The 44,773-nt window shown below is 59.2% G+C and carries 45 protein-coding genes and 4 pseudogenes; 29 read left to right on the forward strand and 20 right to left on the reverse strand.

Features of this window, described 5'->3' with window-relative positions; translation table 11 throughout:
- Positions 1-45: 45 nt before the first annotated feature.
- From QQL24_RS17860 to QQL24_RS17875, 4 genes are all read right to left on the reverse strand, one after another.
- Positions 46-450 carry a phage holin family protein gene (locus tag QQL24_RS17860; RefSeq protein WP_284313649.1) on the reverse strand — a complete coding sequence of 135 codons (405 nt, stop codon included), beginning with the start codon at positions 448-450 and terminating at the stop codon, positions 46-48.
- Positions 451-461: 11 nt separating this feature from the next.
- Positions 462-998, reverse strand: coding sequence for a hypothetical protein (locus QQL24_RS17865; RefSeq protein ID WP_284313650.1), 537 nt, complete (start codon positions 996-998; stop codon positions 462-464).
- A 383-nt stretch (positions 999-1,381) separates the two neighbouring features.
- Positions 1,382-2,608, reverse strand: coding sequence for an IS256 family transposase (locus QQL24_RS17870; RefSeq protein WP_284313651.1), 1,227 nt, complete (start codon positions 2,606-2,608; stop codon positions 1,382-1,384).
- A gap of 132 nt (positions 2,609-2,740) precedes the next feature.
- Positions 2,741-2,905, reverse strand: a complete 165-nt coding sequence (locus tag QQL24_RS17875) for a hypothetical protein (RefSeq protein ID WP_284313652.1) — start codon at positions 2,903-2,905, stop codon at positions 2,741-2,743.
- 147 nt (positions 2,906-3,052) lie between these two features.
- On the opposite strand from QQL24_RS17875, the gene QQL24_RS17880 reads away from it, so the two are divergent.
- The 3 genes from QQL24_RS17880 to QQL24_RS17890 all read left to right on the forward strand — a co-directional run bounded on the left by QQL24_RS17880 (position 3,053) and on the right by QQL24_RS17890 (position 5,548).
- On the forward strand, positions 3,053-4,234 hold the full coding sequence (locus tag QQL24_RS17880) for an acyl-CoA dehydrogenase family protein (protein WP_284313653.1): 1,182 nt from the start codon (positions 3,053-3,055) through the stop codon (positions 4,232-4,234).
- Positions 4,224-4,814 (forward strand): PIG-L deacetylase family protein, encoded by a 591-nt coding sequence (locus QQL24_RS17885; RefSeq protein WP_284313654.1) that lies wholly within the window; start codon positions 4,224-4,226, stop codon positions 4,812-4,814. The genes QQL24_RS17880 and QQL24_RS17885 overlap by 11 nt, the downstream gene beginning before the upstream one ends.
- Before the next feature lie 143 nt (positions 4,815-4,957).
- Positions 4,958-5,548: an SAM-dependent methyltransferase gene (locus QQL24_RS17890; protein WP_284313655.1), complete on the forward strand. Its 591-nt coding sequence runs from the start codon at positions 4,958-4,960 to the stop codon at positions 5,546-5,548.
- On the opposite strand, the gene QQL24_RS17895 is transcribed toward QQL24_RS17890, so the two are convergent.
- Positions 5,447-6,682: a glycosyltransferase family 2 protein gene (locus QQL24_RS17895; RefSeq protein ID WP_284313656.1), complete on the reverse strand. Its 1,236-nt coding sequence runs from the start codon at positions 6,680-6,682 to the stop codon at positions 5,447-5,449. The genes QQL24_RS17890 and QQL24_RS17895 overlap by 102 nt on opposite strands.
- Before the next feature lie 628 nt (positions 6,683-7,310).
- Between QQL24_RS17895 and QQL24_RS17900 the strand changes: the two genes are divergently transcribed.
- Positions 7,311-7,556: a hypothetical protein gene (locus QQL24_RS17900; protein ID WP_284313657.1), complete on the forward strand. Its 246-nt coding sequence runs from the start codon at positions 7,311-7,313 to the stop codon at positions 7,554-7,556.
- Between the two features lie 271 nt (positions 7,557-7,827).
- On the opposite strand, the pseudogene QQL24_RS17905 reads toward QQL24_RS17900, so the two are convergent.
- From QQL24_RS17905 to QQL24_RS17925, 5 genes and pseudogenes are all read right to left on the reverse strand, one after another.
- A pseudogene (locus QQL24_RS17905) lies at positions 7,828-8,891 on the reverse strand (IS630 family transposase).
- Positions 8,892-9,563: 672 nt separating this feature from the next.
- Complete coding sequence (locus QQL24_RS17910; protein WP_284313658.1) at positions 9,564-9,743, reverse strand: hypothetical protein; 180 nt, start codon at positions 9,741-9,743, stop codon at positions 9,564-9,566.
- Positions 9,744-9,821: 78 nt separating this feature from the next.
- The gene (locus tag QQL24_RS17915) at positions 9,822-10,184 is read right to left on the reverse strand and encodes a helix-turn-helix domain-containing protein (protein WP_284313659.1); all 363 of its coding nucleotides are present in this window, start codon (positions 10,182-10,184) and stop codon (positions 9,822-9,824) included.
- Positions 10,185-10,398: 214 nt separating this feature from the next.
- Positions 10,399-12,027 carry a chaperonin GroEL gene (groL, locus tag QQL24_RS17920; RefSeq protein ID WP_284313660.1) on the reverse strand — a complete coding sequence of 543 codons (1,629 nt, stop codon included), beginning with the start codon at positions 12,025-12,027 and terminating at the stop codon, positions 10,399-10,401.
- Between the two features lie 52 nt (positions 12,028-12,079).
- Positions 12,080-12,394: a co-chaperone GroES gene (locus QQL24_RS17925; RefSeq protein ID WP_284313661.1), complete on the reverse strand. Its 315-nt coding sequence runs from the start codon at positions 12,392-12,394 to the stop codon at positions 12,080-12,082.
- 416 nt (positions 12,395-12,810) lie between these two features.
- On the opposite strand from QQL24_RS17925, the gene QQL24_RS17930 reads away from it, so the two are divergent.
- The 9 genes from QQL24_RS17930 to QQL24_RS17965 all read left to right on the forward strand — a co-directional run bounded on the left by QQL24_RS17930 (position 12,811) and on the right by QQL24_RS17965 (position 17,571).
- On the forward strand, positions 12,811-13,287 hold the full coding sequence (locus tag QQL24_RS17930; RefSeq protein WP_284313662.1) for an Hsp20 family protein: 477 nt from the start codon (positions 12,811-12,813) through the stop codon (positions 13,285-13,287).
- Between the two features lie 97 nt (positions 13,288-13,384).
- Complete coding sequence (locus tag QQL24_RS17935) at positions 13,385-13,894, forward strand: Hsp20/alpha crystallin family protein (RefSeq protein WP_284313663.1); 510 nt, start codon at positions 13,385-13,387, stop codon at positions 13,892-13,894.
- Positions 13,895-13,992: 98 nt separating this feature from the next.
- Positions 13,993-14,439, forward strand: coding sequence for a DUF982 domain-containing protein (locus QQL24_RS17940; protein WP_284313664.1), 447 nt, complete (start codon positions 13,993-13,995; stop codon positions 14,437-14,439).
- A gap of 167 nt (positions 14,440-14,606) precedes the next feature.
- On the forward strand, positions 14,607-14,837 hold the full coding sequence (locus tag QQL24_RS17945) for a hypothetical protein (protein ID WP_284313665.1): 231 nt from the start codon (positions 14,607-14,609) through the stop codon (positions 14,835-14,837).
- Positions 14,838-14,949: 112 nt separating this feature from the next.
- The gene (locus QQL24_RS17950; RefSeq protein WP_284313666.1) at positions 14,950-15,384 is read left to right on the forward strand and encodes a hypothetical protein; all 435 of its coding nucleotides are present in this window, start codon (positions 14,950-14,952) and stop codon (positions 15,382-15,384) included.
- A gap of 176 nt (positions 15,385-15,560) precedes the next feature.
- Entirely contained in the window at positions 15,561-16,016 is a 456-nt protein-coding gene (locus tag QQL24_RS17955) for an Hsp20 family protein (RefSeq protein WP_284313667.1), read from the forward strand.
- Between the two features lie 57 nt (positions 16,017-16,073).
- Entirely contained in the window at positions 16,074-16,421 is a 348-nt protein-coding gene (locus QQL24_RS17960) for a hypothetical protein (RefSeq protein WP_284313668.1), read from the forward strand.
- Between the two features lie 195 nt (positions 16,422-16,616).
- The gene (locus tag QQL24_RS36680; protein ID WP_431310707.1) at positions 16,617-16,847 is read left to right on the forward strand and encodes a DUF982 domain-containing protein; all 231 of its coding nucleotides are present in this window, start codon (positions 16,617-16,619) and stop codon (positions 16,845-16,847) included.
- A gap of 112 nt (positions 16,848-16,959) precedes the next feature.
- Positions 16,960-17,571 carry a hypothetical protein gene (locus QQL24_RS17965; protein WP_284313669.1) on the forward strand — a complete coding sequence of 204 codons (612 nt, stop codon included), beginning with the start codon at positions 16,960-16,962 and terminating at the stop codon, positions 17,569-17,571.
- 392 nt (positions 17,572-17,963) lie between these two features.
- On the opposite strand, the gene QQL24_RS17970 is transcribed toward QQL24_RS17965, so the two are convergent.
- Positions 17,964-18,698, reverse strand: coding sequence for a hypothetical protein (locus QQL24_RS17970; RefSeq protein ID WP_284313670.1), 735 nt, complete (start codon positions 18,696-18,698; stop codon positions 17,964-17,966).
- 754 nt (positions 18,699-19,452) lie between these two features.
- On the opposite strand from QQL24_RS17970, the gene QQL24_RS17975 reads away from it, so the two are divergent.
- The 3 genes and pseudogenes from QQL24_RS17975 (at position 19,453) to QQL24_RS17980 (ending at position 24,406) form a co-directional block, all read left to right on the forward strand.
- Positions 19,453-20,283, forward strand: coding sequence for a class I SAM-dependent methyltransferase (locus tag QQL24_RS17975; protein ID WP_284313671.1), 831 nt, complete (start codon positions 19,453-19,455; stop codon positions 20,281-20,283).
- A gap of 823 nt (positions 20,284-21,106) precedes the next feature.
- Positions 21,107-21,244, forward strand: a pseudogene (locus QQL24_RS36685) (double zinc ribbon domain-containing protein); the annotation flags it as partial.
- Positions 21,245-21,271: 27 nt separating this feature from the next.
- Positions 21,272-24,406, forward strand: coding sequence for an adenylate/guanylate cyclase domain-containing protein (locus tag QQL24_RS17980; RefSeq protein ID WP_284313688.1), 3,135 nt, complete (start codon positions 21,272-21,274; stop codon positions 24,404-24,406).
- A 434-nt stretch (positions 24,407-24,840) separates the two neighbouring features.
- Here the strand turns inward: QQL24_RS17980 and QQL24_RS17985 are convergent, their stop codons facing one another.
- The 4 genes from QQL24_RS17985 to QQL24_RS36690 form a co-directional block, all read right to left on the reverse strand.
- Positions 24,841-25,200, reverse strand: a complete 360-nt coding sequence (locus QQL24_RS17985) for an SDR family NAD(P)-dependent oxidoreductase (protein WP_284313672.1) — start codon at positions 25,198-25,200, stop codon at positions 24,841-24,843.
- A gap of 65 nt (positions 25,201-25,265) precedes the next feature.
- Positions 25,266-26,090, reverse strand: a complete 825-nt coding sequence (locus tag QQL24_RS17990) for an SDR family oxidoreductase (protein WP_284313689.1) — start codon at positions 26,088-26,090, stop codon at positions 25,266-25,268.
- 140 nt (positions 26,091-26,230) lie between these two features.
- On the reverse strand, positions 26,231-26,788 hold the full coding sequence (locus tag QQL24_RS17995; RefSeq protein WP_431310708.1) for an NmrA family NAD(P)-binding protein: 558 nt from the start codon (positions 26,786-26,788) through the stop codon (positions 26,231-26,233).
- On the reverse strand, positions 26,676-27,170 hold the full coding sequence (locus tag QQL24_RS36690; protein WP_431310705.1) for an NAD(P)H-binding protein: 495 nt from the start codon (positions 27,168-27,170) through the stop codon (positions 26,676-26,678). The genes QQL24_RS17995 and QQL24_RS36690 overlap by 113 nt, the downstream gene beginning before the upstream one ends.
- Positions 27,171-27,455: 285 nt before the next feature.
- On the opposite strand from QQL24_RS36690, the gene QQL24_RS18000 reads away from it, so the two are divergent.
- Positions 27,456-27,704, forward strand: a complete 249-nt coding sequence (locus QQL24_RS18000) for a hypothetical protein (RefSeq protein ID WP_284313674.1) — start codon at positions 27,456-27,458, stop codon at positions 27,702-27,704.
- A 300-nt stretch (positions 27,705-28,004) separates the two neighbouring features.
- On the opposite strand, the gene QQL24_RS18005 is transcribed toward QQL24_RS18000, so the two are convergent.
- Entirely contained in the window at positions 28,005-28,262 is a 258-nt protein-coding gene (locus tag QQL24_RS18005) for a hypothetical protein (protein WP_284313675.1), read from the reverse strand.
- Positions 28,263-28,441: 179 nt separating this feature from the next.
- Between QQL24_RS18005 and QQL24_RS18010 the strand changes: the two genes are divergently transcribed.
- Both QQL24_RS18010 and QQL24_RS18015 read left to right on the forward strand, forming a co-directional pair.
- Entirely contained in the window at positions 28,442-28,627 is a 186-nt protein-coding gene (locus tag QQL24_RS18010; protein WP_284313676.1) for a CsbD family protein, read from the forward strand.
- 46 nt (positions 28,628-28,673) lie between these two features.
- Positions 28,674-29,111 carry a hypothetical protein gene (locus tag QQL24_RS18015; RefSeq protein ID WP_284313677.1) on the forward strand — a complete coding sequence of 146 codons (438 nt, stop codon included), beginning with the start codon at positions 28,674-28,676 and terminating at the stop codon, positions 29,109-29,111.
- A gap of 869 nt (positions 29,112-29,980) precedes the next feature.
- On the opposite strand, the gene QQL24_RS18020 is transcribed toward QQL24_RS18015, so the two are convergent.
- Positions 29,981-30,448: an Hsp20 family protein gene (locus QQL24_RS18020; RefSeq protein ID WP_284313678.1), complete on the reverse strand. Its 468-nt coding sequence runs from the start codon at positions 30,446-30,448 to the stop codon at positions 29,981-29,983.
- Between the two features lie 836 nt (positions 30,449-31,284).
- Here QQL24_RS18020 and QQL24_RS18025 point away from each other — a divergent pair.
- Positions 31,285-31,591 (forward strand): annotated as a pseudogene (locus QQL24_RS18025) (transposase); the annotation flags it as partial.
- 114 nt (positions 31,592-31,705) lie between these two features.
- Here the strand turns inward: QQL24_RS18025 and QQL24_RS18030 are convergent.
- The gene (locus tag QQL24_RS18030; protein WP_284313679.1) at positions 31,706-32,602 is read right to left on the reverse strand and encodes a LysR substrate-binding domain-containing protein; all 897 of its coding nucleotides are present in this window, start codon (positions 32,600-32,602) and stop codon (positions 31,706-31,708) included.
- 165 nt (positions 32,603-32,767) lie between these two features.
- Here QQL24_RS18030 and QQL24_RS18035 point away from each other — a divergent pair, with 165 nt between their 5' ends.
- The 3 genes from QQL24_RS18035 to QQL24_RS18045 all read left to right on the forward strand — a co-directional run bounded on the left by QQL24_RS18035 (position 32,768) and on the right by QQL24_RS18045 (position 38,038).
- A complete protein-coding gene (locus QQL24_RS18035) occupies positions 32,768-34,432 on the forward strand; it encodes a GMC family oxidoreductase (protein ID WP_431310709.1) in 1,665 nt (554 codons plus the stop codon).
- Positions 34,433-34,457: 25 nt separating this feature from the next.
- Positions 34,458-36,962 carry a CoA transferase gene (locus QQL24_RS18040; RefSeq protein ID WP_284313681.1) on the forward strand — a complete coding sequence of 835 codons (2,505 nt, stop codon included), beginning with the start codon at positions 34,458-34,460 and terminating at the stop codon, positions 36,960-36,962.
- 146 nt (positions 36,963-37,108) lie between these two features.
- A complete protein-coding gene (locus tag QQL24_RS18045; protein WP_284313682.1) occupies positions 37,109-38,038 on the forward strand; it encodes a helix-turn-helix domain-containing protein in 930 nt (309 codons plus the stop codon).
- 70 nt (positions 38,039-38,108) lie between these two features.
- On the opposite strand, the gene QQL24_RS18050 is transcribed toward QQL24_RS18045, so the two are convergent.
- Positions 38,109-39,521 (reverse strand): aminotransferase, encoded by a 1,413-nt coding sequence (locus QQL24_RS18050; protein ID WP_284313690.1) that lies wholly within the window; start codon positions 39,519-39,521, stop codon positions 38,109-38,111.
- 346 nt (positions 39,522-39,867) lie between these two features.
- Between QQL24_RS18050 and QQL24_RS36695 the strand changes: the two genes are divergently transcribed.
- Both QQL24_RS36695 and QQL24_RS18055 read left to right on the forward strand, forming a co-directional pair.
- Positions 39,868-40,164 (forward strand): transposase family protein, encoded by a 297-nt coding sequence (locus QQL24_RS36695; protein WP_431310706.1) that lies wholly within the window; start codon positions 39,868-39,870, stop codon positions 40,162-40,164.
- 40 nt (positions 40,165-40,204) lie between these two features.
- Complete coding sequence (locus tag QQL24_RS18055; protein WP_284313683.1) at positions 40,205-40,903, forward strand: IS6 family transposase; 699 nt, start codon at positions 40,205-40,207, stop codon at positions 40,901-40,903.
- 67 nt (positions 40,904-40,970) lie between these two features.
- On the opposite strand, the gene QQL24_RS18060 is transcribed toward QQL24_RS18055, so the two are convergent.
- On the reverse strand, positions 40,971-41,543 hold the full coding sequence (locus QQL24_RS18060) for a TetR/AcrR family transcriptional regulator (protein WP_284313684.1): 573 nt from the start codon (positions 41,541-41,543) through the stop codon (positions 40,971-40,973).
- A 188-nt stretch (positions 41,544-41,731) separates the two neighbouring features.
- On the opposite strand from QQL24_RS18060, the gene QQL24_RS18065 reads away from it, so the two are divergent.
- From QQL24_RS18065 to QQL24_RS36700, 4 genes and pseudogenes are all read left to right on the forward strand, one after another.
- On the forward strand, positions 41,732-42,682 hold the full coding sequence (locus QQL24_RS18065; protein ID WP_284313685.1) for an SDR family NAD(P)-dependent oxidoreductase: 951 nt from the start codon (positions 41,732-41,734) through the stop codon (positions 42,680-42,682).
- A 47-nt stretch (positions 42,683-42,729) separates the two neighbouring features.
- Positions 42,730-43,242 carry a DUF8737 domain-containing protein gene (locus tag QQL24_RS18070; protein ID WP_284313686.1) on the forward strand — a complete coding sequence of 171 codons (513 nt, stop codon included), beginning with the start codon at positions 42,730-42,732 and terminating at the stop codon, positions 43,240-43,242.
- A gap of 392 nt (positions 43,243-43,634) precedes the next feature.
- A complete protein-coding gene (locus QQL24_RS18075; RefSeq protein WP_284313687.1) occupies positions 43,635-44,381 on the forward strand; it encodes an SDR family oxidoreductase in 747 nt (248 codons plus the stop codon).
- A gap of 284 nt (positions 44,382-44,665) precedes the next feature.
- A pseudogene (locus QQL24_RS36700) lies at positions 44,666-44,773 on the forward strand (Tn3 family transposase); the annotation flags it as partial.

Below are 44,773 nucleotides of genomic sequence, written 5' to 3' on the forward strand. Positions count from 1 at the left end.
CCTCGATTGCTGAACAAGCGATCTTCGAGTTCCCGCATTTCGAGCTCATGAGGAGACGTGTGCGACAGCCTTTTTCAAAGCAGCAAAGTCTTCGCGCAGTGCTTGAACTGTGCGGAGGGGGACGGGCGTCCAGTTTTTCATGCGAGTCCTTGCCGCCAGGAGACATGTCAGAGCACCGATTCCAAGGGCGACGGACACGATCAGCGCAGCGAGCGCCGGCGTAATGCCTAGGGAGATGATAAATAGGACAAGGGCGGCAAGCGCTACCGCCATACTCAGCAGCAGAATGATGCCCCCGACAATTCCCAACAGGCTCGCAGACAATATGGTGGATGTTTTGGCTTTAACTTCGGCTTGGAGCAGTTGAGCCTCCTGGCCGAGTTGGCTGCCCAGCTCGGCCCGTGCGACTTCCAGGAGCCGAACAAAAGAGACGTTCGGGTCGTTCTCCATTTTATTGGTGCCTATGCTGTCCGACTCGAAGCGCGCATTAATCGCGACAGAACGATCCCCGCGACAAGACCGCAGCCAAAAAATGCGGCTGGCTGACGCTTCGCAAAGTCGGAAACGGTATCAAAAAGCTCACCCACGTTGCGATCGCGAATGTCGGTCGAAATCTTTTCGACGCCCTCGGCCGCGCTACGAACGATCTTCGCAATCTGAGGGGATGTTCCTTCGATCCCATCAGCCGCATCTTTTGCCGATCGTGCGAGATTAACGACCGCGTCGGCGCCTGCGGTCTTGTTGCTCTCGACGGCTTCCTTGAATACCGCGGAGGCATCAGATGCGACTGCGCCGGCGTAGGCCTTGCCTTCCTCTGCGGCCGTGGACGCCAGATTCTGGGCGTCCTCGAGGGCGGTGCTGGTGGTATCTCTCAGCTTGGCGCCGGCCTGCTTCGTGTGAACCATCGGGTCCGATGATGCCCCGGTCGGATCGGGATTGGGATTAACGTATGGGGACTCGTTGCCGCTATAGGGAGTCGTGGATTGATCGCTATTCATTGATTTGCTCCTTGTTGGGTACGTACGAACGACAGTTCCAGATTGGATTGGATGCGCAGCAACACGTCGGAGCAACGCATAGTTCCACTGCGCTATCGGCAGGCCACGGTTTCGCAATTTTGAAAGAATCTCCGGCTCCTAAGGCTAGATTTTCCCGCCGAAGACCCGGTCCGGTGCCCTTTGCAATTCAACACCCTCTGCCCCTGGAGCTGACTAAAGAGGCTCGAGCGCCCTCCTCTTCTTTCTGCATTGGATGAGAATGCTGCAAGCACCGCGATGAACGATTGATTGACTCGGCCGCAGAACAATAGAGGGATCGTGTCCCGCAGGGTGGTGTAGCTTTTGGGCGTCACCGCGTTTTTTGGCAGGGGTCGGCGGTTTGATTAGCTTGCCAGAGCGGTCAAGCTAGCGAGAGGATCATCGCCTAAAGGTGCGATGGTTTCCAGTGTCATATAGCGAGCACGCTGAACCGCCCATTCATCGTTTTGTTCCAGCAAGATGGCCCCAACGAGACGGCGGATTGCCTGCTCGGTGGGGAAGATGCCGACGACATTGGTCCTGCGCTTGATCTCGCCGATGGGCCGCTCGATTGGGTTGGAGGAATGCAGCTTGGCCCAGTGCTGCGGTGGGAAGTCCATATAGGCCAGGACGTCGGTCTCTGCCTCATCCATGAGTTCGGCGAGCTTTGGCACCTTGGGCCTGATCTGGTCTGCAACGGCGCGGAACTGGGTCTTGGCGGCTTTGGCGTCCGGCTGGGCGAAGGCGGTGGCGATCAGGGCCGCGACGACGCGCTTGCCCTTCCTACCGGCATGGGCGGCGATATTGCGCATGAAGTGCACGGTACAACGCTGCCAGGATGCGCTGAACACCTTGGCCGTGGCGGCCTTGATGCCTTCATGGGCATCGGAGATCACCAGCTTGACACCACGCAGGCCCCGCCGCGAGAGCTTTCGCAGGAAGGCCGTCCAGAAAGTCTCGGCTTCCGACAAGCCAATATCGATACCAAGCACCTCGCGCCGCCCGTCGGTGTTGTCCGCGCAAACGCAAAGCGTTTGTCGCGAGGCAACCGCGATGGTGACGGCGATGCTGACGACGCGTCCAGCCTGGCGTACCTTGAGGTAGGTGGCATCAATCCAAAGATAAGGCCATTCACCTTCGAGCGGGCGCTCCAGGAAGGCTTCGACGCGTTCGTCAATCTCTTCACACAGTCGCGACACCTGGCTCTTGGAGATGCCGCTCATACCCATGGATTTGACCAGTTCATCGACCGAACGGGTCGAGATGCCCTGGATGTAGGCTTCCTGGATCACCGCTGTCAGCGCCTTCTCGGCCATACGCCGCGGTTCAAGAAAACCAGGGAAGTAGGAGCCCTTGCGTAGCTTGGGGATGCGCAACTCAACCGTACCCACCCGCGTCTCCCAGTCGCGATCTCGGTAACCGTTGCGCTGGGCTAGTCGATCAGCACTCCTCTCGCCATGGGCCGCGCCCGTCAAAGCGCCGACCTCGAGCTCCATTAGCCGCTGGGCCGTGAAGCCGATCATCTCCCGCAGAATATCCGCGTCGGGGTTCTTCTCAACAAGCGCGCGAAGCTGCATCATCTCGTCGGTCATTGGTGGTTCCTCGGTCAGGTTTGTGTCAGCAAACCAACCCTAACCGGAAAATCGCCAATGACCGCCCGCAAGCCCGTTCGCTCGCTACGGCGCTATTGAGGGCGCGCGAGCGAACGGCCTTGCTCTGTCCAGCTACACCACTCCCAGGGACATGACCCAATAGAGGCGGCAAAAAAGTTCCGACGACAACACAACAGCGGCATCAGTCAACCCGTAGGCCCGCTCCCGCATGGCCTCGCGACGGGTATCGTTGCTGAGCAGTCCTCCCATCGCGCTTGCGAAGGCGCGGGTATCCATGGTCCCTTTGTTCCTGCGATTCCGAGCGTCCTCGAAAGCGGGTAGAAGGCACCCTCGGCAAGATTTCACGGAGGATGGGGCGAGACGGAACGATCCCAGGAATTCGCAGGTTGCAGACTTGGTAGCGGCGAATGAGAGATAAGTTCCATGAGCGCAAGCCTTATTCAGGCCTCACGACGAAACGTTGGTGCGCCCCGGATTGGTCTTCCGGACGAAATCAATAGCTGGCAATCCCGCCTATCGGCCTTTGCCGCCCTTTGTGAGAAGCGAGCCGGCGAGGCGGACGAACAGTCTATCGTACACCCGAGCGTCGTTGAGGCGTTTCACGCGCTTGGAGTGGCGGCTGCTCCCTTGCCAACGGGGTTTGGCGGGATAGGGCTAATCGAAACAAGCGAATGGTCAGCTCTGTTTGACACCCTTCGGACGTTTGGCGCAGCGGATCTATCGGTCGGCCGTCTGTTTGAAGGACATGCCAATGCCATCGACCTAGTGCATCGGTATGGCACCGACGCCCAGTTCAAAAAGCTAGCAAACGCGATCCAAGGCGGGGCGTTGACAGGTGTATGGGGAGCGGACGGCGCCAATCCGCTTCAAGTGAGGCAAGTTGCAAAAGGTTGGCTTCTAGAGGGAGGCAAGATCCTAGCCTCCGGCGCTGGCTTAATCACAAGACCTTTGGTTACCGCCGGCAGCGAGGCAGGCCAGCGTCTGATCCTGCTCGACCTTAAGCCGGGCGAGCGAACAGATCTTTCTGGGTGGACCCCCCTTGGCATGCGTTCAAGTGCGACGGGCTCAGTCGATCTATCCGGTCTCCTGGTGTCTGATTCCCGTCTGATAGGTAGACCGGGCGACTTCATGCGTCAGCCCCATTTTTCGGGCGGAGCCTGGCGTTTTTGTGCGGTCCATTTAGGAGGGGCCGAACACCTTGTTGAACTCTACCGCGAACAACTTCGCCAGCGTCAACGCGACAACGATCCCTACCAGCTACAGCGCATCGCAACATGTGTCTCGGCAGCCGGCAGCGCGGCCTATTGGATTAAGGCCGCGGCGCGTCAACTGGCTCTTAGATCGGAGGAAGCGGAAAAGTCGGTGGCGTTATCGAATCTTGCGCGTGGTGTGACCGAGCGCTCTGCATTGGACGTCATGGAGGCGGTCCAGCGCGGTGCTGGTCTATCGGCTTTCATGCGAGCTAACCCAATCGAACGCGTGGCACGAGACCTCAGCACCTATCTGAGGCAGCCTGTTCCCGATCTTGCCATGGCTGAGGCCGCCCGCTTTGCGCTCGCGGACGCAGGATCTATCAAGGACATGTGGGATCTCGATGAGGGCTAGTTCTTATCTCAACAAAATCGAAGCATTGCCCTTTGCCGGCCTCGAAATGCTCGGAGGCGGCGGCATGACTGTCTTAGCGCCCCACCCAGACGATGAGGCGCTGGGGGCCGGCGGCCTGATTGCTGCATGTCTGGACGCGGGAGTTTCGGTGAATGTCGTCGTCCTAACCGACGGCGCCGGATCCCATCCCCATTCCAGGCTCTACCCAAGACATCGATTGATCAAATTAAGGCGGGAGGAGTGCCGAAATGGCCTCATAGCGCTAGGTCTCCCCCCGGAGGAGATCAGCCATCTTGATCAAGCGGATACCCGGGCGCCGACGACGGGTCACCAGTTCAACCATGTTGTCGCCGAGCTTGAACACGCAATCGAGCGAAATGCCTCCACTGCTCTTGTCGTGACCTGGGACAAGGATCCCCATTGCGATCACTTTGCGGCGGCTCGGATGGCAGGGGAAGTCAATAAGTCAAAGCCGAATTTGATCGTGTGGCACTATCCGATCTGGGGATGGTACTTGCCGGGAACGAAACGCATCGATCGCCCCGGGCCAGAGGGTTTCAAGTTCGATATCACGCCGTGACTCGAAAAGAAGCGTGCGGCGATTGCCTGTCACGCTTCGCAGGTAACCCTTCTCATCGATGATGACCCCGACGGTTTCATGTTCAGCACGGAAAAGCTCGCGCGCTTTCATCGGCCCACTGAGTATTTCATCCGGAGCCCGGCATGACCAAGCAGTCCCTCGGCATAGATTATTTCGAAACGCTGTACCGCGCAAATCCCGATCCTTGGAATTTTGCGACAAGCGACTATGAGCACAGGAAGTATCAGGCAACGCTAGACGCCTTGCAGCGCCCGCTTTATGCGAACGCGCTTGAGGTCGGTTGCTCCATTGGGGTTCTCACGGCGCGTCTCGCAACTCGATGCAAGACTTTGAATGCAATCGACCTTTCACCGTCGGCAATAGCTAAAGCGATGACGACATGCAGCGCAGTTCGCAACATAAGATTTAGCGTAGGCGGTGCGCCAAACAACCTCCCGCTTGGCCCGTTTGACCTGATCGTGCTCTCTGAGGTCTTGTATTACCTCGATAAGGAGGACTTGCTATCCTTGGCGACATGGTGCTGCCACTCGACTGCGAGCGAGGCGGACATCGTTCTGTGCCATTGGCTTGGCCCGACTGACTATCCCCTGAGTGGCGACTACGCCAGCAAGCTATTCGTGAAGGCTATGCAGCCTTGCCTCGAAAGTCACGCCATCCTCCATGAAGAAGTCTATCGCCTCGAGCGGATACGGCTGTGCGCGAAGGAATTGTAGCAAGGCTTCCGCTCGCGCGATTTCAGCGGGCAGCATGGAGGGTCGAAGCGGATTGCGATACTGCAGCGATGAATTTACGGCGCACAGTTGCTGCCAGAAAATCTCGAAGCACCCCTGCTGAAGAGTTCTGAGTAGTGCCGCCATTTCCCCGCTGGGCAGGTCCAGGCCCCTTAAGATGGCGGATTCTTCCATAAATCCGATTTCGCTCGCCCGGCGTAGGTGGCCTTTAATCCACGCCTTTCTTGTGATGGTGAAGGCCGATTCTAATTCGTCGTCGCATTGAGTATCGACAACCGCGTGGCGCAGTTTCATCGCGTCGGCAGCCCCGCCGGCGGCTCTCCCGTCTAACCGACAAGAGGTCGAGACACAGACGTCCATCGAGTGGCGAACCTTTCCGCCGGCGCACTCCACCGCAAGTGCAAGTGCCGAATCCTCTCCAGTTGGTCGGCTCGGGAGGCCTCCGATCATCCGGTACATCTGCAAGGTAATGGCAAGACTGGCGCCCGAACTCACTTGATGGTTTGGCCAGGGGTCATGGGGGCGCGGATCCAGAAGGGCAAAGATTTCGGCGACAACTGCGTGATAGTGTTCTTCGAGGAAGCCGCGGTGTCGGAAGTCCATGCCCAATCCACTGAATTCGCCAGGGTTCGCGTCGATGTAACCGGCGACGCAATCGGCCCCAAGCGCGAACTCCCGCCAGGTCGTTGCCAGCCAAGTCGGAGCGACCACGCTATCCGCATCGGTCGTCAAGATCATGCCGTTGGTCAATCCCTCGCGCTCGAGCCGGTCAGCCGCACGATCCATGGCGATTTTGCGGGCAAGGCCAGCCGCAGAACACAGGTCGGTCGAGCTGGCCTCCAACACGTCGACGTGGAGCGACATGTTGGCCGCCACTTGGCGGGCTTTTTCTGCGGTTTCATCGCGGCAATTGTTGGCAAATAGCAACACTCGATACGCGTCGGGCGGGATACGTCGACCTGCTGTGTCCCGTTGGATAGAAAGCGCGGCGAAGCAATCCGAAATCCGATCTTCCTCGTCGCAGGCTGGTATCGCAATGATTGTCGACAGCGCTCCAAATTTCTCCCTAGAGGAAGATGCAGATACGACAAAAGAGGAGCTTCGGACGTTATTCATCGTTTCCTAGAACCGGTACTTCGAGATGGAAGACTTAGGATTAATGCTTGGGTGTAAACGTCCAGCTCGAACGGACGTTCCACGAGACTTGCATCTGGCAGTTTGTCCAAGGAGCAAAGCAGTCAAAACGCGCTTCAGCACGGGTCCAGCGCGCAAGCCCACACCGCGAGCCTGGGGTTAGCCTATTCTGCCCCGGTCCTTTACACAGAAAAGCAGGAGCGCGACTTCGTTGAACGCGTGCGAAGCGTGACGTCTGGTCCTTCGACCAAGCGCCCTCGAGGCGTACGTGGGATCTCCTTTCATGGTGAGCTGTGCCTTCGTTGAATATGCAAGCGTTGGCGAGGGTGATTGCGATGTTCTGGAAGGAAGAGTTAAATATTTGCGTCACGCGCTATTGTTTATTGCTCGCACGAATATAATAGAACGCGGCGATATGAGATGGGATTGGCTAATCTAGACATTACTATGGCTTATTGCGTCCATAAATATGCACGGCGATGCATGGCTCTGGTCGGCAATGGCTTGGCGGAGCCTGCGCTTGTCTGACGATGGAGCACCCTCGGAACATTGGCCGTAGCGTTGAGGTTTCAGACGGCGGGCTATAACCGCTCAAGGAAAGGAACGACTCATGTTTGGAAAAACCGTTACGACGGCACTAGCCGCGTTGCTCATCGCCGTTCCCGTGGCAGCTTTTGCGCAGACGACGAACGCTCCGTCCGGGACGCCGTCGGCATCGCCGGGCGACGCCACAAGGAACACGGGCGACAATAGCGGCCAGGCGGGTGCCATGAAGGGCCACGGCATGAAGATAAAGACTGGCACCGCCTGTAAGCCCACGGCGAAACATAAGTGCAAAACCAAGGGTACTATGTGAGTTTTCAGCCCCGCTTCGGCGGGGCTGACCGTCATGGGAGAGCGGTGCGCTCGAAGATCCCCAACACCCCCGCGGCATTGGGCGACACGTGGACGATGTGAGACCGATGGCGACGCTAATTCGGGAAACCAACGCAAAGGCAGGTGAAATGGGGATGACACCCACGAGGAGGGCGAGGCAGACCCGAGGGTTCCAGTGCTCGGCCCGGGGCGTAGCGGCGCATTAGACCTCTCGGAAGCACGTAAATGCTGGCTTATACCAAAGGCCCTAATTATCGACCGATGTGAGCCCAATCGCGGGTTCCGATTGAAGTAATTACATTGGGTAATGCCGTGAGCTTATTCCAGGCGTCGCATGCAGCGTCGATAATGTCCTCATAGGTCTCGAAGACTCGATTGGAGAGTCAGTTTGTTCTGAGGTACTGCCAGACATTCTCGACGGGGTTCAACTCCGGGGAGCGGGAAGGCAACAAGATCAGAGTGATATTGGCAGGGAGCGTTAGCTTGTCCGTTGTATGCCATCCCGCTCGGTCGAGGATGAGGGCGGCATGGGCGCCCTTGGCGACCATGCAACTGATCTCGTCGAGGTGCTCCTGCATGGCTGGCGTGTCGGCATAGGGCATGGCCAGGCCGGCGCCGACACCACGAGCCGGGCAGACGGCACCAAACAGATAGGCACTCTGATAACGCTGATCCGCCGGCTGGCATGGCCTGGTACCGCAGCGCGCCCATTGGCGCACAAGTCCGTTCTTCTGGCCGATCCGCGCCTCGTCCTGGAACCAGATCTCGATCGGTTTGTACTTGGGAAGATGCGCCAGATTCGCGTTCAGCGTGGCCTCGAAGTTTTTTTAAACGCCGCGATCGTTTCGGCCTTCTGGCCGGGGTGACGCGGACGGGCGCTGATATGGGAAAAGCCGATCTGCTTGAGGATCTTGCCTATCGTGCGCTCATGATAACTGATGCCAAAACGTTCCTCGATCACACGCTTCAAATCGACCCGGCGCCAGCGTACTACGCCATCCTTGGCCCGATCTGGTCCCGTCTCCACGATATCAGCCAGTTCCGACAACTGCTCAGCACTCAGACGGCACGAGGGGCCCTTGTACCAATGGTCCTGGAGGCCATCCGGACCGTGCTCGTTGAATTGGTGAACCCAGTCGCGCAGCGTTTGCCGGTCCATGCCGCCAATCCGCGCCGCCTCCTCGCGGCTGCGTCCTTCCAACACGGCTGCCAGCGACAGTAGTCGGCGGCTCTGATTGGCATGCTTGCCACTGGCCGCAAGCCGCCGGAGCTCAGCCGGCGTGTAATCCGATCGTAGCTTCACTGCTGAGGGCATGGCGTAGGACCTCCCAACGCCATGGAATCAGATCATCATGATTTGCGGAATCCCCCTGAGTCAGAAATCGAGGCCTTTGGTATTATTCGCGATAGCGATCAAGGTGCGATGAGAGGTTGGGGTCGCCACGAAGCGCCGCCGACCATCAAAGCCGAACAGCGCCAAAGCCGTCTCTGCGGGTCCCACGGAACGTGGCCGTATCTGGAATCCTCACAAACGTCGCCTCGGCCGAGCCAAGGCAACCCTCCCCTGCCCCATCGCTTTCACCTGGTCAAAAGGAAGGGGGCGCCGAAGCGCCCCGAGTTTCACAGAGGATATCAACTGAGGCTAAACCCTAGGCAGCGTAGGCAAGTTCCAACTGCTTGGCGAGCGGCGAGCTGATGAGCTCGTAGATCGGGCACTTGCCCGACCTGATGGCTTTGACGACATCCTCTGCATCGGCGAGGAGCTCTGGGTCGGCGCGACCGTGTGGGAGACCCGGACTTTCTTCGCTGCAAAGTCGAGGCCCCCAGCATAATGGAGGCTGACCGCACCCTTGGCGGTCTCGAAGGTGAACGCCACACCCGCCTTCTCGAAGGCGACGCGAGTATCGAACTGGCAATCACGCGGGTCTGGATGGCGGAAGCAGCCTCGCGGCTGTTGCCTTCGAGCACGTCTTCCAAGGCCAGCGCCTCATCCATTTGCTCGTCGACCCGGCCGGTGTCTGGTCAACCTGGACCTCGCCTTGGGCACCTGATCCACATAGGCACCGAGCACCGCCACGGGAGCTTCGATGTCGCTCTCGGTAGGCACCGTCTCCACAACCAGGTCGGCGTTGCGGATGAGGTTGAGGATGTCGTCGCCGAGGCTCATGAGGCGGGCTCATGAAGATGAGACGGGATAGCTGCATAACACAACGGCACTAGAGCCCGAAGAACATGATTAAAATCTCTAGGAGATCCGCATTTTGCTGGAACCGACGATTTTCTCGACACTAATTCTGAGTGCCTTTGCCAGCTTCAGGTATGTCACAAGAGGTGCTTCTAGGCTGCCTGCCTCAATGCTTCTAACCTGAGGTACTGGAACTTGCGCCTTTTCCGCCAGCTCTTCAATGCTCAAGCCTTCCAATTCCCGCCAGGTCGCGAGCGCGGCCATCGTGGTATTGTGCGTCCCGGCGTCGATGGCTTTTTCGGTATTGGGAGGGTGTCCCTTCAAGGCCCGTTGCGTGTCGGCGCGGCGCCGATAGTACGGGCTGCACGTCACCGTCAAATCGCGTTTATCTGGATCCGCTGACTTAAAGTGTTTATCTTTCATGCCAACCTACCCGCGGCCGTTCTTGCCGCAATAGCTCTCCTTATTTGAAGTTATTTAAAGATCCCGTTGAAGTGTCACGTCTTTCGGGGAAAGGGCTCTAAGTTGCAAAAACTTTCGCACCAATCCAACTTTATTTCCGGGCGCGTAACACCTCAACGGAGCACGCCGAGGTTACATGCCATTCCCTAAATGGGAGTGGCATTCTGCTTGTCGATCAGAAGTCCATGCCACCGCCGGAAGGCATGGCCGGGCTCGTCTCTTTCTTCGGTTTTTCGGCCACCATCGCCTCCGTTGTCACAAGAAGGCCGGCGACCGAGGCCGCGTCCTGCAGAGCTGTGCGCACAACCTTGGCAGGGTCGATCACCCCTTGGTCGAAGAGGTTGCCATATTCCCCTGTCTGGGCGTTCCAGCCATGTGCATAGTCTGAGATTTCTCGCAGCTTGCCGACAATGAGTGAACCTTCCCAGCCGGAGTTCTCGGCGATCTGCCGAGCAGGCGCCTCGACCGCCCGGCGGACGATATCAATGCCAAACTTCTGGTCCGGATTGTCGGGGGCAAGCGTTTCCAGGACCTTGGCGGCTCGCAGCAGGGCAACGCCACCGCCTGGAAGGATTCCTTCCTCGACTGCGGCCCGAGTGGCATGCATGGCATCGTCCACGCGGTCCTTGCGTTCCTTCACTTCGACCTCAGTGGCGCCGCCGACGCGGATCACCGCAACGCCGCCGGCGAGCTTGGCCAGACGCTCCTGGAGCTTTTCGCGATCGTAATCGGAAGTGGTTTCCTCGATCTGCGCCCTGATCTGGGCAATCCGGCCGTCAATGTCCTTCCGTGCGCCTGCGCCGTCGACGATGGTGGTGTTCTCCTTCTCGATCACCACCTTCTTGGCCCGACCAAGCATATCAAGGGTGACCGTCTCCAACTTGATGCCGAGATCCTCACTGATAACTGTGCCAGCGGTGAGGATGGCGATATCCTCCAGCATCGCCTTGCGCCGGTCGCCGAAGCCAGGAGCCTTGACCGCCGCGACCTTCAGACCGCCGCGCAGCCGGTTGACCACCAGTGTCGCCAGAGCCTCGCCCTCGACATCCTCTGCGATGATGAGGAGCGGCTTGCCGGACTGCACCACCGCTTCCAGGATGGGGAGCATGGCTTGAAGGTTGCCCAGCTTCTTTTCATGGATGAGCACGTAGGGTTCCTCGAGCTCGACGCGCATCTTCTCCTGGTTGGTGATGAAATAGGGGGAAAGGTAGCCGCGGTCGAACTGCATGCCCTCGACGATCTCGAGCTCGGTCTCGGCGGTCTTGGCCTCCTCGACCGTGATCACACCCTCGTTGCCGACCTTTTGCATGGCCTCGGCCAGGAAGCGGCCAATTTCGGCGTCGCCATTGGCCGAGATCGTGCCAACCTGGGCGATTTCGTCATTCCTGGTGACCTTGCGCGCATTGCTGCGCAGTTCCTGCACTACGGCATCAACCGCCTTGTCGATACCTCGCTTCAGGTCCATGGGGTTGATGCCGGATGCCACGGCCTTGGCACCCTCCTTTACGATGGCCTGGGCGAGCACGGTGGCCGTGGTCGTGCCGTCGCCGGCCAAGTCACTGGTCCTGGAGGCGACTTCGCGGACCATCTGGGCGCCCATGTTCTCGAACTTGTCTTCCAGTTCGATTTCCTTGGCGACGGTGACGCCGTCCTTGGTGATGCGGGGCGCGCCGAAGGATTTCTCAATCACGACGTTGCGCCCCTTCGGGCCGAGCGTGACCTTCACGGCGTTGGCGAGGATGTCGACACCGCGCAGCATTTTCTCTCGTGCGTCTGAATGGAATTTGACTTCCTTGGCAGCCATGGGATCTCTCCTTTGGTAGGCAGCTATCTGAGACTGTGATGGGAAGAAGCCGTCAGGCGGCCTTCTTCACTGTGCCGACATTCTCGATCACGCCGAGCACATCGCTTTCCTTCATGATGAGCAGGTCCTCACCGTCGATTTTGATTTCCGTGCCCGACCATTTGCCAAACAGGATGCGGTCACCGACCTGGACGTTGAGTTCGACCAGCTTGCCGGTCTCATCCCGCGCGCCAGGGCCGATCGCGATGACCTCGCCCTGCTGCGGTTTCTCCTTGGCTGTATCGGGTATGATGATGCCGCCTGCTGTTCTCTCGTCCGCTTCGATGCGGCGGACCAGAACGCGGTCATGCAAGGGACGGAACGTCATATCGCTCTCCATCAGGGACAAACAATGTTGAGATGCTCCTCCGCTCCGATCCGGCGACCGGAACAGGGCGCGCAACCCCATGCGGGCATCACGCGCAAAATCACGTGGTTGAAGGCATTTTCGATTTCAAGACGCCTGCCAAAAATTTTTAGCAGTCTGTCGCGACGAGTGCTAAGACTTTGATTGCGTGGATATATTGGACGTGTCCCCGTGTTTATCAGGCCAATAAGCGGGCTAGGGCCGGGACTCGATCGATGAATGTATGATTGGCCTGCAAGACCCCTTGAAATGCCGCCAGCGTCGACTAAATCGTAATCGCCGGTCGCCCTGTGGGATCGGCATTTCTCCCCGGACGGTGCTTTGTCCGGGGAAAGACCTAACTTGTATCCATGTTGCTTCACAAGGAGGATGTGGCTATGAGAACCACTCTCGACTTTGCTCCGTTTTTCCGGTCGAGCATCGGCTTTGATCGGATGCTGAACGCGCTCGAGGCCACGAGCCGTCTTGAGACGGCCGACAATTGGCCCCCCTACGACATAACCAAAACCGGCGAGGACGACTACCGCATCACCATGGCGGTCGCAGGTTTCTCGCATGACGAACTGGGCATCACCCAGGAGCGCAACGTCATGGTCGTGTCGGGTCAGAAGACTGGGGAGGACCAAGCTCAGTACCTGCATCGCGGCATTGCCGGGCGCACCTTCGCGCAGCGTTTCGAGCTCGCCGATCATATTAAGGTTGGCGGCGCAAACCTCGACAAAGGCCTGCTGACGATCGATCTGAAGCGCGAGGTTCCCGAAGAGATGAAACCGCGTCGCATTGAGATCGCGGCCGACAATGCTTCGACGACGGCCGGAACCAGCCAGGCCGAAACCGGGAAGCAAGCAGCCTGAGGCTGTTCTTCACGGCCGCTCAGGTAAGGCGCCAGACGAAGATGTCCGGCGCGGCGGAGAAACTTTTGTCAACTGAGTAAATACAAGGAGACAGATGATGAGTGTACGTGATCTGATTCCATGGGGCCGCAACAACGGCGATCAGCTTCCAACCCTTTTCCGCAATGGGGAGCGGGACCCGTTCCTGTCGCTACATCGGGAGGTAAACAGGCTGTTCGATGATGTTTTCCGCGGCTTTGACACCAAGCTACCGGCCTTTGGCAGGATTGCCTCTGCCGGAGCTGGCTGGCCGAGCGTCGAGATCTCGGACAACGACAAGGAGATCAAGGTCTCGGCCGAGGTGCCGGGTCTGGCGGAAAAGGATGTCGAAGTATTGCTGAGCGAGGGCGTGCTGACTTTGAAGGGCGAGAAGCGCTCAGAAACCGAGGACAAAGAACGACAATTCTCCGAGCGATTCTACGGTCAGTTCGAGCGGCGCATCCCTGTCGGGCTTGAGGTCGAGGCAGACAAGGTCAGTGCACGGTTCAAAAACGGCGTGCTGACCGTCACGCTACCCAAGACCGCGAAGGCGCAAGCTCAAATCAAACGGATTGAGGTAAAAAGCTGAGTGGTGCAGGGGCGGTGGCATGGGCGTGTCCGCCGCCCCTGCAAATAAAACAGGAAAGAGCCTACTTGCTCTTGATTTAGCTTGGTTCAAATCTGGCAATGAGCAAAGCGTCATTTGAACAGCCCGTCGTCTTCATGCTTCGCCCGAACTTGCTGCAGCGGGTCGGTAATATTGCTGAGGCCTCCTATTTTCTCTTGCATTGCTGGCCGCAAGAAAGAGGTCCGGCTTACCTGGCCGCACGCGACGCATGTTATCTCGCTGCCCTCGGTCAGATGAGTGCCGATGACTGCCGCCGTGCTTTCGCCAGGGCCCTACCTGAAGCAGGAATGCCGAGCCTCGACGAATTCGGTAACAGCAATTGCGCCTGTGCGGATGGAGACAGACCAGAGCCGGAAAGTGGATATGTCTGGTTTCCGGCCGACACAAAGGCCAGCGCGGTTCCGGCACGCCGCGAAGAGCTTTCAAGCAATCTAACTATGTCGGAAGTGGGGAAAGCCCTTCGTCGCATGCGCGAGCGGCACGGTGGAAACCCGCCGTCACTGTGAAATTCGAGAGGTGATGCCTATAAGGCTCGATGCTTTGTAGCAAAAAAGCTGAATGGAATCCTGGGCTCGGGAGGGAGCATCCTGAGCGAAGCGAGAAGGAGCATGTTAGGCGGCGAACCTTCGGTCGCAAGCCTTTTTCTAAGATAGCACTGACGAAGGAGGATGAAATGGTGAACATTGGCGATGTCGTTCGCGTCAAATCTGACGCAGTTTCATCACTTTCAGAGAGGGTTGACGCCGAAACAACTTTCGAAGTGATCGCCCTGCATTTCGGTCCTGGCAACGATCCGGAGGGGAACGTGGATTTGAGGCGCCCGGACGGCAAAATAGAACCGTGGTTTCCGGCTTCACGGCTCGAAAGGGCTTCTGCGCGTCAAAGCAATCGGCGGCAACGCTAACGCCGGTTTTAAGGTCGGGCAGTATCGGCGAGGCCTTAGCGTTCGCCCTGACTTTTTTGAAGAAGGGCGTCGCTTTCCATATCGCTAGCCCCTTGGGGAGGGTAAGAGCAAGATGACCGACGTAAGTTCACAGATTGATAGAATGAAACTTGGGGAATTGATCCAGCGAGTTAAGGAAGGCGAGAAACGTGATCCCAAGTTGGATTGCCAAATTGCAGTCGCCCTTCAGTATATCCCCGACGCGCTTGTTAAATATAGCAATGTCCGAGCTCATCCAACGTCGACAATAACCATGCTGTACAATGCCCCCGGGAAGGGGGAGACACCTGTTTTTATTCCAATGCTAACGTCGTCGCTCGATGCCGTCGAAAAGCTGAGAGCATGGGGCCTCCCGACGTGGAAGGTTGATGGCTTGCAGGCAAAGAATGACCAATACATCGTCCGGGCAACTTCAGAGTCCGGCGCCAATGTTCAGGCCGCGGCAACCACGGAGGTTCGCGCGAGACTGGCTGCGGTCCTCCAAGCGTTTCAGCGCGCGAATGAGTGAGCGCAGCGCGCCTGCTGGTGCCGCGTGCGGTGATAAAATTATTTTGCCCCGGCACTTGAAATGGCTGCCATTCCTCCCACCTCGTTGCCCGTCGGGTGCCCTTTGGGGCCTGCTGCGGACGTAGGCGGCGTCTGGCGTCCTGCTTGTAACCATGTTGCTTTCACGAGGATGTGGCTATGAGAACTTACGACTTCACGCCTTTTGCTCGATCGGCAATTGGTTTCGATCGCCTGTTCGATCTCCTGAATGCGGGTTCCAAGGAACCGATCGAAGGCCATCCCCCATACGATATTATCCGGACCGGCGAAGACAGCTTCCGCATCACCCTAGCGGTCGCGGGTTTCAAACCCAACGATTTAACCGTGACCGCACAGCAAAATCTATTGACGGTCACTGGCCGCAATACGGAAGCGAAGAACGGCCCGGAGTATATTTACCAAGGGATCTCGGTCGCACCCTTCGAGCGCCGCTTCGATCTGGCCGACTATGTCGAGGTCGACCATGCAAAGTTTGAAAATGGCTTGCTGCACATCGATCTGGCGCATCGGATCCCTGAGGTCATGAAGCCCCGCCGGGTCGAGATTCGCTCCTCTGCACCTGCCGGTCATGGTAAAGCGGCCAAGGCAGCTTGAACGCTATGGTTCGAGGGGCGTTACCCCGCCCCCTCCCCGACCACGGAGGATTGTGTCATGGAAAAGCGAGCACCACGAACCGATTTTGATTTTTGCCAACTTCTTCATCCCGGATCGGCTTTCGATCATCCCAAGGATGTCGTTGCCGATCCGGATCTGACGCTCAATGAAAAGAGGGCGATCCTGTCCGCATGGGCTTCGGATGCCTGCGCATTGGAGGCAATTCCAAGTCTTCGAGAGATTCGAAAGGGCCACGTGGTTCCGTTCGATGACATCATGGATGCATTGCGCGCCCTCGACAGCGATCAAGCGAACAGTCGGTCACACTACGATCGGACGGCACGTCGCCGCCGTGCGCTGAATGGCCGGCATTCTTCGGATGAGGGTAGTCGTTCCCCGCAATGAGACGCGGGCGTGTTTCACCTTCGAATGAGCCCCGAACGTTGGCAATTTCTGGGCTTTGCTTCGGAAGTCCTGTGCGACTCCAAGAGGTGGCCAGACGGTGGCAATTGTAATGGACCAGGATCATGGACACTCACCGTTTCGACAAGCCGGTGCGCGTTCTGCAGGATGCGGGGGTAGACGATCGAGATTACGGGCATTGTTGAGGCGCTAGAGTTGATGCGTTGCCATTGGCCGGATGACGGGGGCGATATTTATGATCGTGCTTTGGATGCCTGCTGCAAAGCCATATTGGATCGCGCGAGTGTTGAAGCCGCCAGATGCGCTTTAGTCGACGCTCTGTCGGCTGCAGGGCTTCTGGTCGTTCGTGATTTTGAGCACATTCTTCCGGTGCCTGGCTACTTCGGCCCGTCGGGTCACAATCCGTAGTCCGGTAGCACATCCACTTGAATGAATCAGAACGAAATTTGGTCCCCCTAGTCACTTCGGTAGTAGCTGGTAACAATGAAGCGGCATTGCCTGAAACGCATGAGAGATGGAAATGTCCAGGATCGGTGCTACCCGAATAAAGGCCTTGCTGTGTATCGCGTTGACAACAGGCGTGATTGCAACCTGTGCGCGGGCTGCGAGCTTCAAGCGGTCTGGCACTATTGCGACCATTAGCGGGGTGATCGAGGATGGAGATGACTTCAGACTGAACGCGTTGTTGCGTCAGCCAGAAAAGATCAAGCTCATCTACCTGAATAGCCCTGGTGGGAATCTCTATGCGGCGTACAAAATGAGCGAGTCAATCAGGGCATCCGGACTAGCGACCGCAGTCGACGCTTCTCATGCCATTTGCGCGAGCGCCTGTACGGCTATTTTCGTCGGAGGCGTCCGGCGCTATTACCTCAACGCCCAATCCATTGTTGACGGAAGCCGCCAAGGCCGTGGACTTGGCTTTCACAGCGCCAGCGATTGGAACGGTGGCGCCCTTCACGCCAATCAGGAAAAGTCGGATATAGGAAACGGTCTTCTCGCCTATGTGTACCGCGAGATGGGAGCGTCGGAAGCCAACACGTTGACCGGTCGCGCCAACTACACGGGCGTCTTTTGGATATCCGGACGCACCGCATTGTCGCTTAACGTCGCCACGAGCTTAGCCGGGCCGTGATGCCATTCGCGTCAATGTGCGGCTGATCGGAGGGTGGCCAGCAGAGACCTCCTTAATTTCTGTTTGGGTGACTGGCAGGAAAAACTCGGAAGTTCAACAGTGTCCCCGTTTATCGGTTTTTACTCAGGCTAAAGGCAGTCGCAGGGCTCGGCTTGCTCCCTAACCCCAATCGGGGAACAACTGTCCAGGTATCCACCTGATCTTGGCGTTACCGCCGATTCGATGCAGCGGGTTCGTTCATCAACATATGCGGTTCGTCCACTCGCTGCTGGCACCCTATTCCGTCGGCTAGCTGTTTGGAATTTGCATGGACGCAGCGCTGCGTTGTCACGACCCAAAAAAGGGCCGGCCCCTTTGGGCCGGCCCTCCTCGTAGCTGTAGCGGCCGCGCGATTAAAGCTTCGCCAGCATACGACAAAGCTTGACGAGATCGGCATCATAGGACTCGGAGGCGCCGACGATCAGGGCGCAGCGATTTTTAAGCGAGATACGCTCAGCGCGGCTCATGGTGGACAGTTCCGCCGAGACAGTGCCGACATTGACGCCCGTCCCCGAGGAGCCGGGATTCCCAGAGGTGGAGGTAGCAGGGGGAACATTGACGCCGATATTGGCGTTGACGCCGGTCGCTCCATTTACAGACGCAGCAACGTTGGCAACCGCCACCGGGGTGCCGGCCCTGATATTGGCATTCACGCCGGTCGCGCCATTCAGGGAAGCGGTTGCCTTGGCATTAACCACAGGCGTGATGGCAGTGATCCTGGCGTTTACGCCCTTGGCGCGCGTTGCCGATGCTTTGACATTGGCAGTGGCAAGCTTGGGCACGATGACTGTTGTGTTGGAATTCAAGCCATTGGCGTTGAGCGAAGTATCGCTGTTTGCAGTGACAGAACCCACGTTGGCGTTGACACCGACATTGGCGCCGCCGAGCGCGCCACCCACGGCGCCCACAGTACCGCCTACCGTGTTGCCGAGGCCACCCACGGCATTTCCGAGACCGCCGACGGCATGGCCGAGGCCACCCAATCCGCCACTGTTCTGAGCCAGCGCCGGAGCAGACATTACCAAAATACCACAAATGGCCGCCGCAACGGCCAATCCGTACCTATTCTTGCTAAGGATTCCAGACATCGAGGCCTCCGCCAGGGTTGAGTCCGACGTCGCGTTTGCTTTCCGAGCGTCGGATGAACGATTGCCTTTGAAACGCTTCGGATGCCGCCGGGTTCCGATAAATTGCGCAGAAATTTAGATTTTGTAAATAAGAATATAGAATTCATTCTCCAAATTGAATTGAAATTGCAAGATAAACCTATTTGCCATACCTGATGGCATTACGCTTCTTATAATAACAATTAGAAATACATAAGCAACTTTTGGAAAAGTGGCAAGAAACTTTTGGATGATGACATAAGGAATGCGCAATCCGTCTCGAAATCAAAGCGTTTTAGACCGACGTCGAGCGAGCGTTCGTCCAGATACAAGTTCTCAAGTGGTCAGCCACAATTCAAGTTCGATGGCGTAGAATACTGCGTTTGAGGGATGGCTCGTCACTACTTCTAAATGATTATAGGACGTAGAGCTGCCGGCCGCTCCCTCAGTCGGGGGCCGGTGCAACGTTCGCCGGGGCGGGCCATGGGATGCTGGCAGGTTAGCGATCCATCCCGCGATGCCCTTATAACAGGGCGCCGGCCGATTGTTGGACAGTTCCACGGACAGAGTTATACGAATTAGGCGACGATATTGATATTCGCCCGGTCAAGTCCAATCGTTGAACTGTCTCTTCGGCGAATTCATGTCTGTATTTCCAATGACTTCAAATCCTAGACAAGCGTTCAAGGTGTCGAATTAAGTCCCCTCATTCACCGGATTGAGCACGGCACGCGTCATGATCTCCAAGACTCCCGACGGAAAAGGTGGCAGCTACGCCTTTTACTCAGCACAGTATGCGCGGTTCGACACTCCCTTGGCTGCAGAAGTCAGGTTGGAGGCCTACGGTGAGGATTTTGGTCAACAGGGTTGGCGAACCATTGAAGAGCAAAATGAGATCATCGCGCTCATCCGTGATCAACCGCATGCTCACGTCCTCGATATTGCCTGCGGCTCCGGCGGACCTTCGCTGGCTATTGTTTTGGCCACCGGTTGCCGTCTTACCGGCGTAGACATCGAGCCCGAAGGCATTATGCGAGCCAGGCACAGGGCGCTAACGATGGGACTAAATCAACAGGTTGAGTTTATGGTGGCCGATTGCACCAATCGATTGCCATTTAACGAGGGTTCATTCGACGTGGCCATCTGTATCGATGCTGTAGTTCACTTGAAGGACCGGTCCTTGGCCCTCGCTGACTGGTTTAGGCTTCTGAAGCCCGGTGGTTGCCTAATCTTTACAGACGCCGCCGTGCTTACTGGCGCGGTATCAAAGCACGAAATCGACATTCGGGCCTCACAAAGTGACTTTGTTCTGGTCCCGCCCGGTTTGAATGAGGCGGCGATCCTCCAGGCGGGATTTCGTCTTCATAAATGTCAGGATACGACCCTTTCGACCGCCAATACGGCGCGTCGGCTACATCTGGCGCGAGAGCAGCGATCTGAAGGTCTAAAAGCGGAAGAAGGGGTTGAATGGTATGGGCAGCGACAATCGTTCCTAAAAGTCACAGCCGACCTCGCCGGCCAAACCAGATTGTCTCGATTCATCTATATTGCAGGGAAGCCAAATTAGGCGCCGATGCCAATGGCATCCCAAAATCGTTTGCGAAAATCACAAGTTCGCCTTTTTCAAAGCCTTTGTTTTTCGCAAGAGGGAAGCGTTGAACAGGCGTTGTCGCGGGTTGCGATGGCTGGGCGATCTCTGATCCGGATTTTCGCGGGGGGCCACCCGTCCAATGCGCCGCCATCCCGGCGGACGCCTTTGCCAAGACCACTTTAAGCGCGAGGCAGCTCGGACTATAGCGCGAAATCGGCGAAGCCCTCGCAGCAGCCCACTATCAACCGTTTCGGCGCAAGGGAGACATAATTCTGCGTTGGCGCCTATCGAGCGCTGAACCGTATTATGGGCGACAAAATTGCTTCCCAATTCCATGAGAGTCGACCACTCGTCGCTCACCAGGTGGACATCGGGAGCCACTCATCACTCATGATACGCTCGATTTCGGCCGTGGATGCCTCATCCATCACGGTGGCCCCCGCCGGGCCGACTGGGTTCCGGTATAACGATCCTGCGGACCTTGAACCAATGTTAGTACGGGCATCTTGGTCGTCCTTGTTTGTCCCGGACGGCCACGGCTTGGCCCCGATCAGCAACGCACGAAGCTCATATGACCGGGAGCATAAAGATTTGTGGGGCGGTCAGGTCGCCTGGGCTGTTTCGTCGTGCTCATAATTGTCGTTCGTCGTGCCGGCGCCATTGATGTAAGCGGTGTGACAACGCTTTGCGTGGCGCTATAGTTTTTTCAATTTGTGGGATCTTAGACGGGCTTTAGCCCAATATCGATCTTTTCTCAATCCGCCGGTCCCTGCTCGCTGCTGAAAGAAAGAAAGCGGAAATGTCAGGGTTCAGACGTTGCCGTCAATGCGACACTGATAATCGCGAGGGCCGGCGTTTCTGTGCCAATTGCGGGGCAGCCTTACCTCGCGCCTGCGACCAATGCGGATTTCTAAATGAGCCCTCTGAACGTTTTTGCGGAGGCTGCGGCGCCCGTTTGCTGGAGGTGGGTGCGGAGGGAGGGCTTGGCGTTCGCCACGAGCAGAGTGTCCCTCAAAGCGAAAGAAGGCAAGCGACCGTCCTGTTTTGCGATCTATCAGACTACACCGTTCTGACCGCCGAGCGCGATCCGGAAGACACACATGCCATCCTTCAGCGCTTTTTTGAGGCCGTGGACACGGTGATGGCGAAGTTTGGAGGTGTGGTCGAACGACATATCGGCGACAACGTCATGGGCGTCTTCGGGGCTCCCCTCGCGCATGACGACGATCCCTACCGCGCGGTGCTGGCCGCGGAAGAAATCCATCGAGCAATCGCGTCGATTGGAGAGGAAATCGGCATCGCGCTCTCGGTACATATCGGCATCGCGTCCGGGACGGTCATGGCCAGCCACACGGGCAGTAGCCTAAAGGCTGCTTATGCCGTGGTTGGAAGTGTCGTCAACCTGGCAGCTCGCATCCAGGGTCTGGCCAAGGCTGGCCAAACCCTTGTCTCACAATCTGTTCAGGAAGCCACACGTGGGATGATCGAGCTGGAGCCGTTGGGCGATGTCAGCCTCAAGGGCTTCGATATTCGCGTCCCCATCTGGCGGGTGGTCGGGAAGCGTCGGGACCGGGATACGGAATGGGGCATGCCCCTGATCGGGCGGCGGGGCGAGATCAGGTTGATTGGTTCGCTCCTCGCGGAAGCCCAGGAAAGCGGCCAGGGCAAAACAATCTACATTCGTGGAGAAGCCGGCATCGGTAAAACCCATCTGATCAGCGCTGCTGGAGACTTGGCCATAAGACAGAATTTCTCCTACCACAGGGCGCTTATTCTGGATTTCGGCGTTGGACAGGGCCGCGATGCGCCTCGAACCCTTATCGCAAGTCTAATCAATCTCAGTCCGGGAAGCTCTGACGATGATAGAACGGCCGCTGCTTCGCGTGCCATAGAAGAGGGCCTCGTGGCTCCCGGCAACGCGATCTTTTTGAACGATATGCTCGATATCCCTCAGACGCCCGAATTGCAGGCGCTCTACACGACCATGGATGACGCAGCCAGAATTAAGGGAAGGCGGCAACTGGCGTTGGATCTTTTTCGTGCTGCCAGCCAGAGGCGTCCGCTCTTCCTGGTTGTCGAGGATTTGCATTGGGCCGACCAGACCACGCTTGATACGATGGCAGCACTCGCCGAACTTTCCCAGAGAGTCTGCCTGATCCTTGCGATGACATCGCGTATCGATGGGGATCCGCTCGATGGCGCCTGGCGCGGCCGCGTGCATAACAGCATCACGACGATCGATTTGGGGCCCCTTCGCCCTGAAGAAGCGGCGGTGTTTGCCGAACAGTTGAGAATTGCCAATTCGAGGCTCGTGCAGCGGTGCGTGGAGAGAGCGGGTGGCAACCCGCTTTTTCTGCAGCAGCTCTTACGAAGCTCAGAGGAGAGCGCGGTCCTGGAGGACATACCCGCCACAATCCAGTCGTTGGTGTTGTCACGCATGGATCGGCTTGGCGCCTCCGACAAGTCCGCCCTGCAAGCAGCGGCGGTGGCGGGGCAGCGGTTCTCACTCGAGCTCGTCCGCGCCCTCATTGGAGATCAGGCTTACTCGCCATCCAATCTGATAGGCCATCAGATGGTGCAGCCAGAAGGTGACGAGCTCCTGTTTTCGCACGCGTTGGTGCGCGATGGGGTCTACTCATCGTTGACCCACGAGCGGCGGCGCCTGCTGCATCGCGCTTCGGCCGAGTTCTACAGGCGCAAGGACCCCATCCTGTATGCCGAACACCTCGAACAGGCAGGCGCTGCCGAGGCGGCGGGGGCCTATGCGGAGGCTGCAATTTCGGAGGCATCCGGCTATCGCTTTGATACGGCACTTGCCCTCGCCGAGCGAGGCAAAGCGATCGCGAAGGCTGCAGCAGATTGCTTCGTTCTTGACGCGCTGCTTGGGGACTATCTGCGGGAAACCGGCCGCGCCAGTGAATCGCTCGAAGCCTGGCAGGCCGCCCTCCCAAATGCGCCGAACAGCGCCGACCGGTGCAGGGCGTTGATTGGTATAGCCGCTGCACATCGTATCCTGAGCCGATACGAACCCGCGCTTTCTGCGCTGGCCGAGGCGCAACTGCTTGCTCAAGGGGAGGAGCAAGCGCTGGAGCGAGCCCAGATCCATTACTATCGGGGCAATATACGGTTTGCTCAGGGCGATGCGGACAAATGCCTTTCCGAACACCAGAACGCTTTGGCCGCGGCAAACAGCCTTGCCAATCCGGAGTGGACAGCTCGAGCCTGGAGTGGACTTGGAGATGCGCACTATACGTCCCGCCGTATGCAGACCGCGCTGAACGCATTCCAGAATTGCGTCTCGATCTGCGACCAGCACGGCTTTGGGCGTGTTGCATTGGCGAACAGAATCATGATCGGCCACTGCTTGAGTTATCTGCAACGTACGGATGAATCGCTTGAGATCATCGACAACGCAGGCAAGATTGCCGTACTCGCGGGAAATCCCCATGCGGAGATGTTCGCGATCCAGTCCCTGGTTACAGTACTCGTTGAGACCGGCCGTGCAAAGGACGCACGCGAATATTTCAAGCCAGCTCTTTCAAAGGCGCAAAAACTAGGAGCTCGCAGATACGAGGCGAACATATTAGCCAAAGGGGCCGAAGTTTTATTGCTGCAGGGTGAACATGATGAGGCCCTCAAGTCGGCAAAGGAGTCCGTAGCAATTTGCCGAGAGGTGGGAATGGGCTTCACAGGCGCCTATGCGCTTGCGGTTCTGGCCAAGGCGAGCAACGATCTTTCAGTCAGGTCGTCTGCTCTCTTGGAGGGAGAGGAGGTGTTGCGTCAGGCAAGTACGGGACACAATCGCATATGGTTCTATCGAGTTGCATCCGATGTTTATATCGAGGAGCGCAATTGGGATCAGGCGGACAGGTGCGCTAATGAGCTGGAAGCGGCGACGATCGACGAACCTCTTCCGCTCGTAAACTTTTTGAAATCCAGGATAAGGGTTCTTTGCAAAGCCGGTCGCGGTGAACATACTCGTGATGTCGGCCATCAAATTTCGCGGCTTTTGGAGCAAGGCGTTGCATGTCGGCACGACGACTGGCTGCCGGCTCTCTACAAGGCATCAGCGGCATTAGAGAGCGGTATTCAGGCGTAGCTCACGACGCGCTCAAGCGCCTCGAATTCATTCGCTGCCAAGATCGGGGCGCGCAATATGTATCCTCAGCCTGCACCGGTGCTTTCCCTAACGGAGCGGTCTGGCCTATGCACGACCGGCGAGCGACAATACGAGGAGGGGCGGGTCGTTCGCGATGGCAATGTTTTCGCAGCGGCCAGCGTATCAGCAGAAATTCATTTCACATTTGACATCGTTGCCGAGTTGGCTAGGCCCAAAGTCGCAAAGGCGATTCAGCTTGGCATCGAATATGACTCCGACCCACCCTTCGAAGCCGGTCACCGTAGCAAGGGTAAACCCGTTCACCCCGAATTTGGTCAGGTTGTAGACTCCGAACAGGGCGGACGCTCTCCGTCCAGCAATCGAACTGGCGTTCACCACGTCGGCGACGTTTCGTGGTCCATCTTCCGCTGCCGTCAGCAGGTGCGGCAGGCCGCATGCGTGATGCAGAGCAGGCCGCGCACATTGACGACCAGCATCCGCTCACATTCCTCGACGTCCGCTCCCACGATCGGCCCGATGAGCATGAGGCCGGCATTGTTGATCAGGATGTCGATGCGGCCGAACCGCCCGACGACCATCTGAACGGCGACCTCGGCCTGTGTCTGATCGGCGATGTATGAGAGGACGGCCGGTGCCGTTCCGCCCGACGCTTCGATCTCGGTGACGAGCGCGTCGAGGCGGCCCTGCCGGCGGGCAGGTAGGGCGACAGATGCGCCTGCCTGGGCCAGGCGACGTGCCGTTACCGCCTCGATCCCGCCGCTGGCGCCGGCCACGATCGAGACGGTCCCTTCAATTTCAAAACCATGAAGACATCTTTCTCATCAACCAGTCGGAACGTTTACGCGGGGGCGTCGAAGGCAAGCGACGCAGACAGCGCGTGCTGGGCGTCGATCTGACTCTGGATGGTCTTCAGATTGCCCTCGACAGCTGCCATGGCGTCGGCGCCCGCTACGAAGCGATGCGGGAGCTCTCCCGAGTCCGACAGTGTCACGAGCGCAGCAGCGAGCTTTTCAGGATCGCCGCCCTGCTGGCCGTTCATGCCCTTCAACGCGTTGATTGTCTGCGCCGTGCGCTCGGCATAGTCCTCGATCGAAAGCTCCGGCCAGATCGTAGAGGAACCCTCGACCAGCAGCTCCGCGCGGAAGTAGCCCGGCTCAACCGCCATCACGCTGATGCCGTAGGGCGCGACGTCGAAGCGCAGCGACTCCAGCCAGCCCTCGACCGCGAACTTCGATGCGGCGTAAGCTGCGCAGAATTCCTGGCCGGTGAGAGCGGCGGTGGACGTGACGGTGATCACCTGACCGCCGCCCTGCTTGCGCATGATCGGCAGAATAGCGCGGGTCACGTTCAACGGGCCGAAGAAATTGGTTTCCATCTGCGCCCGGAATTCGGCGTCGCTGATCTCCTCGAAGTAGCCGGCCTGGAAGTTGCCCGCATTGTTGACGAGGACATCGATGCGGCCGATGCGGTCCATGGCCGCCTGTGCGGCGCTCGCTGCCGCCTTCGGGTCGGTCACGTCCAGGCCGACTGTCAGCAGATTGTCGTGCGGTCCGATCGCCTTCAGCGTCCGATCAGCGTTGCGCCCGGTTGCAACGACAAAGTGTCCTGCAGCCAGCGCCTTCTGGGCAATGTCGATCCCCATTCCTCGGCTGGAACCGGTGATGAACCAACTTTTTTCTCAACCATAATGTCCTCGTTCTTTTCAGTAGCTAGGTGGCATCGCAAAGAAGCGGCGGTCGCCGGTGATGGGCCTACTCGCAGAATTCCGCACTATCGCCCTCTGCGGTGACGACGTTGGGTTGGCTAGGCCTTGCCGAAGAGGCCCGCGAAGTCGCTGGCAAACTGTTTGAAACTGCGTGGTGCCTTGCCCATGACGCGTTCAAAGTCGTCGGAGACAAAATCACCCCAGCCGCTGCCAAAAGCCGCCATGTAATCTTTCATTGAGTTGATTGACCATTCGTCGATACGCATTTCCTCAAAGGATCGCCGGGCCCCTTCAAACGGCAGCGCGGTGTATTTCACGTCCTTGCCGATGACTTCGCCGATCGTGGTGGCCACTTCGTTCATCGAAATCGAGGCTGGACCGGTAACGGTGTAGGTCTTGCCCTCATGGCCTGATGTGGTGAGCACTTTGGCCGCAAGCTCGCTGATGTCACGGGTATCAACGAAGCTATTCCTGCCGTCGGCCAACGGGAAATAGATCATTCCCTGCGAGGCAACGGTTGGTGCGATCATCGCAAAGTTCTGATCAAAGAAATGCGGCTTCAAAACTGTGTAGGCAATTCCAGAAGCTGCGAGTTCGGCGTCCGACAGTGCGTGAAGGCGGCTGTTGATGGTTGGTGCATCGTGCGCGGCACCGATAGCCGACATACGCACCACATGCGTGGCACCCGCCTGGCGCTGCCCACAGAGCATTGGAGCTTTGCTCCGGCGCGCGGGCCCCAGCCAGGGAGAGAATCCAGACGGTGTCGACGCCCGCGAAAGCCTCATCGAGCGTCCAGGGCTTTTCGAGATCACCTTGGTGGACTTCGATGCTTTGGTTCTTGCGCGCGGCGGCCTTTTCGGGATAGCGGACCAACGCCCTCAGCTTGTGGTCAGAGCCTTTGAGCTGCTCGATAATTCCGGTCGAGACCGTACCGGTCGCGCCAGTGATGGGGGAAGAAACGATAAGCCTGCGCCTGAAGATACTGCGATGGCTTTCGACAGCGGCGATGACGCTGTGTGCAATTGGGATGGGTGCCACTTTCTTTATGAAGTGAGTGATGACCTTGTGCTCTCTACGAACCGCGTGTCATCGTGCTTTGCCTGCTCCCAGCGCGTCGGGGATGCGGCGGCGGAATTCTCCGACGACGGTTTCGTGGGATACGAGGGATGCCTACAGCGGGCCGGCATTGGGTCGTAGAAGAAGTCGCCTGCCGCGGTTCGCTCGGGCGTGCTGCTGCGCTCTGAACCAGATCGGTTCGGGAGCGTTTAGGGCGACTGACGCGGGGCTTTGCCACGCCCAACGATCGACACAGAGATCAGGACCATGCGTGGACCCAGGGCAGGCTCGGATTTCCCCAATCGCTTCCTAGAATGTCAGAAGGACATGGAGGCCGCGGCGAACACCATCATTAACCTTGCCATCACCGCCGGCTGGTCAGAGGTCGAGGCTTGCTTGGTGGTACAGGAGCTTGCCGACTCCCGGCTGTTGGCCACCTCTGCCAAGGCCGAGACGGACGAGTTCATTCGACAGGCCCTGGCCAAAATTATCAAACGACCATCGAAGCTCGAATGATCGCACCGGAGACTGCCGGGATGATGCTCATGGGATTTCGGCCTTCAAAGCCAGCGCTTTGATCTTCACATCAAGGATTGAACTGGGAGAAGCTGCGCCGTCGCCGCAGATCAAAAGTCCTCAAGAGCGGCAGAAATCAAATTTGGGAAGGCTCAGCTCGATTGGGCCTGACCGCGTCGATGTAGCGACGCCGGCTCAAGAGCGAACAATCTGTTGATCTGGATTGCGGAGTGGCCAGTACAGGCCATCCTTTCGCCCGACAGAAACGGTAACGCCGCCCCTACCACGGCGCTTCCGTTTTCACGGAATTCGCGGATCTTTTGATTTCTGCACGACCTCCGTCATTGATTTCGGATCGTGGTCAACACCCGCTTCCACAACTTCGGTCGCCGCCTTTTGTTGGCGGCCCGGGCTATCGGGAAGGGAAGCGGTATCTGACTTTTCAGTCATCCCCTGATCCTTGGGCTTCTTGCCGCCAGCCCGCGCCGCCGCCTCAAACTCTCGCAGAGCTTCTGGCTGCAGCCCCTTCTCTTCCTTAGGACGCTTGGTATTGGACATCATTGCCTCCCGATCTCTGCGGCCCAGGACCGCTCAGATCAACGCGACGTTGATATTGGGGGTTCCACGAACGCGCTCGATGACGTCGGGAGTCATTGGTGACTAGATTCTCTCAATTGGAGGAACATGACGGGAGCTTCGATGTTGCTCATCCTCCTAAGGGTGAAACGGAGAAGGCAATGAGCAGCACGACCGACAAGATCAAAGGTAGCGCCAACGACGCCGCTGGCGCCGTGAAGAAGGGTCTTGGCAAGGCCACCGGCCAGAAAGACCTTGAGGCGGAAGGAACCGCCCAACAGATCAAAGGCAAAGCCCAGAAGATCGTCGGCGAAGCCAAAGACGCCGTGAAAAAGGCGATCGACTAGGTCAATAGACCCGAGGAGACTCGGGCCTTTCTTGCGGAAACTCAGCATGATTTTAATCAATCGATCCCTGATGCTGGATTACGCCAAGCAAGCATCGGAAACCATCGGCGCGGATTTGGGCCTTGATCGCAACATCTGCATTGCCTTCAATTACCTCAAGGGGCGGGTTTTTGAATTTCCCCTCGTGCTTTTGGCCAATGGGTCGCTTGCCTCTCAAGATGGCCTAAAGCTCGGCCTTGCTGACAATTTTACGGCATCCGTTGATGCAGTTGATCAGCTGCGTGTTGCCCTCTTTCCAGCGAGCGTCTTGAATGTGAGCCTGGTGGCTGCCCTGGACCGGCACTACGAATGCATCATCAGCGCGCAAAGCGCTCGCGGCGCATCGATATCTGAATTTGCACAGGGGGTTACGGAGCCGCTTGTTCGCCTGACAGCTCTCCTGAAGCTCGCGGCAGTTGCAGAGTCGGTGCCTGTCTTGAGTTAGCCGCAACAGAGTTGCAAGAGTCGAATTTAAGCGCTCTGGTAGTGTGACTATTAGGATTCTTGAAATCGCAATTATCTAATAATATTGAAATATACCATTTATTGCTTAGAATTGTGAATAATATTTCTCCGCTGCACTATGAAGGTCGACTTAACATAGGAATTGCTTGGAACCGGTCCACGCGGCCTTTGTTGAACTCCGGCCGTTGGTCATCAGGGCAGGACGTTGACTCATAAATCGCTGAGCCCTCTGCGTGCCGAGACGAGCTTCTAGCTACTCTGAGCTGCTGGCCGCGGCCTCGATCGCCAGCACGGGTGAGCGGCTGATCAGGGTATGACCAAAGCTAACGTCCCGCCGGGCTGCCCCTCCGGCGAGTTCGAGAAATGGGCCCAGGGTCAACCGGGATTGGGGGCTTCCCGGTTGACCGCAATGTTATAGCCGGCACCCCGTTATTGGAGCGGCGAACCAGGCCCCTCGGATGGTCCAGAGCCTTCCGCTCTTATGCGCCGACGGGCTCGTTGCAGATATCGACGAGAATGAAGAAGCGGGTCTCTGTCCAAGGTACGCAGCGCATCCATTATATCGTCATAGCTGGCCAGGCTTCCCTGGGGGCCGAATTCTCGCAACCATGGAGCGGCATCCAGCGCGCAAGCGTCCGATGCCCATGACGCCAATATCGCCCTTTTCTCATTGAGAGTGAGGTCTGGATCTTCCACGACGTCCAGAGGACTTTCGAAGGCCTGCGCGGGATGCAGCAGTTCATTCAAGTTCCAACTTTCGTTTCGCACTGTCATCGATGCCTCCATCTATCGATGCCTTGGGAGGGAAACGGCGACGAGCAGACCGGCGCCATTTCCCATGACAAATCGCTAAGCGGCATTGACATCCCCAAGCCGCTGTCGGCTTTGCGCCTGATCCTTGGCCGACACAATTTCAACGCGCCGAGGCTTCATCGCCTCTGGCACTTTGCGTGCCAGATTGATCTGCAAAAGCCCATTCTCGAACCCGGCGCTGTCCACCTCGACATAGTCGGCGAGATTGAAGCGCCTTTCGAAGGCCTTGGACGAGATGCCCTGATAGACATAGTCCTCCGAGCGGGAAGCCTCGGCCTTGCGGCCAGCCACGGTGAGCAAGTTCTGTTGCGCTGTCACCGTGATGTCGGAGGGAGAGAAACCGGCTACAGCCAAGCTGATGCGGAATGTGTCTTCGCCGGTGCGCACGATATCATAGGGCGGAAAGTTCTCGGCGCTGTCGTGCGACTGCGCGTTCAGCAGTTCAAACAACCGATCAAATCCGATCGCGGAACGTGAAAACGGGGTGAAATCGTAGTTTCTCATAGCCACATCCTCGTTGAAGCAACATGGGTATAAGCAGTGCGCCAGACGCCGCCGGCGCCCGCATCAGGCCTCGCAAGCACCTGATGGCCAACGATTTAGAAAACGAAACGAGCGGTTCAAGGCCTCGCTGAAAGTTTTTTGGGCCCCAGGCAAGAACGCCTGATGAGCCCAGAGCGCGCCCGCAAGGCCTCCAAATTATGTTCGCGGCGCCGGCCACTCCTAAGTCGGCCGATCCCAGCCTGGCAGTTGGAAATCCCGTTCTGATGCCCCCTGCCGCGAATAACCCTTAGCTTGCGGTTGGCGTGCCCGTGGAAAATGCTCTGGTCGTCGACCGGTGTGAGGCTGGTCCGGTGCTGGTCGTACGTATGGAGGCGGTGTGATTGGCGATGCCGCGCGCGCTCCATGATGATCACCCAACTCTCACCCGCAATGATTTGACGGCCAGGGCACTTGCAAGAATTTGCGGGTACAACCGAGGCCTGGTCAAAAATGCGTTCGTTCGTATCCATATACTCGCGCCTCTGAGGAAGCACGGTCGTATCGGCACAATGAACGAGGGCAAGCCAAACATCTTCGTCAGCACTGATGAAGGCCGCGCGGTTGTTGCCGCGTCCGGGGCCTGACGAACTGGTGTCTTCAAGGTCGCTGGAGGGCAGGTTGGCGAGACACCAGCCTTGGCAATACTCTGATCCGCCACCCAGCGGAACTGGCATGCGTGCCCCCCAGTTGATCGCGGAAGAATGCTGAGGGAGCAGATGCGAAACACGGCGAGTTCAAGATTGGCCTCGAGTTTCACGCTGTGGACTGCAAGTGGCGCTGCACAAACCTCGGCATCCCTCCACGCCGAGGCTCGGCGGAGCTACTCCTTCGATCGCGGAACCGAATTCATGGCCTGGCGGCGATTGCTCGATGGATTGGGCGCTCAAACGTGTTTCTGCGACCCAAGTTCTCCCTGACAGAAGGTTTCGGTCGAAAACACCAATAAGAGGCAGCGCTGGTACCTCCCTCGCGAAACAGATCTCATTGGCATCCAGAAAAAGGACCCTGCGCGGCATCTGCCAAACCTTCAACAGCACACCCCGAAAATGCCTGTGCTACTGCACACCGGCGGAGGCCTTTTCCATCAATTTGCGAGCGATGTGACGATGGAATAGCTTCTCCCAGCCGCCGTCGCACTTCGGCTGGAATCCGCCTGTGGCGGTAGAACACGCGTCGCCCCTGCCACGCCCGTCCAAGGAAAAGTCACCGTGCAAGCGTTCATTCGTGCGACTCCTGATCGGAAAGAACCGTGACGAGGGAGCGGCCGAGGACGGAAGCCATCATTTTGCGGCGCGCCACCAGGTAGTAACCGCGCTCCGAACACAGAGGGGACGTGTCGAGCGCGACGAGCAGCCCGTTGGCGATCAGGTCGTCGACCACACCCCGCCAGCCCAGGGCAATGCCCGCGCCAATGAGCGACTGGTGTGTGGCGATGGCGTGGTTGCTGACGTGAATGCCGACGTCGATCCGCGTCGCATCCGGCGCGCGCTGATCGCGCCAATCCTCCCAAGTGAACCAACGGTGGCTTTGATCATCGAGATGGATCAGGGGGCCCGTTTCGAGCAGGCTCGCGAGGGAGCGATCCCGTGAACGAGCGGCCAGGGCCGGCGCTGCGACCGGCACCACCTCCTCCTTCACCAGCAAATGGCTCTCGAAGCCGGGCCAATGACCGTCTCCGAAGAGGATCGCACAGTCGGCGTCCTCGACCCGCATGTCCTCGTCGCGTTCGGCCGTCGTAACCCGGACGCTGGTTCGAGCCTCGATTTGCCGCAGGACCGCGAGCCTTGGCATTAGCCAGAACATGGCAAGGCCGGGATAGGTTGCCAGTGTCAGCTCCGACTGACGCGCCTTGCGTCGCATCTCGACAGTAGCCTGCGTTATGTCCGACAGGGCTTCCGAGATCCGGCGGTGATAGCTCAGGGCAACCCCTGTGGGCACAGTCTGCGTGCCTCGCCTTTCGAACAGCATAGTGCCGATATCGTGCTCGAGCGCTTGGATCTGATGGCTGATTGCCGGCTGCCCGACATTGAGTTCCTGGGCGGCTCGGGAAAAGCTACCAAGACGAACGCAGGCCTCGAAAGCCCGCAATGCCTTGAGGGGCGGGAGGTCGCGCATTGGGAGACACTCTTCCTTCGTGATATCGAAAAATCTAATGGAGAGATGAGACTTTCCGGCCTGTTCCATCAAGATATTTCAGGAGCATATTGATCGCACGGCATTGTTTATGTCGATGGGCCTTGGCCGTAGGCCTTCCCGTTTCTGCGGAGCTGGAGCGTGGTCATTCGTGAAGTCGTCGACTATATCGTTGTGGGCGCCGGCACGGCCGGCTGCCTGCTCGCCAACCGCCTGAGCGACGATCCGTCGAAGCGGGTGCTCCTGCTCGAGGCGGGGCGCGGAGACAACTATCCGTGGATACATATCCCGGTCGGCTATCTCTATTGCATCGGCAATCCCCGCACGGACTGGCTCTTTGAGACAGAACCCGATGCCGGCCTGAATGGACGCTCGCTGCGCTATCCGCGCGGCAAGACCCTGGGTGGCAGTTCATCGATCAACGGCATGATCTACATGCGCGGCCAGGCGCGCGACTACGATGATTGGGCGCGGCGCACCGGCGACGACGAATGGTCCTGGGCTCGCTGCCTGCCGGACTTCATGGCGCATGAGGACCATTACCGGCTCGACAACGGCGCCGATCCGGCTACCGGCAGCAACAGCCGCTTCTCGGATGTACACGGCCATGGGGGCGAGTGGCGTATCGAGAAGCAGCGCCTGCGCTGGGACATTCTCGATGCCTTCGTCGAAGCTGCCGCGCAGGCCGGCGTGCCGCGCACCGATGATTTCAATGGCGGAGACAACGAAGGCGTCGGCTATTTCGAGGTCAATCAGAAGGCCGGTTGGCGCTGGAATACCTCCAAGGCCTTCCTTCGTCCCGTCCGGAAGCGAAACAATCTCACGGTTTGGACGCAGGCCCAGGTTTCCCGGCTGCTCCTTGAGGTCGGGCCGCAGGGGCGCCCGCGTTGCGCCGGCGTCGCATTGCGGCGCGACGGCCGGGAGGTCTCGATCGGTGCCCGGTGCGAGGTCATCCTTTCGGGCGGCGCAATCGGGTCGCCGCATCTCCTCCAACTTTCCGGCATCGGTTCTGCCTCGCTGCTCAAACAACACGATGTCGACGTCGTCGTCGATTTGCCGGGCGTGGGCGAGAACCTCCAGGACCATCTGCAGATCCGGGCCGTCTACAAGGTTTCGGGCGCCCGCACGCTCAACGTGCTGGCAAACAGCCTTATCGGTAAGGCGGCAATCGGGATCGAATACGCCCTCAAGCGTACCGGGCCGATGAGCATGTCCCCATCGCAGCTCGGCGCCTTCACTCGCTCCGACGACAGCCAGCCCCATGCCAACCTCGAGTATCATGTGCAGCCGCTCAGCCTCGACGCCTTCGGAAAGCCCCTGCACGCTTTTCCGGCTTTCACTGCCAGCGTGTGCAATCTCAATCCGACCAGCCGCGGGCATGTTCGTATCCGCTCGCCCAAAATTAGCGAAGCCCCCGCGATTTCGCCACGTTATCTGAGTTCGCCCGAGGATCGTCACATTGCCGCCGAGAGCCTGCGCCAGGTCCGGCATATCGTTTCGCAGCCCGCGCTCGCCCGCTACAGACCCGAGGAATGGAAGCCGGGCGCCGCATTCCAGAGCGAGGAGGAACTCGTCCGCCTCGCCGGCGACATCGCCAGCACCATCTTCCATCCCGTTGGAACCGCGAAAATGGGAAGCGATGACGACAGACAGTCGGTGGTCGACAGCCGCCTACGCGTGTGGGGAGTGGACGGCCTGCGCGTTGTGGACGCCAGCATCATGCCCGCGATCACCAGCGGCAACACCAACGCGCCGACCCTGATGATCGCCGAGAAGGCCGCGCGCCTGATCCGCCAGGATTCCCGCGCCTGAAATCCCTCGAACAGCGCAGTAACCCATGTCACGCTCACTCCTTCCGCTGAACGGCGTCACGGTCGTCGATTTCGGGCAATACATCGCCGGCCCCGCGGTGGCGATGATCCTGGGCGATCTCGGGGCCAGCGTCGTTCATGTCGACCCGCCGGGCGGGCCCCTCTGGGACAGCCCGGCCAACGCGACGCTCAACCGCAATAAGCTCATGCTCCGTCTCGACCTTAAGACACCGGCGGGCCTGGCCCGGGCTCGAGACCTCGTTGCGCAGGCCGATATCGTGATCGAGAACTTCCGCCCCGGTGTGATGACCCGCCTCGGTCTCGATTTCGCATCGCTGCGCCAGGCGCGGCCCGAACTGATCACCCTTTCCATCCCCGGTTTCGCCTCGGATGACGCACTGCGCCGGGACTGGCGCGCTTTCGAATCCGTCGTCGCGGCAGCCTCCGGCGTTTTCACCGACATGGGGCTCAACCGGGTCCTGATGGGCATCAGCCCCTGCTTCTCGCCCCTGCCGCTCGCTTCGGCCTACGGGACCATGCTCGCGGCTTCCGCCGCCGTCCTGGCGCTGCAGGCGCGCGAGACGACGGGCATCGGCGATGCGATCGAGGTGCCGCTGGCGAGCGCCGTGATGGAGGGCTTAAGCTATAATTCGATCCGGATCGAAAACTACCCCTTGCGCTATCAGACCCAGCGCGAGCGGGAGATCGCGCGGCGACAGAGCGAGGGCCTGCCCATGAACGTGTCCTACGAGGCCCTGCAGGACTTCCTCGATCCCTTCTATCGCAGCTACAGGTGCAAGGACGGCCGCACATTCTACGTGGTCTGCCCCAGCCACAGGCATCACGCCAAGCGCTGCCTGCAGACCCTCGGCCTCTACGACAGGCTGGTGGCGGAAGGCTTGTCGGAGGAAGCCGACACCTATTTGCCCGCGGCGGAGTGGTCGTCGGACGTCTCGCTCGGCGTCTATCCCCTGCCCAAGGCCTGGGCGGACAGGATCGCGGGCCTGATGAAGGAGGTCTTTCTCACCCGCACTGCCAAGGAATGGGAGCGCATCTTCGGAAAAGGACGCTTTCCCGGAGCGCCGCAGCGCTGGCTTCAGGAATGGATCAGCGACGATCATGCCGAATGCGCCGGGCTCATGCTGGCAGTCGACGACCCCGACCATGGCCGCATGATCCAGCCGGGGCCAGTGGCCTGGCTGCAGGAGAGCGGCGAGGCGATGCTTGCACCGGCCCCGCCCAGGGTCGTGACGTTCGACGAGGCGCTCGCCCTGCTTTCGGCGCGCCGGCGATCCTCGCCTTCCCCCGATTCGACGCGCTCGGGGCAAAAGGGCTGGCTCGAGGGCGTTCGCGTCCTCGATCTCTGCAACGTCATCGCCGGCCCGCACTCGGCAGCCTATCTCGCCCGTTTCGGCGCCGAGGTGATCAAGCTCGATCCCGCCGCCCCGCTCTATGATTGCTGGAACACGGTCATCTTCGGCATGACCCATATGCGCGGCAAGCACTCCGTGCTGGCCGACGTCCGATTGGCGGACGGCCGCGCGCTCCTGGAAAAACTGATCCGCTCGGTCGATGTCGTGGTCTGGAATGCCACCGACCGCCAGGTCAAGGACATGGGCCTCGATGCCGAAGGCTTGCGAGCGATCAACCCGGAGGCGATCTTTTGCCAGCTCGACTGCTTCGGCGGCGTGCGGCGCGGCCCCCGGACCGATTATCTCGGCTATGACGACCTGGTGCAGGCCGCCACGGGGATCATGCTGCGCTTCGGCGGCAGCATGGAGACACCCGAGGAGCACGCCCATGTCGGCACCATCGACGTGATGTGCGGCTTTGCGGCGGCGCTCGCCATCGCAACCGCTCTCTACGATAAGAAGCGCTCCGGCCGGATCGGCCGCCCGCGCACCTCGCTGTCTGCCCTCAGCGGCCTCGCGCAAATTCCGTTCTGCTACGACTATGTCGGACGCGGTCCCTTCGACGAGCCGGCGGGACGGACGGCGATGGGAACCGATGCCCTCAACCACCTCTACCGCGCGGCGGACGGGTGGTTCATGCTGGCGGCCTCGGATCGCGATCTGCCGCGCTTCCAAAGGGTCGCCGGACTGGAGGCGCTCGCCGCGCTGCCGGCCAGCGAGAGAGAGGACTTCCTTTCGCGGGCGTTCGGCCGGGAGGAAGCTCAGAGCTGGGTGACCCGCCTGCGGGCTGCCGATATCGGCGCTGCGGTCTGCGACAATATCGGCTCCCTTCGCGCCGGCAGCTGCCGTCCCGCCGACGGCTCGCCTGGGATCGGTCTCGGCAGCTACGCATTTTCGCGCTTTGCCTACCACCCGAGCGGCCACGCCGTCACGCTCTTCGACCCTCTGGCGGTGAGGCCGCGCGTCGGCAGCATCACGGCCTCGGCCCCTGCCGAAAAATATGGAGCCTCGACGCGGCGGGTCCTGCGTTCGCTCGGCTATGCCGATGCCGAGATCGACAGGCTGGCGGCGAGGGGCGTCGTCAGCGAAAGCTGGAGCCGGGAGTATCTGCCGAGTTGACCCGATGCTGCCTCGGCGACGACATTGTCGGGTCCGTTCGCCACGGTCCCGACTTGGTCCGATGCCAGGCTGGGAGCAGGCCGACGAGCCGACAGGGACCTTGTGCGGGGCGATAGACGGGACCGCGTCACTGCTGTGAGCACGACATGTATACGAAGTCTGCATTCAACGACGCGATCGCGCAGCAAGCTTCGCTGCCGGGCTGGACACAGGAGTACCGGCAGGTCTCCGCGGGCTACTATTACGGCACTATTGCGGCGTTGGAGTACCCGAACCTGACGATCCTTCGCGAAAGGATCAACGTCAAGACTGAGCAGGTCTTCTCAGCACCGAAAGGAAGGCCGGTCTTTTACTACTATTACGGAAGTGCGCGTCGCGGGGGCGAACTCGTGCTGGACGAGGCGAACGCCACTACTGCAGGCTTCACCTGGAATTGGATCGACCGCATTGGCTTCATGCATCCGGGCAGCGATTTGCTGATGGTGGTCCTCGATCCGTCGCTCTTGTGCAGGACGAGACTGGAATCCGGCGGCCTTCGCGGTGATGTCCTCGGGCAGGTCGAGCAGGTCGCTCAATGGCTTGCCTGCGTCCTCGATGTGATTGCCTCCGAGGAGGGGCTAGGCTACGCGCACGACCAGCTGAACGCCGTTCTGCCGAATCTCGTGCACGACCGGCTAAGCACGCTGTACGAGAACAGCGAGCTGGCGGGCGAAGGGAGGATCGCCAAGCCTGAGGCCGTCTATCGACGTTTGCGCGATCGCCTGCATGACTCGCCGAGCGAGCCTCTCACCGTATTCGCCCTATCGAGGGAGCTGGGCCTATCTCCGGCCGCTCTTCGCAAGGTTTGCGTTGAATTTACCGGTTCACAGCTCGACAATATTCTGGTTAAGCTGCGGCTGAACGGCGCCAGACGGGCGTTGATTGAGGCGCAGGGCCGGGAATGCCGGGTTTGCGACGTCGCGATGGACTGGGGCTTCATGCACTGGAGTCGCTTCGCCGCCCGCTATCGCCTCTTGTTCGGCGAGCGGCCGTCCGAGACCCTCAGGCGCCCCGCATCCCGCCCCGCGCCCCTATAATGCGCTGGCGGACCGGCGCCGCACGCTGGGCAGGGCGGCCGGCCTGATCGCCGCGAACTTGGAAGGCGCCTCACCCGGCCCAAAGGCCCTCGGCCCGCAGATCGTCCATGGTTTTCGATATTCCCTGGCGCAGAATCTCCACTACCGAGTCCACTTGCGCCTTATTGATGACGAGCGGAGGTGACATCACGCACATATTGATGAGCGGCCTGACGAGCAGACCGAGGTCCTGGCAGTGCCTGTCGATGCGTTTGCCGACCTCGATGTCGATCTGCAACGGATTGTTGTGCTCCCGGTCCGCGACACATTCGATCCCTGCCATCAGCCCTATGCCCCGGACCTCGCCGACCAGCGCGAGGTCTTCCAGGGTCTTCAGTCGCTCCTGGAAGTAGGGCGCGATGGCCCGGGCGTGATCCAAAATACCGTTTTCCAGGAGCTCGATGTTGCGGATCGCGACGGCACAACCGATGGGGTGGCTGGAATAGGTGAGGCCATGGGCGAACATGGCGTCGGGATGGTTCGAGCGCCGCAATTCGTCGAACAGCCGGGCAGAGACCATCACGCCACCAAGGGGGAAGTAGCCGGAGGTCACCCCCTTCGCGAACGTGATCATGTCGGGCTCGACGCCGAACACGGCCTGCGACGCGAAGATGTGCCCGAGTCGTCCGAACGCGGTCACCACTTCGTCGGCGATGAACAGGATGTCGTGCTCCCTGCAGACCGCCTGCATCCGTGTCAGATAGGCTTTCGTTGGGATCAGGACTCCGCCGGAAGCTTGCACCGGCTCGGCTATGAAAGCTCCGATACGGTCCGCTCCTTCCTTCTCGATCATCGTCCTGAACTCGTCCTCCAGGAAGTCCTCGAAGGCGTCGATCGACAAGCCCTCGGGACGACGGAAGGGATCGGGACAGGTCAGCTTGCGCGCGAGTTCCGTTGCACCGTCCATCCAGTCGTGATCGCGCGGGCGCCCGTTGAGGGAGGCCGAGAGATAGGTGGAGCCATGGTAAGCGCCCTGCCGTGAAACGATCAGCTTCTTCTGGGGGCGGCCTCGAACATTGTTGTAGAACTGCATCAAGCGGAGCGCTGTCTCGACGGCTGACGACCCGCCTGTCGTCAGAAAGACGTGCTTCAAGTCGCCGGGAGCCCGATCGGCCAGCATCTGCGCGAGTTCGCGAGCCGGGTTGTTCGAAGTGTACCAGGGCGATGTGTAGGTCAGCGTCATCGCCTGATCCCGAAGCGCGTCCGCGATGCTCGGATGCCGGTGCCCCACGTTCACGCACCACATGCCTGCAGGACCGTCGATCAGGCTGCGCCCCAGCGCATCCTTCACGTACACGCCATCGCCGGCCAGGATCAGGCCGAGGTCGGTCTTGCCGATGCTCCCGGCAAGCGGCCAGGGTTGAATCAGCGGTTGGAGCCGGCTTTCATCCGGGCTCGCATCGTCAACAGTCTCCTGCGCGGGAACCTCGCCGTGCGTTTGCATCATGGTCACGCCCCTTCTAACCTGCCTCATCAGCTAGATCAGATGGCGCACGCGCTCTAGCCATGCCTGCGTCGAACCATGCCTACAAATTGGGCGGCGCAGAGCGCGCGCGTCTGCGAGCGGTTGGCACGAGTGCGTTCACAGGGTCCACAATCAATTGGACCCCGAAATGGCCTGTCGAGCTTTTCTCGTCCTAGACGAGTATGCTGCTCTATCCCCCGTGACTGTCGATTTGCACTTCATGATGGGACTTAGGCAATCTGGAACTCAATTTGTGCATTTCATGGGGTCTTCGTCACTTTTGGTGCCTGCTTCATCCGGGTGGAGCACTTCGCATATCTGAGGGATGACGAAGACTGTAAAATTGGACTTTGGCCCCGGAATCATCGTGCGTGAGGTGGCGTTCCATGGGGATCGTTGGGTCGTGTCCGCCGAGGGGAAGGGATCGCGCTTATGTCCCGGTTGCGGGCAAGCTTCAAAGTCGCGGCATAGCTGGCGTGTGCGGCGGCTTCAGGAACTTCCGCTGCAAGCGGTCCCTGCGATGGTGGAGCTTCTCTCGGGCCGTTGGAAATGTCGCAATAAGCAATGCACGCGAACGACATTCGCCGAAGACTGGTTCTGTTGCAAATTTATTAGTAACTAGGTTGGCGGCATGAAGGCGGGCACTTTCCGGGGAAGCGTTCATGTTCAAAGGCCGCCATTTTGACCAATCAGTGATCCTGTTGTGCGTTCGCTGGTATCTGGCCTACGGGCTGAGCTTGCGGGATCTCAAGGAAATGATGGCCGAGCGCGGCATCAGCATTGACCATTCGACTATTCATCGCTGGGTCGTTCACTTTTCACCTATGCTGCTCGAGCATTTCAACCGACGCAAGAGGGCTGTCGGTAAGAGGCGGCATATGGATGAGACCTATATCAAGGTTCGCGGCCAATCGATATATCTCTACCGCGCCATCGACAGCGTTGGTGACACCGTCGAGTTCTGGTTCAGTGAACATCGCGATCCGCCGGCGGCCAAATGCTTCCTGCGCAAGGCTTTGGTGCGCCACGGTCGACCGGATCGCATAGTCATAGACGGCAGCCAGACCAACCGGGAGGCAATTATTTCCTGCTGCGTCGAGAACCGCCTGCGGGATCGCTCGCAACGACCGCTGAAGCCGATCCGCATCCGTGAGAGCCAATACCTGAACAATCGCATCGAGCAGGATCATCGTCGCACAAAGCGGCGCGTTCGACCGATGCTGGGTTTCAAGGCGATGTCATCAGCAACCGCCACCCTGGCTGGCGTTGAGGTGATCTACATGATGCGAAAGCGCCAAGGACGCTTCCCTTTCAATCACGCCCGGTCGCTCAAAGAACAGTTCGAGGAAATCGCCGCCTGAATTGCAACCGATGGTGACCCGCTACGCGACTATTAAAATTTGCAACGAAACCACCGACATTCCTACATCAGCGTCCTGGTGCCGCGGTTCCATCTCGCGACAGGAGCACCAAGTCGGCCGCTTCCTCGGCGTCTTTGAGTAGCACCCTGCGCGGCGCACCCATCTGCGCTCGCATCGTCAGGCCGCGGCCAAGGTCCATGACCTGGCTTGCGCGTATAGATGCAGGAAAATCAGACGGGAGCTCGCCCGCGCTGATCGCATCGCGAAAGCGGCGCTCTACTTGCGCCGTGGCGGCGGCAGTGACGTCCTGCGCGAACTGTCGGACCTCGGCATCATTCACAAGCGGCGCGACACACACCATCAGACACCCCGGTGCCGTCTCTTCCTCGGTAGCAACTTCTACGGCATGCCTCAGGAAGCCGGTGAGCGAGTCACGAAGGGCGGGCGGCGAGAACAGCGCCTTCGCGGCAAGAGCGCCCTTTTCTTCCGCGTAAGCTCGCAGGGCGCGCATGAATATCGTCCGCTTGTCGCCGAAGATTGAATAGAGGCTTGGCCGTCCCACGCCCATTCCCGTGACAAGATCGTCGATTGTCACGCCGTCGTAACCCTTCGACCGGAACACCAAGGTCGCCTTCTCCAACGCCTGCCTCTCATCGAAGCTGCGAGGTCGACCGCGCGATCGAGCATCATTCTGTATCATTTAGTTCAAAAACCCTTGACCGTGTCCGCCTCTCAAATATATAACCGTACAGTACGAAATTAGCAAGGCGGCGTCAGCCTAAGGGCAGCCGTAGTCGCGCGAGTTTCCCCATCACCAAGTCGGGGCCTATGGAAAGTTCAATTGCGCTCGTCACCGGTGCCACTTCCGGGCTCGGATATGCGGCGGCTTGCGCGCTTGCCCGAGCGGGCTGGCGCGAGATCATTGTCACCGGACGCAATCTTGCTCGGGCGCAGGAAGCGGTCGCCAAGCTCACCGCGGAAACCAAGACACAGGTCTTCACGCCGCTGCAATTGGATCTGGATACTCCAGCTAGCGTTCAGTCCGCTCTCACCGAGGTCGTCGATCGTATACAACGAATTGACCTCCTGCTGCTGAATGCGGGGTGGATCGGGGGCAGCAAGCGGGTCCTCACCGCAGCGGGCATCGAGGTTACTCAAGCCCCCCTGGTCGGCCACCACCAACTGGCTGTCGGCTTGCTCCGCGCCAACCTGCTGAGTCCCAACGCGCGGATCATTATCGCCGGCTCGGAAGCCGCCAGAGGGGACGTACCCATGTTCAGCTACACCGACGTGATGGCGCTTGCGACCAAGCAGTACAAGGGCGACCGAAGTGCCGCAGTCGAAGCCGTTCTTCGGGGCCGTACCTTAAAGTACAAACCGAACCGAGCACACGCCGACGTGAAACTGTTCGTCGCATGGTGGGCTGCGGCGATGTCGCGTCGACTTCCCCACGGCATGGCCGTTTACGCCGTCTCACCCGGTAGTACACCTGACACCAAGGGGCTGCGAAACGCCGGCCCTGCTTTGAAGTGGCTGATGCTTCCATTGGTTAAGGTTATTCCCAGCATGTCTCAGACACCTGAGACCGCTGTCCGTCGGTACCTCCAGGCGTCGGAGTTTGGAGCCGACGTCTCCGGTCAATTCTTCGCCTCGGCGCCCGGGAAAGTGACCGGGCCACTAGTGGCGATGCGACAGCCGCACTTTCACGATCGCGCCAACCAGGAGGCCACGTGGCAGGCCCTCGTCAGAATCTCGGGCGCTGACTTACCTAACTCATAGCCTAAACGGCGCCTTCTACGCCAAAGCGCAATTGGAGATTCGTGCAAATGAATGCAGAAATAGCCATTTACCTCGCCCAAGCACTAAACATGGTTGCGTTTATTGCGTTAGCGATATGGTTTGTTGTGTCGAAATTAAGAAGTGTCGGCCGCGCCAAAGCCCTCATGGCATTGACCAGCGTTCATCTGGGGCGAACCCTGTGCCTAGAGATCTATTCTTCGCAAGACGCCGGCATGAAGATGGCCAATAATATACGCGATCAGATTGTCGTCGGTGACCTTCTAGGGTGGGCGTTGGCGCTGATCATCCTTTTCTGTCTGACTTGGCGTCTGCGGTTTTCAATCGTCCTGATATGGCTGCTCGCCATCGAAACTGTCGTGGATATGGGGTCAGGTACTATTGCGCTGATCCGGGCGGGCACAATAGGTGACGTAAACGGAATATCATGGCTGATTGTTGCCTTCTACCTGCCGGTTGTGCAGGTGGCCGTTGGGCTCAGTATTTGGCAACTCATTACAAGGCGCGGTGAGCCGCTGTTTAAGGCTGAGGGGCCACGGTAATCGTCTCAGGTTCGAATCCGCATACTCCCGCCACAGCCCGCGAGGACAAGTCGAGCGTCGAGATCATGTTTTCTGACGGCGGCGTCCGCTTACGGTAACTTGGTTTGGCGGTATCGACATCCGAACCGTCAACACAGCTGTCACAGAAATACTAGTGGGAGATCTGGTGCCGCCTAGCATCCCCCAAAATTGTTGAGCACGGCGCCACGCCGGGGCGCCGATCCCAGTGGTCAGGATCAGAAAGCAAGCACGGAGGCGCCCTGCGCCTACGGCATCAGATTATTAAGAACCAAATTGTTCTAAAATCTCTTGACCGCAGCTCACTGCCTCAATAACGTATATGATGGTTTAGAAATTACGCGCCGCCCGCGAGCGTCGCCAGGAGTGCGCGCATGCAGCGGTACAGAGACAAAAAGGTCGTCATCATTGGGGGCACGAGCGGCATAGGGCTCGCGACGGCGAAGATGCTCGTCGATGGGGGCGCACGCGTGCTGATCACCGGTCGCTCCCGAGCCGGGTTGGACGCGGCGCAAAAGGCGCTTGGCGAGAGTGTTTTCGTGGTTTCGAGCGACGCGAGCTCACTGACGGATATCGACGCTCTCGCCGGTCGTGTGAGAGCCGAGTTCGACACAGTCGATCTCCTGTTCGTCAACGCCGGCGCGGGCCTCTTCGCTCCCTTCGAACACACCACCGGGGATATGTACGACCAGGTTTTTAGCGTGAACACCAAAGGTCCCTTTTTCACTGTGCAGAAGTTCGCGCCGCTGATCTCTCGTGGCGGCTCTGTCGTCTTCACAACCGCAATCTCCAATGCCAAGGGAATGCCGATGCTCGCTGCGGCTGGCGCGACCAAGGCTGCACTGCGAGCTCTGGCTCGGACGTTCGCCGCTGAGCTGCTTTCCCGGGGAATTCGCGTGAACGCCGTATCGCCGGGCCCGATCGACACGCCGACATGGGACAACGCATTTCCCGACAAGGATATGGCAGCCCAGATAATCAGACAGATGAGCGAAGCCAATCCGATGAAGCGCCTGGGGACAGCTGAGGAGGTCGCCAAAGCCGTCCTCTTCCTCGCGTTCGATGCGACCTTCACGACCGGCGCCGAAATTGCGGTCGACGGGGGGCAGTCGCAGCTCTGACGGTGAACCTGGCTGAACAGACCTGGCCCAGTTGAATGGACCCGTACTGATGAACCTGAGTGATGCCCCTTCGGCGAGAAGAAGTACATATCCGTCAATGGTCAGCGGATGGCCTATGTCGATGAAGGTGAAGGCGATGCCATTGTCTTTGCACACGGTAATCCGACCTCGGCCTACCTCTGGCGTAACATCACGCCGGCCCGCCAAGGGCTTGGCCGGCTGATTGCCTGCGATCTGATCGGCCATGGCGATTCGGATAAGCTTCCGGATCCGGGGGCTGACCTTCGACGCTACTGGCCAAGCTGTCCGCATTCCCGCGTCAAAACGGACTGGCGCTCGCTCTACGCGATCTCGGACGCATCAATCGCTCCATCTTCTTGCCTCAGTGGTGG

The sequence above is a fragment of the Labrys miyagiensis genome (assembly GCF_030160835.1).
GTDB classification, from domain to species: Bacteria; Pseudomonadota; Alphaproteobacteria; order Rhizobiales; family Labraceae; genus Labrys; species Labrys miyagiensis.

Coding starts and splice junctions, on each gene's coding strand:
- QQL24_RS17860 (WP_284313649.1), bottom strand. CDS start 450: ATGGAGAACGACCCGAACGTCTCTTTTGTTCGGCTCCTGGAAGTCGCA.
- QQL24_RS17865 (WP_284313650.1), bottom strand. CDS start 998: ATGAATAGCGATCAATCCACGACTCCCTATAGCGGCAACGAGTCCCCA.
- QQL24_RS17870 (WP_284313651.1), bottom strand. CDS start 2,608: ATGACCGACGAGATGATGCAGCTTCGCGCGCTTGTTGAGAAGAACCCC.
- QQL24_RS17875 (WP_284313652.1), bottom strand. CDS start 2,905: ATGGATACCCGCGCCTTCGCAAGCGCGATGGGAGGACTGCTCAGCAAC.
- QQL24_RS17880 (WP_284313653.1), top strand. CDS start 3,053: ATGAGCGCAAGCCTTATTCAGGCCTCACGACGAAACGTTGGTGCGCCC.
- QQL24_RS17885 (WP_284313654.1), top strand. CDS start 4,224: ATGAGGGCTAGTTCTTATCTCAACAAAATCGAAGCATTGCCCTTTGCC.
- QQL24_RS17890 (WP_284313655.1), top strand. CDS start 4,958: ATGACCAAGCAGTCCCTCGGCATAGATTATTTCGAAACGCTGTACCGC.
- QQL24_RS17895 (WP_284313656.1), bottom strand. CDS start 6,682: ATGAATAACGTCCGAAGCTCCTCTTTTGTCGTATCTGCATCTTCCTCT.
- QQL24_RS17900 (WP_284313657.1), top strand. CDS start 7,311: ATGTTTGGAAAAACCGTTACGACGGCACTAGCCGCGTTGCTCATCGCC.
- QQL24_RS17910 (WP_284313658.1), bottom strand. CDS start 9,743: ATGAGCCTCGGCGACGACATCCTCAACCTCATCCGCAACGCCGACCTG.
- QQL24_RS17915 (WP_284313659.1), bottom strand. CDS start 10,184: ATGAAAGATAAACACTTTAAGTCAGCGGATCCAGATAAACGCGATTTG.
- groL (WP_284313660.1), bottom strand. CDS start 12,027: ATGGCTGCCAAGGAAGTCAAATTCCATTCAGACGCACGAGAGAAAATG.
- QQL24_RS17925 (WP_284313661.1), bottom strand. CDS start 12,394: ATGACGTTCCGTCCCTTGCATGACCGCGTTCTGGTCCGCCGCATCGAA.
- QQL24_RS17930 (WP_284313662.1), top strand. CDS start 12,811: ATGAGAACCACTCTCGACTTTGCTCCGTTTTTCCGGTCGAGCATCGGC.
- QQL24_RS17935 (WP_284313663.1), top strand. CDS start 13,385: ATGAGTGTACGTGATCTGATTCCATGGGGCCGCAACAACGGCGATCAG.
- QQL24_RS17940 (WP_284313664.1), top strand. CDS start 13,993: ATGAGCAAAGCGTCATTTGAACAGCCCGTCGTCTTCATGCTTCGCCCG.
- QQL24_RS17945 (WP_284313665.1), top strand. CDS start 14,607: ATGGTGAACATTGGCGATGTCGTTCGCGTCAAATCTGACGCAGTTTCA.
- QQL24_RS17950 (WP_284313666.1), top strand. CDS start 14,950: ATGACCGACGTAAGTTCACAGATTGATAGAATGAAACTTGGGGAATTG.
- QQL24_RS17955 (WP_284313667.1), top strand. CDS start 15,561: ATGAGAACTTACGACTTCACGCCTTTTGCTCGATCGGCAATTGGTTTC.
- QQL24_RS17960 (WP_284313668.1), top strand. CDS start 16,074: ATGGAAAAGCGAGCACCACGAACCGATTTTGATTTTTGCCAACTTCTT.
- QQL24_RS17965 (WP_284313669.1), top strand. CDS start 16,960: ATGTCCAGGATCGGTGCTACCCGAATAAAGGCCTTGCTGTGTATCGCG.
- QQL24_RS17970 (WP_284313670.1), bottom strand. CDS start 18,698: ATGTCTGGAATCCTTAGCAAGAATAGGTACGGATTGGCCGTTGCGGCG.
- QQL24_RS17975 (WP_284313671.1), top strand. CDS start 19,453: ATGATCTCCAAGACTCCCGACGGAAAAGGTGGCAGCTACGCCTTTTAC.
- QQL24_RS18000 (WP_284313674.1), top strand. CDS start 27,456: ATGCGTGGACCCAGGGCAGGCTCGGATTTCCCCAATCGCTTCCTAGAA.
- QQL24_RS18005 (WP_284313675.1), bottom strand. CDS start 28,262: ATGTCCAATACCAAGCGTCCTAAGGAAGAGAAGGGGCTGCAGCCAGAA.
- QQL24_RS18010 (WP_284313676.1), top strand. CDS start 28,442: ATGAGCAGCACGACCGACAAGATCAAAGGTAGCGCCAACGACGCCGCT.
- QQL24_RS18015 (WP_284313677.1), top strand. CDS start 28,674: ATGATTTTAATCAATCGATCCCTGATGCTGGATTACGCCAAGCAAGCA.
- QQL24_RS18020 (WP_284313678.1), bottom strand. CDS start 30,448: ATGAGAAACTACGATTTCACCCCGTTTTCACGTTCCGCGATCGGATTT.
- QQL24_RS18030 (WP_284313679.1), bottom strand. CDS start 32,602: ATGCGCGACCTCCCGCCCCTCAAGGCATTGCGGGCTTTCGAGGCCTGC.
- QQL24_RS18040 (WP_284313681.1), top strand. CDS start 34,458: ATGTCACGCTCACTCCTTCCGCTGAACGGCGTCACGGTCGTCGATTTC.
- QQL24_RS18045 (WP_284313682.1), top strand. CDS start 37,109: ATGTATACGAAGTCTGCATTCAACGACGCGATCGCGCAGCAAGCTTCG.
- QQL24_RS18050 (WP_284313690.1), bottom strand. CDS start 39,521: ATGCAAACGCACGGCGAGGTTCCCGCGCAGGAGACTGTTGACGATGCG.
- QQL24_RS36695 (WP_431310706.1), top strand. CDS start 39,868: ATGACGAAGACTGTAAAATTGGACTTTGGCCCCGGAATCATCGTGCGT.
- QQL24_RS18055 (WP_284313683.1), top strand. CDS start 40,205: ATGTTCAAAGGCCGCCATTTTGACCAATCAGTGATCCTGTTGTGCGTT.
- QQL24_RS18065 (WP_284313685.1), top strand. CDS start 41,732: ATGGAAAGTTCAATTGCGCTCGTCACCGGTGCCACTTCCGGGCTCGGA.
- QQL24_RS18070 (WP_284313686.1), top strand. CDS start 42,730: ATGAATGCAGAAATAGCCATTTACCTCGCCCAAGCACTAAACATGGTT.
- QQL24_RS18075 (WP_284313687.1), top strand. CDS start 43,635: ATGCAGCGGTACAGAGACAAAAAGGTCGTCATCATTGGGGGCACGAGC.